Below are 56,064 nucleotides of genomic sequence, written 5' to 3' on the forward strand. Positions count from 1 at the left end.
CCGGGCAGCATTTCCCTTCATCCTATGGGAAATCCCCTCCGACTCCCGATTTCAGCAGTGTGGTATTTCCTTAAATGAAAGTGTTAAAAGGCCAGGATATCCTGGCGCTTGGCTTTATGACGTTCGCGCTGTTCGTCGGCGCCGGCAACATCATCTTCCCGCCTATCGTCGGCCTGCAGTCCGGTCCGCACGTATGGATGGCCGCACTCGGCTTCCTGGTCACCGCCGTGGGCCTGCCGGTCATCACCGTGGTCGCCCTGGCCAAGGTCGGTGGCGGCATGGACGCCCTGAGCAGCCCGATCGGCAAGTTCTTCGGTGGCCTGCTGGCGGCCGTGTGCTACCTCTCGGTCGGCCCGCTGTTCGCCACTCCGCGTACCGCGACCGTGTCGTTCGAAGTGGGCGTTGCGCCGCTGACCGGCGAGAGCCCGACCGCGCTGCTCATCTACAGCATCGTGTACTTCGCCGTGGTCCTGGCCGTATCCATGTACCCAGGCAAGCTGCTCGATACCGTGGGCCGTTTCCTCGCGCCATTGAAGATCATCGCCCTGGCGGTGCTGGGCATCGCCGCCTTCGCCCTGCCGGCCGGCACCATTGGCGAGGCCCAGCCTGCCTATGCCGCCGCCGCGTTCTCCAAAGGCTTCTCCGATGGCTACCTGACCATGGATACCCTGGGCGCCCTGGTCTTCGGTATCGTCATCGTCAACGCCATCCGCTCGCGTGGCGTCGAGTCGCCGAAACTGATCACCCGCTATGCCATCATCGCCGGCCTGATTGCCGGTGTCGGCCTGGTGCTGGTGTATGTCAGCCTGTTCCGCCTCGGCGCTGGCAGCCATGACATTGCCGCCGATGCCACCAACGGCGCGATGGTCCTGCATGCCTATGTGCAGCACACCTTCGGTTCCCTGGGCAGCGGCTTCCTCGCCGTGCTGATCGCCCTGGCCTGCCTGGTGACCGCCGTTGGCCTGACCTGCGCCTGCGCCGAGTACTTCAGCCAGATCCTGCCGCTGTCGTACCGCACCCTGGTGGTGATCCTGGCCGGCTTCTCGCTGGTGATCTCCAACCTGGGCCTGACCAAGCTGATAATGTTCTCGATTCCCGTGCTGACGGCGATCTACCCGCCGTGCATCGTGGTCGTGGGCCTGAGCTTCGTGAAGGACCTGTGGAATTCGCCGACCCGTATCCTGGCCCCGGTCATGCTGGTGTCGCTGGTGTTCGGCGTTGTCGACGCGATCAAGGGCAGCAGCTTTGCCCACGTACTGCCTGACGCCTTGGCTCACCTGCCGTTCAGCAGCGAAGGCATGGCCTGGCTGGTGCCTTCGGTGGCTACCCTGGCCGCCGCCGTGGTCTTCGACCGCATGCTGGGCAAGCCGCGCGAGGCGCTGGCCTGATGGATTGAAGCCCGAAGGGCAGGGCGCCGGCCACAAGCCGAAGGGCGCCTGACCAAGGTGGATATCGAAACCCCGCTTCCTGTGAAGGAGCGGGGTTTTTTATTGCCTGTGCCGGCCCTTTCGCAGGTAAACCCGCTCCCACAGGCACCGTGCGATCCCTGTGGGAGCGGGTTTACCCGCGAAGAGGCCGGTGCAGGAAAACCAAAAAATGGCGCACATGTGTCTTATGGCGAATCCGGGCGTCGAAAACCGGTCTGTTTCTCTTTGACGGGATTCCTGCATGAGCTTCATCCAAAACAACCTGGGCAACCTCCTGGCCGCCTGCTGGTTCGCCATCTGCTGGGGTGGCTACACCCGCTACGCCATCTGGAAGGGGCGCGACACGGCCTGCCTGGCCAGCGTGCTGCACCTGTACCGCGAGGACTGGATGCGGCGCATGCTGCTGCGCGACAACCGCATCGCCGATGCCAGCGTGATCGGCAACCTCGAGCGCAATGCCTCGTTCTTCGCGTCCAGCACGCTGATCATCCTCGCCGGTATCCTCACCGTGCTCGGTGCGTCGGATCGCGCGCTGTCGCTGCTGGCCGACCTGCCACTGGTGCAGCAGGCCTCGCAAGGCATGTCGGAAATCAAGCTGTTGTGCCTGGCGATGGTGTTCGTCTACGCCTTCTTCACCTTCAGCTGGTGCATGCGTCAATACAACTTCGCCGCCGTGCTGGTGGGCTCGGCGCCGATGATCGGCGAGCGCCTGGTCAACGAACTCGAGCGCAAGGCTTTCGCCTCTCGGGCCGCACGAGTACTGTCGCTGGCCGCCAACCAGTTCAACCTGGGATTACGTTCGTATTACTTCGGCATGGCCATGCTGAGCTGGTTCATCAGCCCCTGGTTGTTCATGGTCATGAGCGTGGGCGTGGTATTCATCCTGTATCGCCGCGAGTTTCATTCCCATGTACTGGAAGTGATGGTGTTCACACCGACCGAAAGTGTCTCGGTCGAGGCAGGCAAGGAAACTTCCGGTATTACCAGCTGAAGCCTTTCAGCGTTAAGCGCCAGGTACAAAAAAACCCGACATTGTCGGGTTTTTTTGTGCTGCGCGATTACTGCTTGGCAGGCTCGGCAGGCGCAGTGGTCGGCGCTGGAGTGGTCGGCGCGGCTTCCTCGGCGGCCTTCTGCTGCGCTTCGGCCTGATCTTTGGCGGCTTCGGCGTTTTCCTTGGCGGCTTCGTTCATCTTATCCTGAGCTTCGCCCATCTTCTCCTGGGCTTGCTCGGCGTGTTGCTGTGCGTCCTGGGCTTTGTCTTCGCTCGCTTTATCGCAAGCAGCCAGGCCCATGGCAGCGGCCAGCATCAGAGCAAAAGCAAAAGGTTTACGCATGGGGTGTTTCTCCTGGGTGGAATAACTTTACTTGTACCTTCGAGTTCACCGGGTACGAATAAGTTCCACAAAGGTTACAGATATATAACTGCCCGACCTATATGGACTTTTTATCCATTTTATGAAGCGAGGGACAATGAACGAGACGCCATTGATGGCGATGGCCGAGCGTTTTCTCTCGGCGCTGAAACATTGCCAGGTATTGCAGATGCGCGTGCATCACGCCGATACCGACGGCATGACGCTGGTGCTGCCCTGGTCGCCGGCCATTGTCGGCAATCCGCAGAACGGCGCGGTGCACGGCGGCGTGCTGACCACGCTGATGGACACCACCTGCGGCATGGCCACGCTCTGCGCGCTGCCGCGCTTCGAGGTGTGCCCGACCCTGGACCTGCGCATCGACTACATGCACCCGGCCGAGGCAGGCAAGGATATCTACGGCCATGCCCAGTGCTACCGGGTGACCCGCGATGTCATCTTTACCCGTGGTACCGCCTATCAGGATGACCCTGCGCAGCCGATCTGCCAGGTGGTCGGCACCTTCATGCGCCTGGGGCAGGACGTCAAGGGCGGCATCCGCTTCGGCAACAGCCTCAAGGAGGGCCGCGCGTGATTCCCGCCGACATCCGTCAACAGCTGAACCAGGCCCACGCGCGGGGCGACTACCAGCCCCTGCTGGCGTTGATCCCGTATGCCGGGCTGATCGGCATAGAGTGCGAGCGTCAGGGCGACGACCTGCTGTTCCGTCTGCCGGCCAACCCCGACAACATCGGCAATCCGCTGCTGCCGGCGATCCATGGCGGCGTCATCGCCGGCTTTATGGAGCTGTCCGCGGCGCTCTACCTGCTGATCTACAGCGAGAGCGCGAGTATTCCGAAGATCATCGATTTCTCCATCGACTACCTGCGCGCCGGGCATTTTCGCGACACCTATGCCCAGTGCCAGTTGTGGCGCCAAGGCCGGCGGGTGACCAACGTCGCCATCACCGCCTGGCAGGGTGCTCGCGACACGCCGATCGCCACGGCGCGCGCGCATTTCAAGATCGAACCGGAAAAGCCCTTGAAATAGTCAGGGCTGCCCCCATCTGTTGGACATCCGCCATCAAAAGCAGGCCAGACGGCCGCCAGGCGCCAACAACCAACAGATTGGAGTTTTGAAGACCATGAGTGTGGAGACTCAAAAAGAAACCCTGGGCTTCCAGACCGAGGTAAAGCAGCTGCTGCACCTCATGATCCATTCCCTGTATTCGAACAAGGAGATCTTCCTGCGCGAGCTGGTCTCCAACGCCTCCGACGCCGTCGACAAGCTGCGTTTCGAGGCCCTGGCCAAGCCTGAGCTGCTCGAAGGTGGCGCCGAGCTGAAGATCCGCGTGAGCTTCGACAAGGCCGCCAATACCGTGACCCTCGAGGACAACGGTATCGGCATGAGCCGCGAAGACGTCATTGCCCACCTGGGCACCATCGCCAAGTCCGGCACCGCTGACTTCATGAAGAACCTCACCGGTGACCAGAAGAAGGACTCGCACCTGATCGGTCAGTTCGGCGTGGGCTTCTACTCCGCGTTCATCGTCGCCGACAAGGTCGATGTGTTCAGCCGCCGCGCCGGGCTGCCGGCCGCCGAAGGCGTGCACTGGTCGTCCAAGGGCGAGGGTGAGTTCGAAGTTGCAACGATCGACAAGCCAGAGCGTGGCACCCGCATTGTCCTGCACCTGAAGAAGGGCGAGGACGAGTTCGCCGACGGCTGGCGCCTGCGCAACATCATCAAGAAATACTCCGATCACATCGCCTTGCCGATCGAACTGCCGAAAGAACAGGCAGCGGCCGCCGAAGGTGAAGAGCAGCCGGCGCAGGAGTGGGAAACCGTCAACCGCGCCAGCGCCCTGTGGACCCGTTCGCGTACCGAGATCAAGGACGAGGAATACCAGGAGTTCTACAAGCACATCGGTCATGACTTCGAGAACCCGCTGGCCTGGACCCACAACAAGGTCGAAGGCAAGCTCGAATACAACTCGCTGCTGTACGTGCCGGCCCGTGCGCCGTTCGACCTGTACCAGCGCGAAGCGCCACGCGGCCTGAAGCTGTACGTGCAGCGCGTGTTCATCATGGACCAGGCCGAGTCGTTCCTGCCGTTGTACCTGCGCTTCATCAAGGGCGTGGTCGACTCCAACGACCTGTCGCTGAACGTTTCCCGCGAGATCCTGCAGAAGGATCCGATCATCGATTCGATGAAGACCGCGCTGACCAAGCGCGTGCTGGACATGCTGGAAAAGCTGGCGAAGAACGAACCCGAGCAATACAAGGGCTTCTGGAAGAACTTCGGCCAGGTGCTGAAGGAAGGCCCGGCCGAGGACTTCGCCAACAAGGAGAAGATCGCCAGCCTGCTGCGCTTTGCCTCCACCCATGACGACAGCGGCGAGCAGAGCGTCGCCCTGGCCGACTACCTGGCCCGCGCCAAGGAAGGCCAGGACAAGATCTACTTCCTGACCGGCGAATCCTACGCCCAGGTCAAGAACAGCCCGCACCTGGAAGTCTTCCGCAAGAAAGGCATCGAAGTGCTGCTGCTGACCGACCGCATCGACGAGTGGCTGATGAGCTACCTCAGCGAGTTCGATGGCAAGGCCTTCGTCGACGTCGCCCGTGGCGACCTGGACCTGGGCAAGCTGGACTCCGAAGAGGACAAGAAGGCCCAGGAAGAAGTCGCCAAGGACAAGGAAGGCCTGGTCGAGCGTCTGAAAGGCGCGCTGGGTGACAGCGTGGCCGAAGTGCGTGTCTCGCACCGCCTGACCGACTCGCCGGCGATCCTGGCCATCGGCGAACAGGACCTGGGCTTGCAGATGCGCCAGATCCTCGAAGCCAGCGGGCAGAAGGTGCCGGAGTCCAAGCCGATCTTCGAGTTCAACCCGACCCACCCGCTGATCGAGAAGCTCGATGGCGAGCAGAGCGAAGACCGCTTCGCCGAGCTTTCGCACATCCTGTTCGATCAGGCGGCCCTGGCGGCCGGCGACAGCCTGAAGGATCCGGCGGCCTATGTGCGTCGCCTCAACAAGCTGCTGGTCGAGCTGTCCGCTTGATCTGACGCAGACAAAGCCCGCTTCGGCGGGCTTTTTCATTTCTGGCGGGGGCAAGCCCGCTCCCACGAATACATCTATCATGTGCTGACCCGTGAAGCCCAAGGAGAGCTGAATGAGCAAGGTCATCGTCGAATCGCTGGTCTATCACCTGTCAGGCAAAGCCTACGAGAGCCGCCTGGTCTACACCCAGGGCGCGCTGCCGCAGCCGGGGCTGGTGATGGCGCCGAACTGGATGGGTATCGGCGAGGGCGCCGAACGTATCGCCAAGGAAGTGGCCGAGCAAGGCTATGTGGTGTTGATCGCCGACCTGTACGGCCAGTCGGTGCGCCCGTCCAATGCCGACGAGGCGGGCGCGGCGATGATGCCGCTGAAGAACGATCGCGCCGAGCTGCGCAAGCGCATGCAGGAGGCGCTGGCGCAACTGGTGGGGCAATCGAAGGCCTTGCTGGAGCCCGGCAAGGTGGCCACCTTCGGCTTCTGCTTCGGCGGCTGCTGCGCCCTGGAGCTGGCCCGTACCGGCGCTGATCTGAAGGCGGCAGTGTCATTCCATGGCACCCTGGATACGCCGAACCCCGAAGATGCCAAGCGTATCAAAGGCTCGGTATTGGTCCTTCATGGTGCCTCTGACCCGCTGGTGCCCAAAGAGCAGCTACCGGCCTTCGAGGAGGAGATGAACGCCGCTAAAGTCGACTGGCAGTTGCTCAGCTACGGCGGTGCGGTGCACTCGTTCACCGACCCGAACGCCAATGTGCCGGGCAAGATGCAGTATGACCGGCGTACGTCGGAGCGGGCGTTCAGATCCATGCACAATCTGCTGACTGAAGTCTTCAGGGGCTGAACCGGCCCTATCGCGGGGCAAGCCCGCTCCCACGACAAGGTGCGTTGTAATGGCTCTTGTGGGAGCGGGCTTGCCCCGCGATGGGTTTCCTGTAGTCAGCGCGGTAGTTCGATCCGCCCGCTTTCTCCCGGCACCACTGGCCATTCCCCAGCCGCCCAGCGCGCCCGAGCCGACTCGATCAAGGCCGGATCACTGGCCACGAAATTCCAGTTCATCCGCCGCGGCCCATCCAGCGGCGCGCCGCCGATCAGCACCAGTTGGCACTCATCCTCGGCATACAAGCTCACGGCTTCGCCCTCAGGCAGCACGACCAGGCTGCATGGCTCGACTTCCTCGTCATCCAGCATCAACTCGCCTTCGAGCAGATACAGCGCGCGCTGTGCATGTTCCGGCGGCACGATCAGTGTGGTGGCCGGATGCATGCGCACATGGGCATAGAGCGTGGGGGAGAGCACGGGCACGGGGGACTCCAGGCAGAAACCTGTGCCGGCAATCATGCGGATCTGCACGCCCAGGCTGTCGCTGAGCGGGAGGCTGGCCGCCGGGTGGTGGCTGTAGCTCGCCGGCCCTTGTTCGGCGCTTTGCGGTGAGGCCAGCCATACCTGCAGTCCATGCAGGCGCGAGCCTTTGCGAAACACTTCTGTCGGCGTGCGCTCGACATGCGCCACGCCTGCGCCGGCGGTCATCCAACTGACATCGCCCGGCTGTACATGCTGGTCCGAACCCAGGCTGTCCTTGTGCTGGATTTCACCCTCGAACAGGTAGGTGAGGGTGGACAGGCCGATATGCGGATGCTGGCGAATGTCCATGCCATGCCCCGGCGCGTAGTCGGTTTCCAGCATATGGTCGAAGAACACGAAGGGGCCGACGCTGCGGCACTGCGCCGAGGGCAGCGGGCGCAGGATCGGCTGGCCCTCGACCGATTCGGCACGTGGGCGGATGACCAGGGGACTGCTCATGGCAAAACTCCTTGAGGGATGCCTGCAAGCATAGCGTTTCGCCGTCCGTGGCTGAACCGTCGCAGGCGCTGCCCGGTCTACTCTTGCGGTACCGGCAAAGGAGGCTCCGATGATCGCCCGCACACTGGCTTGCCTGCTGTTGAGCGCTAGCCTGCTCGACACCGCGCAGGCCCGCGACTACCGCTACAGCGACGCGCACCTGCACTATGTGGACTTCTTCCAGGAAACCGAGGGCATGCCGGCGCTGCTCAAGGCCATGGACGCAGCTGGGGTCGAGCAGTCGATGATCTCCGGCATCCCGGTGGCCAAGAAGTGGCACGAGGACGAACCCAGGCGCCCGCGCTATTATGCCGGGGACGACGCCGACGCCTACTGGTACAGCGCCACTGACCTGTATGTCGCTGCCGCGTTGCAGAAGCTGCCAGCGGAGCAACGCCGTCGCTTCCATCCGTTCCTCAGCGGCTTCAATCCGGTGGACAAGAACGCCGTCAGCCATATCGAACGCATGCTCGAGCTCTACCCGGGGTTGTGGCAGGGCATCGGCGAGGTCTTCACCCGCCATGACGACCTCACCGCCCTGACCAGCGGCGATACGCCGCGGGCCAACAATGAAGCCATGACCCGCATCTACCACCTGGCCGCCGAGCGCGACCTGCCGGTGCTGTTGCATTCGAACCTCACCTCCAAGCGCGAACGCAACCCGCTCTACCTGGCCGAGATCGAAGAGCCGCTGCGCAATCACCCGCATACCCGTTTCATCTGGGCCCACGCCGGCAGCAGCCTGGAGATCCACCGGCACCAGGAGCAGATGGATTTTCTCCTGCCGGTGCTGACCCGGCTGCTGGAGGACTACCCGAACCTGTATGTCGACCTGTCCTGGAGCGTCCTCGAGCCCTACCTGCTCGACCCGCAGGGTGCACCGCGTCAGGACTGGGTGGCGTTGGTCGAGCGCTTCCCGCAGCGCTTCATGCTCGGCTCCGATCTTGTGGGGCGCTTCGACAGCCTGGGTGAGCAGATGCACGCTTTCGACCCCTTCCTCGATGCCTTGCCGGCAGGGGTGGCGGAGCAGGTGAGTCGGACAAATTTTCTTAATCTGCTGCCAAAAGCGGCGAAGTAGCGCGTTTTAGCAGTAGATAGCTTTTTGATATCGCCTTTTCGTCTTACGCAATTTCCAGGCGGCCCGATACCTTCATTAAGCGACGGAACAACGCTTTTGGGAGGGATCCTGGAAATGAGCCTGAGACGCTTGAATATCGCCCCGCGCGCGGGCCTGGGCTTCGGCATCATGGCGCTGCTGGTGGTGGCGCTGGGCGGCTTCGCGCTGCAGCAGATGACCAGCATGCGCCAGCAGTCCGAGCAGGTCGACAACAACTGGCTGCCGAGCGTGATCTCGGTGGGCCGCATGACCCAGGACATGCTGCGCATCCGCGCCTTGACCCTGCGCCTGCTGGTCAATACCGACCCGGCAGCCCAGCAGCAGAACCGTGCCCGCATCGAAGAGATCAAGGGCGGCCTGAGCAAGGCCCAGAATCATTACGATGGGTTGATCGTGCTGCCTGAGGAGCGGACCTTGTTCGACCGCTACCAGGTCCTCGAGCGCCAGTACATGACCTTGCAGGGGCAGGTGGTGCAGCAGGCCACCGATGGGCATGTCCAGGCGGCGGCGGCGCTGGTCAACGGCGAGATGAACCAGCTGGCCGACCAGATGACCGCCACGCTCAACGAGCTGATCGAGCTGAACAACCACCAGGCCAACTCCGCCACCGACCTGGCCGAGGCCGTGTACAACGGCGCGAAGGTCTGGGTCGGCGTGCTGCTGGTGATTGCCCTGAGCCTCACCGTGGTGCTCGCCCTGGCCCTGACCCGCAGCATCGTGCGGCCGCTCGGGCAGTCGCTGAAGGTGGCCGAGACGGTCGCCACGGGCGACCTCACACCGCAGATCACCGTGCAGGGCGACGATGAGCCGGCGCGCCTGCTGGCGGCGCTCAAGAGCATGCAGCAGAGCCTGCGCGAGACCATCGGGCGGATTTCCGATTCGGCCAGCCAGCTGGCCTCGGCGTCCGAAGAGCTGAGCGCGGTCACCGAGGACGCCACCCGCGGCCTGCAGCAGCAGAGCATGGAAATCGAGCAGGCCGCGACCGCGGTCAACCAGATGACGGCGGCGGTGGAGGAGGTGGCGAGCAATGCGGTGGCCACTTCGGAGGCTTCCCGCGAGTCCGACCAGATCGCCCGCCGTGGGCGTGAGCAGGTGCAAGCCACGGTCACCGCCATCGAGGCGCTGGCCAGTGGCGTGGCGGGTAACGCCGAGGAGGTGGGGCAGCTGGCCCAGCAGGTGCACGACATCAGCAAGGTGCTGGATGTGATCGGCTCGATCGCCGAGCAGACCAACCTGCTGGCGCTCAATGCCGCCATCGAAGCGGCGCGGGCTGGCGAGGCCGGGCGCGGGTTCGCCGTGGTTGCCGACGAGGTGCGGGCGCTGGCCCATCGCACGCAGACCTCGACCCAGGAGATCGAGCAGATGATCGTCGCTATTCGCAGTGGGGCCGAGCGGGCGGTGCAGGGCATGCAGCACAGCGACGCCCAGGCCCGTTCGACATTGGATGGCGCTCATGCCGCCGGCCAGGCACTGGAAGCGATCGCCGCGGCCATCGGCCAGATCAACGAGCGCAACCTGGTGATCGCCAGTGCCTCGGAGCAGCAGGCCCAGGTGGCGCGGGAGGTGGACCGCAACCTGACCACCATCCGCGATTTGGCGCATCAGTCCTCGGCCGGGGCCGAGGAAACGTCCGCCGCCAGTCAGGCGCTGTCGCGGCTGGCGGTGGACCTGAACACCCTGGTGCAGCGGTTTTCGGTATAAGGGCCATCGCGGGGCAAGCCCGCTCCCACGCATACGCATGACCCTGAGCGGATGGCGTGGGAGCGGGCTTGCCCCGCGATAAGGGCCTGCAGGGCACAAACAAAAACGCCCGAACCTAGGTCCGGGCGTTCTCGTTCAGCAGATCAAGCGATCACTTGCCAGTCCAGCGCTTGAGCACCAGGGTGGCGTTGGTGCCGCCGAAGCCGAAGCTGTTGCTCATGACCGTGTCGATCTTGGCGTTCTCTTCGGTCTTGCGCAGTACCGGCAGGTCGGCGACCTCTGGGTCCAGCTCGTCGATGTTGGCGGAGCCGGCGATGAAGTTGTTCTCCATCATCAGCAGGCAGTAGATCGCCTCGTGCACGCCGGCGGCGCCCAGCGAGTGGCCCGACAGGCTCTTGGTCGAGCTGATCTTCGGTGCCTTGTCGCCGAACACTTCACGCACGCCCTTCATCTCGGCGACGTCGCCGACCGGGGTGGAGGTGCCGTGGGTGTTCAGGTAGTCGATCGGGGTGTCGACGGTGGACAGCGCCTGCTGCATGCAGCGGATCGCGCCTTCGCCACTTGGGGCGACCATGTCGTAGCCGTCGGAAGTTGCGCCGTAGCCGACGATCTCGGCGTAGATCTTGGCGCCACGGGCCAGGGCGTGTTCCAGCTCCTCGACCACCACCATGCCGCCGCCGCCGGCGATGACGAAGCCATCACGGTCGGCGTCGTAGGCGCGCGAGGCCAGTTCCGGGGTTTCGTTGCGCTTGGTCGACAGGGCGCCCATGGCGTCGAACAGGAACGACTGGCTCCAGTGCTCTTCTTCACCGCCACCGGCGAAGACGATGTCCTGCTTGCCCCACTGGATCTGCTCCAGGGCGGTGCCGATGCAGTGCGCGGAGGTGGCGCAGGCCGACGAGATCGAGTAGTTGATGCCCTTGATCTTGAACGGAGTGGCCAGGCACGCCGACACGGTGCTGCCCATGGTGCGGGTGACACGGTACGGGCCGACGCGCTTGACGCCTTTTTCGCGCAGGGTGTCCAGGGCTTCCATCTGGTTCAGGGTGGAAGCGCCGCCGGAGCCGGCAACCAGGCCGGTGCGCGGGTTGGAAACCTGCTCTTCGGTCAGGCCCGAGTCCTTGATCGCGTCCTGCATTGCCAGGTAGGCATAGGCGGCGGCGTGGCCGACGAAGCGATAGACCTTGCGGTCGATCAGCTCTTCGAGGTTGAGGTCGATGGAACCGGAAACCTGGCTACGCAGCCCCATTTCCTTGTATTCCGGGTTGTAACGGATACCCGGACGGCTGTTGCGCAGGTTTTCGGTGACGGTAGCTTTGTCATTGCCCAGGCACGATACGATGCCCAGACCAGTGATCACGACGCGGCGCATGCGAATAACCCTTAGAAATTGTCAGTGGAGGTGAACACGCCGACCCGCAGGCCTTCGGCGGTGTAGATCTCGCGACCGTCGACGCTGACCGAGCCATCGGCGATGGCCATGTTCAGCTTGCCTTTCAGGACGCGCTTGATATGAATGTTGTAGGTGACTTTCTTCGCTTCCGGCAGGACCTGGCCGAAGAATTTGACTTCGCCCGAACCCAGGGCGCGGCCACGGCCCGGCAGACCCTGCCAGCCGAGGAAGAAACCGACCAGCTGCCACATGGCATCCAGGCCCAGGCAGCCCGGCATCACCGGATCGCCTTCGAAGTGGCAGGCGAAGAACCACAGGTCCGGATTGATATCCAGCTCGGCGACCAATTCACCTTTGCCGAACTTGCCGCCTTCCTCGCTGATATGGGTGATGCGATCGACCATCAGCATGTTCGGGGCGGGCAGTTGCGCATTACCGGGGCCGAACAGCTCACCGCGACTGCAGCGCAGCAGATCTTCCCGAGTAAAGGCGTGTTGTTTGGTCATGCGAGCTCCTCAATAACCCCCTGCGGCAGGGGATGAATCTTCCCGGCCGGCCCGAAGCGCGTGGCATTCGAGGCGGCAGCCTACAGGTAGACTATTGCGTTGTGGTGAAAGTCACAGCGCACCTGGCAAAAGAAGTACAGGTGTGCACTGAAATGTTATTTTCCGGCCCTGAGGCGGTCCTGTCCAGTCCTTAAGACTGCCGCAATTTAGCATTTATCGCCAGTCGCGGCTGTCCGACCCGGCAACCAGCGCTGCAGGATGCGTTGCAGATCAGTGCGTTTGAACGGCTTGCTCAGGTAATCGTTCATTCCGGCGGCCAGGCAGCGCTCGCGGTCGCCCTGCAATGCGCTGGCGGTCAGGGCGATGATCGGCAGGCCCTCGGTGCGCGGCAACTGGCGGATGCGACGGGTGGCCTCGTAGCCGTCGACATTCGGCAGGCGGCAGTCCATCAGTACGGCGGCAAAGCGTTGCTGGCCGACCAGGTCGACCGCCTGGGCGCCGTCCATGGCCAGGCTCACCTCGAAACCGAGGCTGCGCAGCATCGCCTCGATGACGCTCTGGTTGACCGGATTGTCCTCCACCAGCAGGACCCGCCCGCCGCCTGCGTCCGTCGTGCTGTCCCGGGGCGCGGCGCCGGGCAGGGCGGCGGGAGCGCTGGCCAGGGCCAGCGGCATCTCCAGGGTGAAGGTCGAGCCCAACCCCTCGCGGCTCTCGCCGCGCAACTGGCCGCCCATGCGCTCGGCCAGGGTGCGGGCGATCGACAGGCCCAGGCCGGTGCCGCCGTAGCGCCGGGAAATGGTGTTGTCGGCCTGCTGGAAGGCCACGAACATCATTTCCAGGCGGTTGCTGTCGATGCCGATGCCGGTGTCGCGCACGGTGCAGGTCAGCCAGATCAGCTGGCGGTCGAGCACCTGCCAGCGGGCCTCGATGGCCACCTCGCCACGCTCGGTGAATTTCAGCGCATTGCCCACCAGGTTCAGCAGGATCTGGCGGATGCGCGTCGGATCGCCCATCACCTGCAGCTGGTTCATGCCCGGCGGCAACTGCAGGCGCAGGTCCAGGTTGCGCTGCTGGGCGCTGTGCTGGAACGACAGCACGCTGCTGGTGATCAGCTCGCCGAGGTTGAAGTCGATATGTTCCAGCTCCAGGGTGGTGCGCTCGATCCGCGAGAAATCGAGGATGTCGTTGATCACCTTGAGCAGGTGGCCGGTGGATTCGCTGGCCACTGCGGTGTAGTCGGCCTGTTCGCTGGTCAGCTCGGTGGTCTCGAGCAGTTGCAGCATGCCCAGCACGCCGTTCATGGGCGTGCGCAGCTCGTGGCTCATCATCGCCAGGAAGTCCGACTTGGCGCGGTTGGCCTGCTCGGCTTCTTCACGGGCCTGGATCAGCTGGCCCATGGCCTGTTGCTGTTCATGAGCCGCCTGGTCGAGGGCGCTGGCCAGGTTGTTGATGTGCCGGGCCAGGTGGCCCAGCTCGCTGTCGTCGACCACCGGCAGCGGCGCGTTGAAGTCGCCCTGTTGGATCGCCCGGACCGCGTGGCCCATGTCGCTGATCGGCTTGGACAGGCTGGTGGCCAGGCGCCGCGCCAGCAGGAAGGTGAACAGCAGGGCGAACAGGGCGAGGATCGCGGCCTTGATCACGATCTCCTGCTGGCGTTGGCTGAAGGCGTCGTCGGACATGCCGACGATCACCCGGCCGAGGTAATCGTCGCCGATGTTCGGCGCCGGCGCCTTGCCCTGCAGGAAGTCATTGTCCAGGCGGATCTGCTGCAGGCGGATCGGCGCCTGGAACACCTCGACGCGTTGGGCGCGGCTGTGGCTTTCGTCGGGTTGCTCGACATACACCAGGATATGGTTGCGGCTGTCCTGCACCTCGAGAAAGCGCACGTGGGGAATGCTCAGGGTGGCGCGCATCAGGCTCTCGAGCACCTCGTTGTTGCCCGAGATCACCCCGTACTCCGAGGCCGGTGCCAGCTGGTTGGCGATCAGTTGCCCGGTGTGGTTGAGTTCCTGGCGCAGGTCCTGGATCCGCACGAAGGTGAAGAAGCTGATCAGCAGCAGGGTCAGCAACAGGGCGGGGCCCAGGCTGATGATCTGGGTGCGGGTGTGGATGTCCCAGCTCAGGCGCTTGCTCATGGGGTGGAGGTTCCTTCGGCAAGGGCCAGGGCGGCGGCGACCGGGTCGATCGCCTCCAGGCCCAGGGCGCGGGCCACCTGCTGGTTGCCGCTGACACCGAAGTGCGCGGGGTAGAGGCTGCGCGGCCAGCGGGCCGGCGGCAGGTCGAGCAGCTGTCCGAGCACCGCCAGCCAGTCGTCCTGGTCGCTGTAGGTGCTGGCCAGGGCGCCGGCGCGGACAAAGCCGACGTTAGGCCCGATCAGCGCCATCTGCCGGCCATAGCTGCTGAGCAGCACGTTCTTGGCCGACTTGGAGTTGTACAGGTCGGGATCGTCCAGACCGAGCAGTACGTCGCTGTTGCCGAGCAGCTCTTGCAGGGGACGGCTGTCGCGCAGGTCGGGCCAGTCCTGGGCGACGATCTCCAGGCCCAGTGCACTGGCGGCCTGGCGCAGCTCTTCGAGCAGGAAACGGCTGTGTTCGCCGTAGAGCACGCCGATGCGTCGCGCCTGCGGCAACAGGTAGCGGGCCAGGCGCAGCTGCCGGGCCAGGGGCGGATCGCTCCACAGCAGGGTCAGGTAGGCAGGGCGCAAGGTGCCCAGGCGCTGTTCGATCTGGACCCGGCTGACCCGCAATGCCAGCGCCGCCGGCCCTGCGGATTCAGCCAGGCGCCACTCCAGGGCCGGGGTGTCGAGGAGGATCAGGCGGGTGTCGGCCTTGAGCTTGGCCGGGCTTGGCAGCTGCTCGACGGTCTGGAACCGCACCTGGTCGTTGGGACGACGTTTTTCCAGGGCCGTGACGAAGCTGCGGATGCCGGGCTGGTCCTCGGCGCCGACCAGCAGGATTTCGCTGGCGGACAGCGATCCCAGGGGCCAGAGGCACAGCAGCAACAGGCGCAGCAGACGGACCATCAGAATTCCAGCTCCGCGCTGACGCTCAGGCGGTGGCGGCTGTCGTAACGGTTCTGTTCCAGGGTGACCGGCTCGTCATCCAGGCGCTGCTGCCATAGCGCAGCCAGCTCCAGGTTGCTGCCCTGCACCTTGAAACGCTTGGCCAGGCGCAGGTCGACCCGTTCGTAACGGTAACCATTGAGGGCGTCGTCACCGTAGTAGAAGAGGGCGCTGGACCAGCCTTCGCCCCAGTCGCGCAGCCAGCCGGCCGAACCGCTGTTGCGGGCGCTCAGGCGCCGGTCGTTGGGGTTGCTGGCCCAGGCGTCGACGTAGGCGTAGGTCAGGCGCAGGCGGTCGCGCTGGGTGGCGCGCCAGTCGAACTGCGCCTCGCTGCCGCTGAAGCGCGCCTTGTTGGCGTTGCTGGCGATGTACTGGTTGTTCTTCAACGGCTCGCTGATCATTCCGGTGATCTCGTCGTAGAACAGTTTCACGTCCATGCTCAGGTCGAGGTCGGTGAAATAGCCGTTGTAGCCGAGCTCGCGCGAACGCATGCGTTCCTGGTCGAGGTTGCCCGGGCCGCGGGTCTTGACGAAATATTCGCCGTTCTGCAGGCCGTAGCGGTTGGGCGTGAGGTTCTTGACCGTGTAGCTCCAGTTGACGTTGTTCTCGAACATGTCCGGCGAGCGGATCGCCTCGGAATATACGGCACGCAGGCCGTGGCGCGGGGTGATCAGGTAGTTCACCGCCACCCGTGGCGTGAGCGAGTTGCCCGACAGCTGCGAGTGCTCGTGCATCGCCCCGCCCTGGACGATCCAGTGTTCGTCTATGCGCCATTCGAGCTGGCCGAACAGGCGCCAGGTCTGGTCGTCGATGCTGCCGTTGAAGTAGGTCTGCGAGTCGGCCTTGTCATAGCGGTAGTTCATGCCGGTGACCAGGCGCAGGCTGTCGGTCAGGCTCAGGGTGTCCTGGATCTCCAGGTCGTAGCGGGTCTCGCGGGTGCTCTGGTCGACGTCGCCGCAGATCGTGTTGCGGCCACCGTTGGCCCATTGGTTCTGCACCTGGCCCATCAGCGAGTTGAGTTCGGGGTTGGTGCTGCTGGGCAGGTTGCCGGTGAACAGGTTACGCGCGACCTTCTCGGCGAAGTTCGAGTCGAGCTGCCACAGACGGGTCAGTTCCGGGCTGAAGGCGATCGCCGCATCGCAGGCGCGCCACACCTGCTGACGGTCGAAGTGCTGGGCCGAACCCTGCACATACAGGCTGTGCTCGGGGTTGAGGTCGAGGTTCCAGCGCACTGAACCTGCGTAATCCTTGGCGTTGACATCGGCGTTGTCGCCGGCGCGGTAGTTGCCGAACACTGGCTGGTAGGTATAGGGGCGCTGATTGCTGCCTTCCTTGGCCGCCAGTTGCCATTCCAGGGTCTGGTTCGGCGCCAGGGTGTGGCTGGCGTTGAGGTTGACGCGGTTGAGCCGGCGGCTGTCGCGGTAGTCGCGGCCGAACTGGTCGTGGTCGAAGCCATCGTCCTGCTGGCCGGACAGCGACAGGCGCAGGTCGCCACCGTCCCAGCCAAAGCCCTGGCTCGCGTAGTAGTCGTTGATGCCATCCTGGCCGCGGGTCAGCTTGACCCGCGTGCCATGGCTGTCGGCCGGGTTGCGGGTGAGGATGTTGACCACCGCCATCAGCGCGTTGGCGCCGTAGCTGACGGTGTTGGGGCCGCGGAACACCTCGATGCGCTCGATGTCCTCGATCGCCACCGGGATATCGCTCCAGTCCACCGTGGCCAGGCCCGCGCGGTACACCGAGCGGCCGTCGATCAGCACCTGCATGCGCCGGGCGTCGCTGACATTGCTGCCGTGGTAGTTGACCGTCGGCTGGTTGCCGGCGCCGTAGCCGATCATCATCCCCGGCACCAGGCGCAGCAGTTCGGGGATGTCGCGGGCGCCGCTGGCCCGGATCAGCTCGTTGTCGAGCACGGTCATGCTGCCCGGGACCGCCGCCGGGGATTGTTTCAGGCGCGTGGCGGTCAGAACCTGCGGCAGGTCCTGGTTGTCGATGAACAGGTCGTCGGCCACGGCCGGGCCGCCCAGCAAGGCAGTCAACAAAATCAGGCGTGGATAGGGAGGCGTGCCAGGGAACACGAAACGGCCTTGTTTCAGAAATGAATCAGGCATGTTAACCGACCGTACGGCTTTTGCCAGTGATTGGCGGATGGCCTATTGCCGCATCGCACCCCCTGAACTTTCTCTATTGTGTTCGGGTGCGTGGGAGCGGGCTTGCCCCGCGATGCATACGCACTGGTTCTGTCGCATCGGCACCGTATAATGCCCGGGTCGCCACTTACTTTATTGGTTAACGGATTGGATATGACTGAACAGCAACCTGTTGCGGTTCTTGGAGGCGGCAGCTTCGGCACCGCCGTGGCGAACCTCCTGGCCGAGAACGGCCATCCGGTGCGGCAATGGATGCGCGACCCGGCGCAGGCCGAGGCGATGCGCGTCGATCGCGAGAACCCGCGCTACCTCAAGGGCATCCGCCTGCACGACGGCGTCGAGCCGGTCAACGATCTGCTCGCCACCCTGCAGGGCAGCGCGCTGATCTTCGTCGCCTTGCCCTCCAGCGCCTTGCGCAGCGTGCTGGCGCCCCATGCCGAGCTGCTGCGCGGCAAGGGCCTGGTCAGCCTGACCAAGGGCATCGAGGCGCACACCTTCAAGCTGATGAGCCAGATCCTCGAAGAGATCGCCCCCCAGGCGCGCATCGGCGTGCTGTCGGGGCCCAACCTGGCCCGCGAGATCGCCGAGCATGCGCTGACCGCCACCGTGGTCGCCAGCGAGGACGAGGCGCTGTGCCAGCAGGTACAGGCCGTGCTGCATGGCCGTACCTTCCGCGTCTACGCCAGTGCCGACCGCTTCGGCGTCGAACTGGGCGGCGCGCTGAAGAACGTCTACGCCATCATCGCCGGCATGGCCGTGGCCCTGGGGATGGGCGAGAACACCAAGAGCATGCTGATCACCCGCGCCCTGGCCGAGATGACTCGCTTCGCCGTTAGCCAGGGCGCCAACCCCATGACCTTCCTGGGCCTGGCCGGGGTGGGTGACCTGATCGTCACCTGCTCCTCGCCCAAGAGCCGCAACTACCAGGTCGGCCATGCCCTGGGCCAGGGCTTGAGCCTGGAACAGGCGGTCAGCCGCCTGGGCGAGGTGGCCGAGGGCGTCAACACGCTCAAGGTGCTCAAGGCCAAGGCCCAGGAAGTGGGCGTGTACATGCCGCTGGTGGCGGGCCTGCACGCGATCCTGTTCGAAGGGCGCACGCTCAACCAGGTGATCGAGCACCTGATGCGTGCCGAACCCAAGACCGATGTCGATTTCATTTCCACCAGCGGTTTCAACTGAAGGAACGACCCATGAACGATACTCCCGAGCGCGCCCAGCGCGAGTCGATCATCCTGCGGGTGCTGTGGATGCTGGTGTTCCTGGTGGCCTGGCAACTGGCCGAGCTGCTGCTCGGCGGCCTGGTGCTGGTGCAGCTGATCTACCGGCTGATCTACGGCGCGCCCAGCGCCAGCCTGATGAACTTCGGCGACAGCCTCAGCCAGTACCTGGCGCAGATCGGCCGCTTCGGCACCTTCCACTCCGACCAGAAGCCCTGGCCGTTCGCCGACTGGCCGACGCCGCGCGCCCCGGAAGGCGAGGTGCCGCACGCCGTCGCCCCGGCAGCGCATCCGGTGCGTGACGAGGAGCCCAAGCTGTGAAGCTCTGGGTGCTGCGCCACGGCGAGGCGGAACCCCGGGCCAACAGCGATGCCGAGCGACGCCTGACCGGCCACGGTCGCGAGCAGGTGCTGCGCAGCGCCGCGCACCTGCTCGGCCAGCCGTTGCAGGCGATCATCGCCAGCCCCTATGTGCGCGCCCAGCAGACCGCCGCCCTGGTGCACGGCGCGCTGGGCTTTGCCGAGCCGGTGCGCACAGTGCCCTGGCTGACGCCGGACAGCGACGCGCAGCAGGTAATCGGTGAAGTCGAGCGCCTGGGGCTGGAGCATGTGCTGCTGGTCAGCCACCAGCCACTGGTGGGAAGCCTGGTCGGCCTGCTCGAACATGGCCACGGCCAGCAGCCGGCACCACTGAGCACGGCGAGCCTGGCGGAGCTGGAAGGGGATTGGCCACTGGCGGGGCTGATGACCCTGCATAGCCTGCGTCATCCCGGCTGAGCCCTCAGCCCTTTCCGGCCGGTCCGACGCCTCGGCAAGGCCGCTCCTACAAGCGACCGCGCGCTCCTGTAGGAGCGGCCTTGTGCCGCGAAAGGGCTGCAAAGCAGCCCCGGCAACTGGCATTTCTGTCAGTTGCCAGCCGGACGTTGGGCCAAGTAGCGTTGCGCGGTGAATGATTCATGGGCCCGTACTGGCACAGGGAGTGAAGAGTGAACCGTTATCGCATGGCGCTGGTGCGCTCGGTTGACCCGCAATGGCTGCTCGACAAGCTGACGGAGGATCACCGGCTGGATTTCGCCGAGTACCGCCTGATGCAGGACATCGCCGATGCCAAGCTCGACCAGTTGATTCGCCGTTTCGAAGGCCAGCATGAATTCGAGCAACTGCGCCAGGCCAGCATTCGCATGGCCCACCTGCTGCAGACCAGCTGCCTGGCCCTGCGCCGGCTGGCTGACAATGAGGGCGACTGCAGCCTGGGCCGTCAGGCCCTGGAGTGGCAACTGGGCTACATGCAGGCCTGCCTGCACCGTTCGCTGGCCAGCCTCGAGCGCTGCTCGATGACCTGATCGCCACTGGCGATGACCTATCCGAACGTTGCCGCCGGGGGCCGGCTTGCCGACAATGGGCCATCCATCCCCGTGCAGAGCAGGCGGCCATGTCGCAGCAGATCTTCTTCGCCCACGCCAACGGCTTCCCTTCGGCCACCTACGGCAAGCTGTTCGCCGCCCTGGGGCCGGACTACGAGGTCCGCCACCTGGCGCAGCACGCCCATGACCCGCGTTTTCCGGTCAACGACAACTGGCAGAACCTGGTGGACGAACTGCTGCATCACCTCGAACAGCAGGACGCGCCGGTGTGGGGTGTCGGTCATTCGCTGGGTGGCGTGCTGCACCTGCATGCGGCGTTGCGCCGACCGGCGTTCTACCGCGGGGTGGTGATGCTCGACTCGCCGGTGTTGACCCGCGCGGACGAGTGGCTGATCCAGGCCGCCAAGCGCTTGGGCTTCATCGACCGCATCACCCCGGCCGGGCGCACCCTGGGCCGGCGCGAGGCATTTCCCGACCGCGACAGCGCGCGCAACTATTTTGCCGGCAAGACCCTGTTCCGCCACTTCGACCCGGACTGCCTCGAAGCCTACCTGGAACATGGCCTGGAACAGGGGGAGGACGGCCTGCGCCTGCGCTTCGACCCGGCCACCGAGATCAGCATCTACCGCAGCATTCCCCATGTCAGTCCGGCGCGGCCGCGCCAGTTGCAGGTGCCGCTGGCGATGGTGCGCGGCGCCCAGAGCCGGGTGATCCGCAAGCATCACGCCCTGGCCGTGCGCGCCATGGCCAAGGGCGAGTACCACAGCCTGCCGGGTGGGCATATGTTCCCGCTGGAGCGGCCTACCGACACCGCCGGCCTGATCAAGGGCCTGTTCGACCGCTGGAGCCAGGCATGAGCGCCCAGGTCGAGGAGATCCGCCTGACGCTCGGCCATATCGAGCTGGCCGCGCACCTGTTCGGCCCGGCCGACGGCCTGCCGGTGATCGCCCTGCATGGCTGGCTGGACAACGCCAACAGCTTCGCCCGCCTGGCGCCGCAGTTGAAGGGGTTGCGCATTGTCGCCCTGGACCTGGCCGGGCACGGCTACTCCGGGCATCGCCCGGTCGGTGCCGGCTACGCCCTGGCCGACTACGCCCATGACGTGCTGCGGGTTGCCGAGCAACTGGGCTGGGAGCGCTTCGGCCTGCTCGGGCATTCGCTGGGGGCGATCATCTCGGTGCAGCTGGCCGGGGCTTTGCCCGAGCGGGTCAGTCACCTGGCGCTGATCGACGGGGTGATCCCGCCAACGCTCAGCGAACAGGACGCCGCCGAGCGCTTGGGGCTGGCGCTGCAGGCGCAACTGCGCCTGGAAGGCAAGCGCAAGTCGGTATACGCGACCCTGGAGGAGGGCGTCGAGGCGCGCATGAAAGGCATGGTCGCGGTCAGCCGTGAAGCCGCCGAACTGCTGGCCCAGCGCGGCCTGATGCCGGTGCCCGGCGGCTACAGCTGGCGCAGCGACAGCCGCCTCACCTTGCCCTCGCCGACCCGCCTGAACCAGGACCAGGCCATGGCCTTCGTCAAACGCATCGCCTGCCCGGCCTGCCTGGTGGTGGCCGCCGACGGCATGCTGGCGCGCCACACGCAACTGCTGGAGCAGCTACCCTTCGAGCAGGTGACCTTGCCGGGCGGCCACCACCTGCACCTGAACGACGCCGAGGGCGCGGCCCTTGTCGCAGACTGTTTCAATCGCTTTTTTGGCATTCCTTGACTTGCACCGGACAAGTGTCGAGGCTTGGCGGGTTGAAAGGGAGACAACCATGTACATGCCAGACATCCACGCGTCTTGCCCCGCCACCTGCGAGGGTGGTCGATGAGCGCACCTGTTTTCGTTCGCGGCGCCATCGCCGCTTGCCTTGCCATCGCCAGCTCCCTGTTGTGGGCCGGCAGCCTGCCGGTACCGCCTGACGCCAAGGTGGTCGACCAGCGCCCGGCGGTGGAGCAGGAGCGGGTCTACCCCATGGGCCCGCTGCGCAAGATCAGCGGCCGCCTGCGGGTCGACGACAAGGTCGAGAGCCGTGGCCAGGTCAGTTCCGTGACCTACGAACTGCCGGTCGAGCGCAGCGCCCGCGAAGCCTTCACCAGCGCCCGCGAGGCCCTGCAGCAGGAGGGCGGCTATCCGTTGTTCTGGTGCCAGGGCCGCGATTGCGGCGAGGCCAGCCTGTGGGCCAACGACGTGTTCGCCAATGCCCGGCTCAATGGCGGTGACGAGCAGCAGGCGTTCATCCTGCTGCGCCGTTCCGCCGAGGAAGCCGACACCCTGGTGGCGCTGTACAGCGTGACCCGCGGCAACCGCCGTGCCTATCTGCATGTCGAGGAGTTCGTCTCTGGCAGCCCGCTGGGCGAGCTGTTGCCTACCGCCGCCACGGTGCTGCGCGAACTGCGCGATACCGGCAAGCTCGACTACCCTGATCTGGCCGAGCCCCAGACTACCTGGGCAACGCTGTTGGCCCGCAGCCTGAACCTCGACAGCACCCTGCGCGCCAGCCTCAGCGGCAAGGGCGCCGAGGCCTGGCGCGAGCAACTGGTCAAGGCCGGCGTGCGCAGCGCCCGGCTGGAGGTCGGCGACGCCCCGACCGAAGGCCTGCACCTGGAACTGATCCGTTGAGTGAGCGCCACCATGGCCAACAATGACCGCCTGTTGATCCAGATCCTGCTGCTGACCCTGCTGGGTGCCGCGCTGTGGGTGATGGCACCGTTCATCTCGGCGCTGCTGTGGGGCGCCATCCTGGCCTTCGCCAGCTGGCCGCTGATGCGCCTGCTGACTCGCGTGCTCGGCGGGCGCGAAACCCTCGCCGCGAGCCTGCTGACCACGGTCTGGATCCTGCTGGTGGCGCTGCCGCTGGTATGGCTGGGTTTCAACCTGGCCGACCATGTACGCGATGCCACCGCGTTCATTCGCGACGTGCAGGTCGATGGCCTGCCGGACGCGCCCGCCTGGGTGGCGGGCATTCCGTTCGTCGGTGAGCGCCTGGTGAGCTGGTGGGAGTCTTTCGACCAGCAGGGCGCGGCCTTGCTGACCTCGGCCAAGCCGTACCTGGGCCAGGTCGGCAACTGGCTGCTGGCACGCAGTGCGCAGATTGGCGGCGGGGTGCTGGAGCTGACCCTGAGCCTGGTGTTCGTGTTCTTCTTCTACCGCGACGGGCCGCGCCTGGCGGCCTTCGTCCATCGTCTGCTGCAACGGCTGGTGGGCGAGCGCGCCGAGTACTACGTCGACCTGGTGGCCGGTACCGTGCAGCGGGTGGTCAACGGCGTGATCGGTACCGCCGCGGCCCAGGCCCTGCTGGCGCTGATCGGTTTCCTGATCGCCGGCGTGCCGGGGGCCATCGTGCTCGGCCTGGTAACCTTCATGCTCAGCCTGATCCCCATGGGCCCGCCGCTGGCCTGGATACCGGCCACCGCCTGGCTGGTGTCGAAGGGCGACTATGGCATGGCGGTGTTCCTGGGGATCTGGGGTACCTTCGTCATCAGTGGCGTGGACAACGTGCTCAAGCCGTACCTGATCAGCCGGGGCGGCAACCTGCCGCTGGTGATCGTGCTGCTGGGGGTGTTCGGTGGCTTGATCGCGTTCGGTTTCATCGGCCTGTTCATCGGGCCGACCCTGCTGGCGGTGGGGTACAGCCTGCTGCTGGACTGGAGCCGCAATACCGCGCAGCACACGCCACAACGCTGACCTTTCAGGCCTCTTCGCGGGTAAACCCGCTCCCACAGGTACAGCACAGCCCTTGAGCTTGGCGCAGCACCTGTGGGAGCGGGTTTACCCGCGAATGGGCCCGTGCAGCGATTCGGTGTATCTGATCTTTACGCATTCTTTATGCCCCGCCCCCACCCCCGATCTCGCCCCTTTACGCCCCTCCCTCGGACAATTTCTCCAAAGCGGCCCTCACGCCGCAATCAGGGGAGATTCACTCATGTACATGCTCGACGGGCTGTCACTGCTTCTTGCAGTGGCGTTGGCGGTTTACCTGCTGGTGGCGCTGCTGCGCGCCGATCGCGGCTAAGGGGCGACCATGCACAGTTACGATTACCTGCTGCTGCTGGCGTTCTTCGCCATCGTGCTGCTGCCGGCGCCCTGGCTCGGGTGTTTCTACTACAAGGTGATGGAAGGCCAGCGCACCTGGCTGACGCCGATCCTCGGCCCGGTGGAGCAGGGCTGCTACCGCGTGGCCGGCGTGCGCGCCGACCAGGAGCAGAGCTGGAAGCAGTACACCCTGGCCCTGCTGGCCTTCAACCTGGTCGGCTTTCTGATGGTGTTCGGCGTCCTGCAACTGCAGGGCAGCCTGCCGCTCAACCCGCAGCACCTGCCGGGCCAGGAATGGTCGCTGGCGTTCAACACCGCTGTCAGCTTCATGACCAACACCAACTGGCAGGCCTACAGCGGTGAAGCCTCGGTCAGCTACCTGAGCCAGATGATCGGCCTGACCGTGCAGAACTTCGTCAGCGCTGCCACCGGCCTTGCCGTGCTGGTCGCCCTGTGCCGGGGTATCGCCCGTCGCTCGGCCAGCACCCTGGGCAACTTCTGGGTCGACCTGACCCGCGCCACCCTCTACGGCCTGCTGCCGCTGTGCCTGCTGCTGGCGCTGCTGCTGGTGTGGCAGGGCGTGCCACAGACCTTCGCCGACTACGTCCACGCCGTGACCCTGCAAGGCACCGACCAGACCATTCCGCTGGGCCCGGCCGCCAGCCAGATCGCCATCAAGCAGCTGGGCACCAACGGCGGCGGCTTCTTCGGCGTCAACTCGGCGCACCCGTTCGAGAACCCCACGGCCTGGAGCAACCTGTTCGAGGTGGCTTCGATCATCCTGATCCCGGTGGCCCTGGTGTTCACCTTCGGCCATTACGTCAAGGACCTGCGCCAGAGCCGCGCGATCATCGCCTGCATGCTGGCGCTGTTCCTGATCGGCGGCAGTACCGCGCTGTGGTCGGAGCATCAGCCCAACCCGGCCCTGGAAAATGCCCAGGTGCAACAGAGCGCGCCGCTGGAAGGTAAGGAGAGCCGCTTCGGCACCACCGGCTCGGTATTGTGGACGGTGACCACCACCTCCGCCTCCAACGGCTCGGTCAACGCCATGCACGACAGCCTCAACCCGATTACCGGCATGGTGGCGATGGTCAACATGATGCTTGGCGAAGTGATCTTCGGCGGCGTTGGCGCCGGCCTCTACGGCATGCTGCTGTTCGTGTTGATCGCGGTATTCCTGGCCGGCCTGATGATCGGCCGCACCCCGGAATACCTGGGCAAGAAGCTGCAGGCCCGTGAAGTGCAACTGCTGGTGGCGAGCCTGCTGGTGATGCCGGTGGGCGTGCTGATCCTCGGCGCCATCGCCGCCAGCCTGCCCGGGCCGGCCGGCGCGGTGACCAACCCCGGCGCCCACGGTTTCAGCCAACTGCTGTACGCCTACACCTCCGGCACCGCCAACAACGGCTCGGCCTTCGCCGGTTTCGGCGCCAACACGGTGTTCCACAACGTGATGATCGGCCTGGCCATGCTGATCGGCCGCTTCGGCTACATCCTGCCGGTGCTGGCCCTGGCCGGCAGCCTGGCGGCGAAGAAGAGCGCGCCGCAAGGCATCAACAGCTTCCCCACCCACGGCCCGCTGTTCACCACGCTGCTGCTGGTGACCATCCTGCTGGTCGGTGGCCTGACCTTCCTGCCGACCCTGGCCCTGGGGCCGATCGCCGAACACCTGAGCCTGGGTTTCTGAGGAATACACAATGAACATGCCCATTCCCGAAGTGAAGGCGCGTCAAGGCGCCAAGGACCAGACCCGCTTCAGCGCGTTGTGGCGCCCGGCGCTGGTCCAGGCTTTCGTCAAGCTCGACCCGCGCCAGCTCAGGCGCGCCCCGGTGATGCTGGTGGTGGCCCTCACCGCCGTGCTCACCACCGTGCTGTGCTTGGTGCCCGGCAGCGGCGTGAGCACCGGCGTGGCGGTGCAGATCGCCGTATGGCTGTGGTTCACCGTGCTGTTCGCCAACTTCGCCGAAGCCCTGGCCGAGGGCCGCGGCAAGGCCCGCGCCGACAGCCTCAAGGCCGGTAGCCAAGGCCTGACCGCCAAGCGCCGCAAGAGCGACGGCAGTTTCGAGAGCGTCGCTGCCACCCAGCTGCGCAAGGACGATGTGGTGCGCGTCGTGGCCGGCGAGATGATCCCCGGCGACGGCGAGGTGCTCGAAGGCATCGCCGCGGTCAACGAGTCGGCGATCACCGGCGAGTCCGCCCCGGTGATCCGCGAGTCCGGCGGCGACCGCTCGGCGGTCACCGGCAACACCCGCCTGGTCTCCGACTGGCTGCTGATCCGCATCACCAGCAATCCGGGCGAGTCGACCCTGGACCGCATGATCGCTCTGGTCGAAGGCGCCAAGCGCCAGAAGACCCCCAACGAGATCGCCCTGGACATCCTGCTGATCGGCCTGACCCTGATCTTCCTGATCGTGGTGGTGACCCTGCAGCCGTTCGCCCGCTTCGCTGGTGGCGAGCTGCCGCTGATCTTCCTCGCTGCGCTGCTGGTGACCTTGATCCCCACCACCATCGGCGGCCTGCTGTCGGCCATCGGCATCGCCGGCATGGACCGCCTGGTGCGCCTGAACGTGATCGCCCGCTCCGGCCGTGCGGTGGAAGCAGCCGGCGACGTGCACACCCTGATGCTCGACAAGACCGGCACCATCACCTTCGGCAACCGTCGTTGCAGCGCCCTGCACGCCGCCTCCGGGGTGACCGCCAAGGAGCTGGGGGAGGGCGCCTTGCTCGCCTCGCTGGCCGACGATACCGCCGAGGGCAAGTCGATCGTCGAGTACCTGCGCCAGCTGCATGACTTCGCCGAGCCTTCGGTCGAGCAGTACACAGCCATCGCCTTCAGCGCCGAGACCCGCCTGTCGGGCATCGATTTCCAGCAGCGCCGCTACCGCAAGGGCGCCGTCGACGCGGTGCTGGCCTTCTGTGGCTTGCAACGCCTGGAGCTGCCCGCCGCCCTGGCCCGTGAAGTGGAGCGCATCGCCCAGAGCGGCGGCACTCCGCTGTTGGTGTGCGTCGACACGCACCTGCTCGGCGTGATCCATCTCAAGGACGTGGTCAAGCCCGGTATCCGCGAGCGCTTCGCCGAACTGCGCAAGCTCGGTATCCGCACCGTGATGGTCACCGGCGACAACCCGCTGACCGCCGCCGCCATCGCCGCCGAGGCCGGCGTGGACGACGTGCTTGCCGAAGCCACCCCGGAAAAGAAGCTGGCGCGCATTCGCCAGGAGCAGAATGACGGCCGCCTGGTGGCCATGTGCGGCGACGGCGCCAACGACGCCCCGGCCCTGGCCCAGGCCGATGTGGGCATGGCCATGAATGACGGCACCCAGGCCGCCCGAGAGGCCGCCAACATGGTCGACCTGGACAGCGACCCGACCAAGCTGCTGGACGTGGTGCAGGTGGGCAAGGAGCTGCTGGTCACCCGTGGCGCGCTGACCACCTTCTCCATCGCCAACGACGTGGCCAAGTACTTCGCCATCCTGCCGGCGCTGTTCGCCGCCATCTACCCGCAACTGGGCGTGCTCAACCTGATGCACCTGGCCAGCCCGCAGAGCGCGATCCTTTCGGCCATCGTGTTCAACGCGCTGATCATCATCGTGCTGATCCCCCTGGCCCTGCGCGGGGTGCGGGTGCAGGCCGCCAGCGCCGCCCACCTGCTGCGGCGCAACCTGCTGATCTACGGCGTGGGGGGCATCATCGTGCCGTTCGCCGGGATCAAGCTGATCGACATGCTGCTTACTGCGCTGCACCTGGTCTGAGGAGACTGACATGACTGCTTATGTACGCCCGGCCCTGAGCCTGGTCCTGCTGATGACCGTGATCACCGGCGCGCTGTATCCCCTGGCGGTGACCGGTATTGCCCAGGTCGCCTTCCCCAAGCAGGCCAACGGCAGCCTGGTGCGCGATGACCGCGGCGAGGTGCGTGGCTCGGCGCTGATCGCCCAGGAGTTCAAGGGTGACGCCTGGTTCCAGTCGCGGCCTTCGGCGGGTGCCTATGCCACCGTGGCCAGTGGCGCGAGCAACCTGGCGCCGAGCAATCCGGCGCTGGCCGAGCGCGTGAAGACTGATGCCGCTGCGCAGTACCAGGGGCAGCAGGGGCCGGTGCCTCAAGCGCTGCTGACCACCTCGGGCAGCGGGCTGGACCCGCACCTGCCGCCCGCGGCGGTCGCCTATCAGTTGCCGCGTGTGGCGGCGGCGCGGCAGGTGCCGGTGGAACGCTTGCAAGCGCTGGTGAATGAGGCCACCCTGCGTCCACTGGTCGGGCCACCCGTGGTCAATGTGCTGGCGCTGAACCAGGCGCTTGAGCGGCTGGCGCCTGTGGCCGTGCACTGACACCCCTGTAGGAGCGGCCTCGTGCCGCGAAAGGGCCGCGCAGCGGCCCCAGCGATTGTTGCCTCACCGCAGATCACCTGGGGCTGCTATGCAGCCCTATCGCGGCACGAGGCCGCTCCTACATCGACCGCGTAATGAGGCAAAAAAGGATAAAACATGAGTGACTCCGCCCGCGCCGACGCGCTGTTGGCGGGCCTGCCCCGGGAAGGCCGGGGCAGGCTCAAGGTATTTCTCGGCGCCGCGCCCGGGGTCGGCAAGACCTTTTCCATGCTGCAGGCCGCCCACGCCCAGCAACGCCAGGGGGTGCGCGTGGTGGCCGGCGTGGTCGAGACCCACGGTCGCGCCGAGACCGAGGCCCTGCTCGGCGGCCTGACCCAGCAACCCCTGCTGCGCAGCGAATACCGCGGCGTGATGCTCGAGGAAATGGACCTCGACGGCCTGCTCAAGGCCGCGCCCCCCTTGGTGCTGGTCGACGAACTGGCCCACACCAACGCCCCCGGCAGCCGTCACGCCAAGCGCTGGCAGGACGTGCAGGAACTGCTCGCCGCCGGCATCGACGTATACACCACGGTCAACGTCCAGCACCTGGAAAGCCTCAACGACAAGGTCCGCGACATCACCGGCGTGCAGGTGCGCGAGACCCTGCCCGACTGGGTGCTGCAGGAAGCTTTCGAGCTGGTGTTGATCGATCTGCCGCCCCGTGAACTGCTCGAGCGCCTGCGCGAGGGCAAGGTCTACGTGCCCGAGCAGGCACGGGCGGCCATCGAGGCCTATTTCTCCCAGACCAACCTCACCGCCCTGCGCGAGCTGGCCATGCAGACCGCCGCCGCCCAGGTCGATGCGGACCTGGCCAGCGGCTACCGCCAGCGTGGCCAGGAAGCGCCGGCCCTGCGTGGTCGCCTGCTGGTGGGCATCGACGGCGATGACCAGGCCGAGCGTCTGGTGCGCCATGCCTGCCGCGTGGCCCAGCGGCGCCACCTGCCGTGGAGCGTGGTGCATGTCGACAACGGCCGCCTGCGCGACGAGACTGCTCGCCATCGCCTGCAGGCCGCCCAGCAACTGGCCGAGCGCCTGGGCGGCGAAGTGGTGCTGCTGCGCGCTGGCGAGGTGGCCCGCACGCTGATCCAGCACGCCGCCGAGCGCCGCGCCAGCCTGGTGCTGGTGGGCCAGTCCCGCGACCTGCTGCGCCGGCGCTTCTTCGGCGCCGGCGTTGCCGCGCGCCTGTTGCGCGAAAGCCACGGCCTTGAGATCAACGTCCTCGACCGCGACGCCCAGCCGCAACCGGCGCGGGCGGCAGTCAAGCGCGTGTGGGTATGGCGTCATTACCTGCTGGCGCTGTTCGCCACGGTGCTGGCCACCGGCCTGGCCTGGGCCGTGTCGAGCATGCTGGCGCTGCCCAACATCTCCCTGGTGTTCCTCGCCGCCGTGCTGCTGGTGGCGGTGCGCAGCAGCCTGGGCCCGGCGCTGGCCTGCGCGGCGTTGTCGTTCCTGACCTACGACTTCCTGTTCATTCCGCCGAACTTCTCCTTTGCCATCCAGCGCGAAGAGGATGTGCTGACCCTGGTGTTCTTCCTGCTGATGGCCGCGCTCACCGGCAATCTTGCCGCCCGCCAGCGCCGCCAGCTGCAGGCCCTGCGCGAGACCCAGGCGCAGACCAACCAGCTGCTCGACCTGTCGCGCCGCCTGACCGTGGCCACCGACCGCCAGGCCGTGTTCAGCGCCGCCGGCCAGCATATGGATGGCTGGCAGGACGTGCAGGTGTGCCTGCTCGAACGCAGCGCCGATGGCTTGCTGCAGGTCGCCAGCGGCGGCAACCATGCCTTTACCGACAACGAGCGCGCCGCCGCCGAATGGGCCTGGCAGCATGGCCAGGCCGCAGGCTTTGGCAGCGACACCTTGCCTCACGGTCGTTGGTGGTGGTGGCCGTTGGCCGTGGAAGAGCAACCCCTGGCGCTGCTCGGCATTCGTCCCCGCGATGGCGAGCCGCTGAGTGCCCAGCGCCGCCGTCTGCTGAAGGCCCTGGCACAACCCCTGGCCCAGGCCCTGGCCCGCGCACGCCTTGGCGAGCAACTGGAAGCCGCGCGCCTGCACGGCGAAACCGAGCAGCTGCGCAGCGCCTTGCTCGCCTCGGTATCCCACGACCTGCGCACACCGCTGACGTCCATGCGCGGCAGCATCGACAGCCTGCTGGCCCTGGGCGACGCGATTCCCCCGGATGATCGCCGCGAACTGCTCGAAGGCACCCGCAACGAAGCCGAGCGCCTGGACCGCTATATCCAGAACCTGCTGGACATGACCCGCCTGGGCCACGGCACCCTCAAGCTGGTCCGCGACTGGGTGGCCCCGGCCGACATCGTCGGCAGTGCCCTCAATCGCCTGCGCGTGGTGCTGGCGCCCCTGCGCGTGCACACCGAAGTGCCGCCCGAGCTGCCGCTGCTGTTCGTGCACGCGGCGTTGATCGAGCAGGCGCTGATCAACGTGCTGGAGAACGCCGCCCGTTTCTCCCCGCCGCAGGGCCGCCTGGAGTTGCAGGTTTCGGTGCGCGACGAACAGCTGTGCTTCGCCGTCGCCGACGAAGGCCCCGGCATTCCTCCGGACGAGCGCGAGAAGATCTTCGACATGTTCTACACCGCGGCCCGCGGTGACCGAGGCGGACAGGGCACCGGCCTGGGCCTGGCGATCTGCCAGGGCATGATCGGCGCCCATGGCGGGCGCATCCTGGTCGATGATGGCATCGATGGCCACGGCACTTGCATCACTCTATGCTTGCCGCTGCCGACCCAACCCGATACTGAAAGTGAAGCCCCATGAGCCAAGCCGCCACCCTGCTGGTTATCGACGACGAGCCACAGATCCGCAAGTTCCTGCGCATCAGCCTGGCGTCCCAGGGCTACAAGGTGCTCGAAGCCGCCACCGGCAGCGAGGGCCTGGCCCAGGCCGCGCTGAACAAGCCCGACCTGGTGGTGCTCGACCTGGGCCTGCCAGACATGGACGGCCAGCAGGTGCTGCGCGAGCTGCGTGAATGGAGCGCGGTACCGGTAATGGTGCTGTCGGTGCGCGCCAGCGAGGTGCAGAAGGTCGATGCGCTGGATGGCGGGGCCAACGACTACGTGACCAAGCCGTTCGGCATCCAGGAATTTCTCGCACGGGTGCGGGCGTTGCTGCGCCAGGCGCCCCAGGTGGGCACCGTGTCGTCGGCGGCGAGCTTCGGGCCGCTGGTGGTGGACTTCGCCTTTCGCAAGGTGACGCTTGAGGGCGTCGAGGTGGCGCTGACGCGCAAGGAGTACGCGCTGCTGGCGCAGCTGGCCGGGCACCCGGGGCGGGTGATCACCCAGCAGCAACTGCTGAAGGACATCTGGGGGCCGACTCATGTGGACGACACCCACTACCTGCGCATCGTGGTGGGGCACCTGCGGCAGAAGTTGGGGGACGACCCCACGGCGCCGCGGTTCATCGTTACCGAGGCGGGGGTGGGGTATCGGTTGGTGACGCCGACCCTGTAGGAGCGGGCTTGCCCCGCGACCACCGGCGAAGGCGGCGCCATACATCGCATCGCGGGGCAAGCCCGCTCCCACAGGTAGAGCTGGGCGTTAAACACCCAGTTCCAGGGCCAGAAGCTCCTGCACGGTCTGGCGCCGACGGATCATGCGCAGGTTGCCCTGTTCAATCAGAAACTCAGGCAGCAGGGGACGGCTGTTGTAGTTCGACGACATCGAAGCCCCGTAAGCCCCCGCATCGTGAATCACCAGCAGATCGCCCACCTTGGCCTGGGGCAGTTGCTGCGGGGTCAGTTCCTCGTCGTTCTGGGTGAACACATCACCCGACTCGCACAGCGGCCCGGCCACCACGGTCGGCTGCAGCGGGCGGCTCACTGGCCGGCCTACCGCATCGAACAGGCTCATGCGGTGGTAGGCACCGTACATCGCCGGGCGCATCAGGTCGTTGAAGCCGGCATCGACCAGGATGTAGTGCCGGTTGCCCATCTGCTTGACGGCGCGCACCTCGGTCACCAGGCAACCCGACTCCGCCACCAGGAAGCGGCCCGGTTCGATCTCCATGCGCACGGGGTGGCCGAGCATGGCTTCGATCTCCGCCCGTGCCACCGCCCAGGTGCGGGCGTAGCGTTGCAGGTCCACCGGCTGGTCGTCACTGCGGTACGGCGTGGACAGCCCGCCACCGATGGAGAAGGCCTCGATATCCATGCCCAGCTTGCCGATCAGCCCGACCATGGCGCCGGCCACCTGTTCCAGGTGCGCGTAGTCCACCCCCGAGCCGATGTGCATGTGCACGCCCACCAGGTGCAATCCGTGCTGCTTCACGCAGGCCAGCGCCTCGGGCAGTTGTTCGTGCCAGATGCCGTGCTTGCTGTTCTCGCCACCGGTGTTGGTCTTGCGGCTGTGGCCGTGGCCGAAACCGGGGTTGATGCGCAACCAGACCCGGTGCCCACGGGAGTGCTCGCCCAGCTGACGGAGCATGTCGATGGAACCGGCGTTCACTTCGATCTTCGTCTCTACCACTCGGGCCAGGGTCGGCTGGTCCAGCACGTCGCAGGTCAGCACCACGCCGGCCGGCTCGCCGTCCACCGTTGCCCCAGCCGCGAAGGCCCGCTCTATCTCACCCAGCGACACAGCATCCAGAACCAGGCCACGTTCGCGCATCAGGCGCAGGACGTGCAGGTTGGGGTTGGCCTTCTGCGCGAAGCGGACCGTGTCGAAGTGCTGCTGCAGCTGGTCGATGCGCTGGTGGATGGTCTGGGCGTCGTAGGCCCACAGTGGGGAGCCGTACTGGCGAACGGCCTGGGCCAGGAGGGTGGTGGTCATGGTGGTGTTCCTTGTAATGGATACACCGATCTTGAGTGAGTTGGATGATTCATAAAAATAGCTAATTTTCAGAAGGTCATCCGTATCTGATATACCTTCGCGGCTGTAGGAGCGGGCTTGTCCCGCGAACACCGGCAAAGCCGGTGCCATCCACCGCGTTGCCGGTGTTCGCGGGACAAGCCCGCTCCTACAGGTCCCTGCCAAACGTTCAGGTGTTGCATGCCCCCATGAAACTCACCATCCGCCACATCGAAGTGTTCCGCGCCATCATGGCCGCCGGCAGCGTCACCGGTGCCGCCCGGCTGCTGTTCTCCTCTCAGCCCACCGTCAGCCGCGAGCTGGCGCGCATGGAACAGGTTACCGGCCTGAACCTGTTCGAACGCGAAGGTGGGCGCCTGGTGCCCACGGCCCAGGCCTTGTTGTTAATTGAGGAAGTCGAGCGCGCCTTCGTCGGCCTCGAACGCATCGACCGCTTCGCCCAGGCCATCCGTAATTTCGAGCAGGGCCGGCTGGCCATCACCTGCCTGCCGCTGTTCTCGCAAACCCTGCTGCCCAAGGCCTGCAAGGCGTTCCACCAGCAGCATCCGGGCGTCAGCGTGAGTATCACCGCCCAGGAGTCGCCGCTGCTGGAGGAGTCGCTGGTGGCCCAGCAGCACGACCTCGGCTTGACCGAAACCGGGCAGGTGCCCAGGGGGGCGGTCGGGGAACTGCTATTCAGCGCCGACATGGTCTGCGTGTTGCCCGAGCATCATCCGTTGCTCGCCAAGCCGATGCTTGAGTTGCACGACTTCCATGAGGTCGACTTCATCAATCTGGCCAGCCTGGACAGCTATCGGCAACAGCTGGACCGTCACTTCCGCGAGGCTGGAGTAAACAGGCGCACGGTGATCGAAACCACCAGCGCCGCCTCGGTATGCGCCATGGTCCGGCAAGGGCTGGGCGTGGCGATCATCAACCCGCTGAGCGGGTTGGAGGCAGGGCAGGGTGGGCTGCCCATGCGCCGTTTGAGTCTCTCGGTACCGTATCAGGTAATGCTGATCCGACCAGAGCTGCGCCCGGCGTCGGCGGTGCTGGAGCCATTCTGCCAAGCGCTTCGGCTGCAGGCCGGGGAGATGGAGCGGGCATTGGCAAAGGGCGCTTGAGCACGCCGTGTCACCTGTTGGAACGATTCGGAACGCGGCGCAGTCAACCCTTTCGACAGTGTCCAAACGAGGACTCGCCATGAGTACCCTGACAATCGAAGGCTGGTGCAAAAGTGACGGCGACCGCCGATCTTCCCCGGTGGGTGACATCCACTTCGACATCCAGGGCCCGACCCACACGGCGCTGGAGCAGGCCGAGGAGCGTCTACAACAGAGCCACGAGCCCGAAGCGATGGTTGATGTCGACATGGACACGTTGAACCTGGTCTTGCCCGAAGGCTACGGTCCGCTGTCCGACTGCCGCCTGCGCGTCTACCTGAGCAACGACGAACGTGGCCAGTTTCACTTGGTCGGGCATCGGGCCAGCGATGGCAGCCTGATCTACACCAACGCGGTGCTGATTGCACAGTTGAGCTGAGCCTCAGCCGTGCTCCAGTTGCGCGGCCACCTCCTTGGCCAGCGCCAGGAAGGCCCGCGCCGCCGCCGTCTGGTAGACACCCCTGCGCTGCATCAGCACGGCCGTGCGTTGCAGGCGCAAGGGGTCCAGGGCGATGGCGGCCAGGTCGTCATGCGCCAGGACGATGTTGGCCGGGAGCAGTGTCGACAGCGTTGTCCTGCGCACCACTTCGATGACCGCGCCGATGGCGTTGGCCTCCATCATTACCTGCGGGCGGATACCATGCCGCCTGCAGTAGCGCTCGATCTGCTCACGGGTGGCAAACTCGGCACTGAGCAGGATCATCGATTCGTCATTCAGCGCCTGTGGTCCGATGGCACTTGCCTGGGCCAGCGGGTGTTGGCTGCCGACCACCAGCGCCAGGGTCTCGACCAGTAAGGGGTAGGTGTCGATGTCCTGGGCATGGCGTTCATCGAAGGCGATACCGACATCCAGTTCATCCAACTGCAGCATCTGTTCCATACGCTCCTGGGCGATTTCGCTCAGGTTCAGGGTGATGTTGGGGTACCGGCCATGAAAGGCCTCGACCAGGGGGCCGACCAGGTAGCTGGTAAAGGTGGGCGTCACCGCCACCCGCAATGAGCCTCGGCTGAGGTCGCCCACGTCATGGATCGCGCGCCTGGCCTCCTGCAGTTCCTGCGACGCCCGTTTCGCATAGCGCAGATACACCTCGCCAGCATCGGTCAGCCGTGTCGTGCGCCCCGAGCGATCGAACAACTGCGCCCCCAGGCTTTCCTCCAGTTGCCTGACCTGCTGCGAAAGCGCGGGCTGGGAGACGTGCAGGGCTGCCGCCGCCCGAGTGAAGCTATGGTGTTGGGCGACCGCGAGAAAGTACTGGATATGCCGGGCGAGCATGCTTCTCTCCATAAGATAATCTGATGCGGTTCATCATAAATGAGACTTTTACCTTATGTAACGCACCGCCTAACCTTTGCCTCACACACCGCGACACTGAGGCATCAGCCATGCAAGACATCATCGACGGCTTCCTGAAGTTCCAGCGCGACGCCTTCCCCGAGCGGGTCAAGCTGTTCAAGGACCTGGCAACCCAGCAAAGCCCACGGGCGCTGTTCATCTCCTGCTCCGACAGCCGCCTGGTGCCCGAGCTGGTCACCCAGCGTGAACCCGGTGACCTGTTCGTCATCCGCAACGCCGGCAACATCGTGCCGTCCTACGGCCCTGAACCCGGCGGGGTGTCGGCCTCGGTCGAATACGCCGTCGCCGCCCTGCAAGTGGCCGATATCGTCATCTGTGGCCATTCCGACTGTGGCGCCATGACCGCCATCGCCACCTGCAAGTGCCTGGACCATATGCCCGCCGTGGCCGGCTGGCTGCGCTACGCCGACTCGGCCCGGGTGGTGAATGAAGCCCGCCAGCATCAAAACCCCCACGCCAAGGTCGAGGCCATGGTGCGCGAGAACGTGATCGCCCAGTTGGCCAACATCCAGACCCACCCCTCGGTGCGCCTGGCCCTGGAAGAGGGCCGCGTGGCCCTGCACGGCTGGATCTACGACATCGAGAGCGGTCGCATCGACGCCTTCGACGGGCGCACCGGCCAGTTCGTATCCCTGGCGGACAACCCAGAAGTCCGCGCGGTTTCCCACGCTTCCCGGCACGTTGCCTGAACCCGTTTTTCAACCCAAGGAGACACCTCATGATCCAGTCGCAAATCAGCCAGAATGCCCGCCTTGCCCTGAGCGAAGTCATCCTCCTGGCCAAGGCCCGCAAGGACCTGTCGTTCGCCCAGATCACCGACGGCACCGGCCTGTCCGAAGCCTTCGTCACCGCCGCGCTGCTGGGCCAGCACCCGCTGCCGGCCAGCGCCGCCCAGGTGGTGGGCGACAAACTGGGCCTGGACGCCGACGGCATCGCCCTGCTGCAGACCGTGCCACTGCGCGGCAGCATCCCCGGCGGCGTGCCGACCGACCCGACCATCTACCGCTTCTACGAGATGCTGCAAGTGTATGGCACCACCCTCAAGGCACTGGTCCATGAGAAGTTCGGCGACGGCATCATCAGCGCCATCAACTTCAAGCTGGACGTGAAGAAGGTCGACGATCCGGAAGGGGGTTCGCGCGCTGTGATCACCCTGGATGGCAAGTATCTGCCGACCAAGCCGTTCTGATTCGCTCATAGGGAAATGGCCCGGCTGCCACAGGGTGGCCGGGCCATTTCCACAGACGATATTGGCCCCCTGTAGGAGCGGGCTTGCCCCGCGAACACCGGCAAGGCCGGTGCCATCCACCACAGGGTGTCGACCGTAATGACTGAGTTACGAGAAACGACGGCATGGACCTGATCTTCAGAAATATCCGCATCGATGATGCAAAACCCTTGATGGATGTGGCCGTGCGCAACGGCAAGATCACTGAAATCGCCCAAACGATCACCGCAACGGCAACCCAGGAAATCCAAGGCAACGGCAATGTCCTGATCCCGGGCTTCGTCGAAGGCCACCTGCACCTGGAAAAAGCCAACGTCATGCAGCGCAAGGCCAACCGCTCCGGCACCTTGAAGGAAGCGATCGCCGTCACCGCCGAGCTCAAGCCCACGCTCACCCGCGAAGACATCCGCGAGCGCTCGACGCAGGTGTTGCGCGCGCTGGTGCAGGCCGGCACCACCCATGTCCGTGCCCACGCCGAGTTCGACCCCGCCCAGGGTTTCACGGGCCTGGATGTGGTACTGGAGCTACGGGAAACATTACGCGATGTCATCGATATCCAGGTGGTCGCCTTTCCCCAGGAAGGCATCCTCAAGGTGCCCGGCATGAAAGCGATGATGGTCGAGGCGATGGAGAAGGGCGCCGATGTGGTCGGCGGCATTCCCTACAACGACGTATCGCCCCACGAGCACATTGATTTCGTCTTCGACCTGGCCCAGCGCTATGGCAAGGACATCGACCTGCACCAGGACTTCGCCGACGACGCCGAGCACATGACCATCGAATACGTGGCCCGCCGGACCCTCGCAGCAGGCTACCAAGGGCGCGTCAGCGTCGGCCACCTGACCAGCCTGGCGGCCGTCGAACCAGCGCGCCAGTCGCGTATCATCGCGCTGCTGCGCGAAGCCGACATCAGCGTGATGTGCTTGCCGGCCACCGACCTGCACCTGGGCGCCCGTGGCGACAGCCACAATGTGCGGCGCACCCTGACCCCGGTGCGAGCCTTGCGCGATGGCGGAGTGAACGTGTGCCTGGCCACCAACAACATCCGCAATGCCTTCACTCCCTACGGCACCGGCGACCTGCTGCATATTGCGCAGCTGGCCATCCCCGCCTGTCACCTGGGCGGGGCGGACGACCAGGCCACGGTGCTGCCGATGCTCACCAGCAACCCGGCCAAGGCCCTGGGTTTGCAGAGCCATGGCTTGGCGGTGGGCAACGACGCGGACCTGGTGCTGATGGACACCCACCGTGTCAGCGACGTGATCCTCGACCTGCCCGCGCGGCTGATGGTGCTCAAGCGCGGCAGGGTGGTGGCGACAGCGGAGCAGCGGCGTTCGGTGGTGTTCTGAAGGCCGGGTTCAGACGGCCAGCAGCAACAGTGCCGCCAGCAGTGCCGGGGGCATTACCAGCACGCCCAGACGCAAGAAACTCAATGCGCCGACATGCTCGCCCTCGCGGCGGATCGCCACCAGCCACAGCAGCGTGGCCAGGGAGCCGGTGATCGACAGGTTCGGTCCCAGGTCGACGCCGATAAGCAAGGCGGCGGTGGTCTGCCGGGGCAGTTCGACGAGGTGGCCGATGGAACCGGCGATCAGGCCGGTGGGCAGATTGTTCATCAGGTTGCTGGCCACGGCCGCAGTCACGCCCGCCGTCCAGCTTGCCGTGCCTGCCGACTGTTGCGCCAGGGCGGCCAACGATTGGGCAAGACGGTCGATCACGCCGGTGTGGGCCACGGCTTCCACCAGCACGAACAATCCTGCGACCAAGGGCAGGACCCCCCAGGCCACGTGACGCAGCAACGGCGCCGGGTTGCGCCGCTGACGCAGGTGAATCAACCCGGTGGTGGCCATGCCTGCGCAAAATGTCGGCAGCCCCAGCGGCACGTCCAGTGCCGATACCGTCAGCAGCAGGGTGCCGGTGAACATCAGGCCCAGCGCGCAAAGCCGGGCGCCGGCCGACAGGGGGCGCATCTCGATGGCCACGGCCAGCGGCTGACGGATGCGCTTGCGCTGGGTCAGGCGCAGCACCAGGTAGGTCATGGCGATGGCGCCCAGCGAGGGCAGGGTGAACTGGCGCAGCCATTCCAGCAGCGGTGGCATCTGGCTGCCGAAGACTACCAGGTTGGCCGGGTTGGAGATGGGCAGCACGAAGCTGGCGGCATTGGCGATGAAGGCGCAGATGAACAGGTAGGGCAGCGGCTCGGCCTTGGCCGCCTTGCACGCCGCATACACGGCCGGTGTCAGCACCACAGCGGTGGCGTCATTGGACAGGAACACGGTGACCAGTGTACCGACCAGGAATACCAGGTCGAACAGGCGTTGGCCCGAGCCCCTGGCATGCTGCACCGCGTACCTGGCCAGCCAGTCGAACAAGCCTTCCTGGCGAGCCAGCTCGGCCAGCACCATCATGCCGGTTAGGAACAGGTAGACATCGCCTCCTTCGGCGATTGCCGCCAAGGCCAGGCGCCATGGGATCAGGCCGCAGGCCGTCAGCCCTAAGGCGGCGCCCATCGCCCAGACATATTCGGGCACGCGTCCCGGCCGAAGGATGACCAGGGCGGTGGCCGCGGCCGCAACCGACCAGATGATCAGGGATGACTCAGCGACAGGCATGCGAGGACTCAGTTTCCGGAAGGGGAGTGAAGGAGAGGGGCTTGCTCGGCGTTGGTATCGCTGGCAGGTCGGCGGGTCTCCGGCATGGCCAGCCAAAGCAGAAGCAACGCTGCAGTCGCGATGCCCGCCAATGTCAGGAATGCCGCGTCGTAGCCTGCGGACTGTACCACCAGCCCCGCGACACCGGGACTTAGCGCTGCGCCCAGGCCGAAGGCCGTGGACAATGCGCCAAGGCTGACATTGAAGCGCCCGCTGCCTTGGGTGAGGTCCTTGACCACTACCGGGAACAATGCCCCGAACAGTCCGGCGCCGATGCCATCGAGCAATTGCACGGCCACCAGCCAGAACGGATCGTCCGACATCACGTAAAGCACGCCACGCAGCGGCAGGATCAGAAAGCCGGCGAGCAACAGCGGCTTGCGTCCCCAGCGGTCGGCCCTGGCGCCGGCCAGCAGCGCCATGGGCACCATCACCAGCTGCGCCGCGACGATGCACGCCGAGGTCAGCGGCGTGGCCAACTGCAGGTTGGCCTGAGCCAGCTTCTGGCCCACCAGCGGAAGCATTGCCGCGTTGGCCAGATGGAACAGCGCGCAGCACACGGCGAACAGCAGCAAGGGGCGATTGTGCAACAGTACGGCAAGTCCGGCGGGGTGGGCGTGCTGGCCCGGCGGCCGCGGGTCAAGGCCGCGCGCGAGGTCATGGTCGATGGCTGTCGCCGGCACTCGGCTGATGGCGATCAGGCTGGCCACAGTCATCGCCGCCATCAGGTAGAACACCGCCACCGGTCCGAACAGGTAGGCCAGCCCGCCGGCGAGCACCGCCGAGCAGGCATTGCCGGCATGGTTGAAGGTTTCGTTGCGACCCATGCGCCGGGTGAATGCCCGGGGCCCGGCCAGGCCCAGTGAAATGGCAGCGATGGCCGGCGCGAACACGGAACCGGCGAGCGCGCTGATGGCTTGGGTCAACGTCACCAGCGCGACGCTGGTGACCCAGGGCAGCACCAGGCAACTGCCGGTCACCAGCAGCGCGGCGATGGCCATCACGGCGCGCTTGGCCGTGGTCCTGTCGATCAGCGCGCCAGCTGGCGTCTGGGTCAGCAATGCCGTGACGCTGGCCAAGGTCATGACCAAGCCGATGCTGCCGGGCTCCCAATGGTGCACCGCCAGCAGGTAGATCGCCAGGTAGGGGCCAAGCCCATCACGGACATCGGCCAGGAAAAAATTCAACCCATCGAGCGAACGTTCATGAGCAGGCGAGGCCAAGGAAAACTCCGCAGGGACAAGTGAACAGAGCGCCCTGGATTTCAAGGGCGGTCAATAGCCGCATACGTTAGCACTCCGCGGCGCAGGTGCTGATGAACTTTGCGCGGATCCGGCATGCCATCGGCCCAGGGGTCAGCGATTGGGCCATTGCTGCAACAGGATCGATACGAACTTTTCGGCCGCCGGCGACAGCGACGCACCGCGACGAAACACCAAGCCCAGCGTGCGGCTGACCTGCGGCTCGCCCAGCGGCACGCTGACCAACGTCGGATGGTCGGCGCTGGGCATGGCCAGGCTAGGCATGGCCGAGACCCCAAGCCCGGCCTCGACCATGCCCAGCGAGGTCGACAGGTGCTGGACCTCGTAGAACCATTGAGGACGAAGGTTCAGGCCGGCCAGCGCATGATCGAGCAACATCCGGTTGCCGCTCAGGCGACCGACTCCGATCAAGCGGTAGTCGGCCAGTTCGGCCCAGGTCACCGACTCGCGCTTGGCCAACGGGTGGTCCCGGCGGCAAGCGAGCACAAAATGCTCCTGTACCAGCGAGACGAACTCGATGTCCGGATGCTGGCCACTCATCATGTTGATGCCAAAATCGGCCTCTGCGCGCAGTACGGCTTCCAGCCCATCGTTGGCACTGAGGTCCAGCAGGCGGATGCGGATCTTCGGGTACTGCGCGTTGTAGTCGCGGATCACCGAGGGCAGAAAGTAGAACGCTGCCGTGGGAATGCAAGCGAGGGTGACCTGCCCCGTCTGGCGCTCGGCCAGTTCGCGGATGCTCAGGATCGAATCCTCGAAATCATCCAGCAGGCGCCTGGCCTTGGGCAGGAAATCCCGACCCACGCTCGTCAGGCTGACCCGGCGCGTAGTGCGTTCGAGTAACGAAGTACCGAGCCCTTCCTCGAGCTTCTTGATTCGTCGGCTCAGGGCGGGTTGGGACAAGTGCAGCGCTTCTGCAGCTTCGTGAAAGCTGCCAAGTTCGGCGATTTTCACGAAAGATCTTATATCTTGCAGTTCATATTCCATCAGGCATCGCTCAGTGGGCCGTTCGATTATTGATGCTTGTATCGCAATAATGACTACGATATTTGCATTGGATTGATTTATCCATCCCTGTCACTCTTTTGCTCACAACATCAATGATGTCCATTGATCAACAAGAGTGCGAAATCATGCAACGAATTCCTTGCGTACTCATGCGCGGCGGTACCTCCAAAGGGCCGTTCTTCCACGCCTGGGACCTGCCTGCAAACGTGGTCGAGCGCGACGAGTTGCTGATCAACCTGATGGGCTCCGGGCACGAGCTGGAAATCGACGGCATCGGTGGCGGCAGCCCGCAGACCAGCAAAGTGGCGATCATCAGCCCGTCGTTGCACGCCGATGCCGATGTCGACTACCTGTTCGTCCAGGTGATGGTCGCCCAGCGGCGCGTCGACACCGCGCCCAACTGCGGCAACATGCTGTGCGCCGTCGGGCCGTTCGCCATCGAGCAAGGGCTGGTCAAGGCCAACGACGGCAAGACCCTGGTGCGCATCCGCAACCTCAATACCGGAACCTTCGTCGATTCACTGGTGCAAACGCCTGGTGGCATCGTGCGCTACGAAGGGCGCACGGCGATCGACGGCGTCCCTGGCACAGCGGCCCCGGTTCACCTGACGTTCCTCGATGCAGTGGGCAGCAAGACCGGCAAGCTGTTCCCTACCGGCAAACCTCAGGATGTGATCGACGGCGTGCCGGTCACCTGCATCGACATGGCGATGCCCATGATGATCGTCGACGCCCGGCAACTGGGCGTGACCGGCTCGGAAACCCCGGCCGAGCTGGATGCCGACAATGCCTTGCTGCAGCGCCTGGAAGCCTTGCGCCTGAAGGCTGGCAAGGCCATGGGCCTGGGTGATGTCAGCGGCATGGTGATCCCCAAGCCGGTGCTGGTCGCGCCACCTCGGCATGACGGTACGGTGCAGGTGCGCTATTTCATGCCGCACAATTGCCACCGGGCCCTGGCGATCACCGGCGCCGTCGGGTTGGCCACGGCTTGCGTCAGCGCCGGTACGGTGGTCGGCGACCTGCTCGGCGAGGGGGCACAACACTTGGAGCAGGTGCACATCGAACATCCCAGTGGTGGCATCGACGTGGCGCTGTCGCGCAGCGGCGTCGATGGCAAGACCCTGCAGGCATCGGTGGTGCGTACCGCCCGTCGGCTCTTCTCAGGGTTCGTCTACGCCCCGTCCTCGCGCAGGCTGGCGGGATAGCCCCAGGCCGCCGCCACCATCAGCGTGGCTTCAGCAACAAGCGCATCCGCACAATTTCAACAATGGGTGATGCCTCATGAAACTTGCCAGATCCCTGTATTTCCAGATCCTCTGCGCCGTCCTGCTGGGCGTGGTGGTCGGCCACTTCTGGGCGCAACAGGCCGTTGCCCTCAAACCCCTGGGCGACGCCTTCATCAAGTTGATCAAGATGATGATCGCGCCAGTGGTGTTCTGCACCATCGTCACCGGCATAGCCGGCATGACCGACAAGCGCTCCCTGGGGCGCCTGATGAGCAAGACCTTGCTGTTGTTCCTGCTGCTGACCGTGATCAGCCTGGTGATCGGCCTGGCGGCGGTGTACCTGTTCCGGCCCGGCGCCGGCATGAACATCGATCCTGCCACCCTGAGTACAGAGGGCCTGGGCCAATACGCCGCCTCGGCGGCGAAACTGGGCGTGGTCGACTTCTTCATGCACATCATTCCGGAGACATTCATCGGTGCCTTCAACAAGGGTGAGGTGCTGCCGGTGCTGTTCATCGCCGTACTCAGCGGCTTCGCCCTGTCGTCCATGGGCGAGAAAGGCCGGCCCGTCCTTGCGGTGCTGGAGTCGGTCTCGATCATGGTGTTCCGTATCTTCGGTTACCTGATGCGTTTCGCCCCGGTCGGTGCGTTCGGTGCGCTGGCCTTCACCGTCGGGCAATACGGCGTCACCTCCCTCGGCGCCCTGGCCAAGCTGGTGGGCACGCTGTACATCGCTTGTGCCTTCTTCGTCCTGGTTGTGCTGGGCGGCATCTGTCGCGCCCATGGCTTCAGCCTGTGGAAGCTGCTGCGCTATTTCCGCGAAGAATTTCTGGTGGTGCTGGGTACCTCGTCCACCGAGCCGGTGCTGCCGCGCATGCTCGAAAAGCTCGAGCGGCTCGGTTGTCGCAAAGGCGTGGTAGGGCTGGTGCTGCCAACCGGGTATTCCTTCAACCTCGATGGCACCGCCATCTACCTGTCGCTGGCGGCCGTGTTCATCGCGCAGGCCTGCAACATCGACCTGACCCTCGGGCAGACGGTAACCATGCTGGCAATCATGCTGCTGTCGTCCAAGGGGGCCGCCGGCGTGACCGGCAGCGGCTTCGTGGCGTTGGCCTCGACCCTCACGGTCATCCACGACATACCGCTGGCCGGGCTTGCCTTGTTGATCGGTATCGATCGCTTCATGTCCGAGGCGCGGGCCCTGACCAGCCTGGCCAGCAACGCCGTGGCCACCGTGGTCATCTCGCTGTCGGAGCATGCCTGCGATCGCGAAACCTTGCTGCGCCGCCTCGACGGCGCGCCATCGGCGGCCGACGAAGCCGTCGACGCTCACCCCGAGTGGTCCGCGCAGCCTCCCCGGCACGGCTGACAACCGGTTATCGCTCCCATGTTGCAGTAGACTTCCCCCCAGCATCCCTGCGATGCCGGGTGGGGCAGGGGGCCGCCTGCGCGTCGGGCGGCCAAACACAGAATAAAAACAAGAGAAAAAACCATGCTCGCACTCCTGGGCCTGATCATGGTGGTGACGTTCACCTACCTGATCATGAGCAAACGCCTGTCGCCGATCGTCGCGCTCACAGTGGTACCCATCGTTTTTGCCGTGATCGGCGGTTTCGCTCCCGAGCTCGGCAAGATGATGCTCGATGGCCTGAAGATGGTGGCACCCTCGGCGGCGTTGCTGCTGTTCGCCATCCTGTTCTTCGGCCTGATGATCGATGCCGGCCTGTTCGATCCTTTGATCCGCAAGATTCTCAAGCGGGTGAACGGCGATCCGATCAAGATCGCCATAGGCACCGCGCTGCTGTCGTTGCTGGTTGCCCTCGACGGCGACGGCACCACCACCTACATGATCACCTGCGCGGCGATGCTGCCGCTGTACAAACGCATCGGCATGAACCCGATGATTTTGGCCACGGTGTCGATGCTATCGCTGAGTATCATGAGCGGCATGAGCCCCTGGGGCGGGCCTGCCACCCGCGCGATCGCCGCCCTTGGCCTGGATGCGACCGAATACTTCATCCCGATGCTGCCCACCGTGATCGGCGGCGCGGCCTGGGTGGTGTTCACCGCCTATCTGTTGGGGCGCGCCGAGCGTCGGCGCATCGGCAATGTCACCCTGGCGTCAGGGGGCGGCAATTGCTACATCAAGGAGATCCTAGGCGACAACCCACACAAGCGTCCGCGCCTGGCCTATGTGAACCTGATGCTGGTGATCGCCGTGATGACCGCGCTGGTGATGGGCGTGATGCATTCCGCGCTGCTGTTCATGATCGGTTTCGTCGCCGCGTTGATGATCAACTATCCGCAACTGGAGCTGCAGAAGGAGCGCATTCTCGCCCATTCGGGCAATGCCATGACCGTCGTGCTGCTGGTGTTCGCCGCCGGCATATTCGCCGGCATCTTCTCCGGCACCAAAATGGTCGACGCCCTCGCCCAGACCTTGGTGGACTGGATCCCCGACGCCTGGAGCCACTGGTTCCCGCTGGTGGTGGCGCTGACCAGCATGCCGCTGACCTTCGTACTGTCCAATGACGCCTACTACTTCGGGGTGGTGCCGATTCTGGCCAACGCGGCCGCGGCCTATGGCATCGACCCGGTGGAAATCGCCCGGGCCTCGGTACTGGGGCAGCCGGTGCACCTGATGAGCCCGTTGGTAGCCTCGACCCTGTTGCTGGTGGGGATGGTCGACCGCGATATCGGCGACTTCCAGAAAGCCACCGTCAAGTGGGCGGTGCTTACCTCGCTGGTGATCACCGCGCTGGCGCTGCTCACAGGTGCCTTGTCTTTCTTCGTGTGAATCACCGGGCGCCGCGCGGCGCCCACCCACCGCTCATCCAAGAACAACAACAGAGTACCGATCATGTTCCGAAGTGTTTCCCGTGGGGCCACCTGTGGCCTGCTCTGCGGCTGGTTGCCCGTTGCCGGCGCTGGCGGATTCGTCGACGACGGCAAGCTCAAGCTGCAGCTGCGCAACGTCTATTTCAACGAGAACTTCCGTGACGAGCAGGGCCTGTCCCTACGCGCGGCGGCCTCCGCCAAGCATGAGCGGACCGAGTGGGCACAGGGCTTTTTGCTCGACTACCAGTCCGGGTTCACCCAAGGCACCTTGGGCGTTGGGCTCGATGCCCTGGCCCTGGTGGGCGTGCGGTTGGACTCCGGACGCGGTCGCAGCGGCAGCGGCCTGTTGCCGGTGCACGACGACGGTCGGGCCGCGGACGAATTCAGCAGCGCCGGCCTGACCGCCAAGGCGCGCCTGGGCCAGACCGTGATCAAGCACGGCACCTTGCTGCCCAAGACCCCGGTGCTGGTCTACAACGACGCGCGGTTGTTGCCACAGACTTACCAGGGCACGCAGCTGACCAGCACCGACATCGATGGGTTGAGCCTCACCGCCGGTCACCTGGACAAGTTCAAGTTGCGCGACTCCTCGGACAGCACCGGCTTGTACCTGGATGGCTACAGCGGCAACGCGTCCGGTGATTTCTCCTACGTCGGTGCCGATTATGCGGTGGGCAAGCCGCTGCGCCTGAGCTACTTCCACGCCCAGCTCGACGGCTTCTATCGCCAGGACTTCGCCGGCCTGGTGCATGACCTGTCGCTGGCCGGCGGGGTGCTGACCACCGACCTGCGCTACTTCAGAAGCCGCGACAGCGGTGCCGCCCATGGCGGCGCCATCGACAACGACCTGTACAGCGGGCAACTGGCGTATGCGCATTCCGGGCATACGGTCGGTGCCGGCTACCAGGTGCTTGATGGCGAGGCGGGGCTGCCCTATATCAGCGGCGCAACGGTGTATTCGTTCAGCAACGTCGGTATCGGCAAGTTCATCGAGGAGCAGGAAAAAACCTGGATGGCCAGCTATGCCTACAACTTCGCCGCCGCAGGGGTGCCCGGGCTGACCTTCATGACGCGTTACCTCAGCGGCGACAACGGTCGCGCCGGGGAGGCGGGTATCAAGGAATGGGAGCGTGACGCCGAGCTGGCCTACGTGGTCCAGGGTGGCCCGCTCAAAGGCCTGGGGGTGAGGTTGCGAAACTATGTCTATCGTTCCGACTTCGCCCGAGGTCGCGATAGCAACCGTGTGTACCTGACCTACGACATCGCGCTTTGGTGAGTGTCCATCCTGGGTGGACGGTGCGCGTCCAGGCGTCGGTTGTGGGCATTGATGGCGGGCTTGCCGAGGTCCATCGGCTGCTATCAGCGCGATCAATGTTGGCAGACGATGGCCTGATGTCCCTCTAGATTGCAAAGGCGTGCTGGAAGCCCCGAACAACAATAACGAGGGACCTGACTATGCCCACCGCCACCCAAGCATCCAACGCCTGGCGCATCCTGTTCCTGCTGTTCCTGGCCAACCTGTTCAACTTCTTCGACCGCACCATCCCCGCCATCGTCATAGAGCCGATCCGCCTGGAGTGGCACCTGAGCGACTTCCAGATCGGCATCATCGGCACCGCCTTCACCCTGGTCTATGCCATCGCCGGCCTGCCGCTGGCGCGTATCGCCGACACGGGTTCACGCAGCAAGCTCATGGGCTGGGGCCTGCTGGCGTGGAGCGGGCTGACGGCGGTCAACGGCATGGTCGGCAGTTTCTGGAGTTTTTTGCTGGTACGCATGGGCGTGGGCATCGGCGAGGCCAGCTACGCGCCGGCCGCCAACTCGCTGATCGGTGACCTGTTCCCGGCCGGACGGCGGGCACGGGCGATGGGCATCTTCATGCTCGGCCTGCCGCTGGGCCTGTTGCTGGCGTTCTTCACCATCGGTGCGATGGTCCAGGCCTTCGACAGCTGGCGCGCGCCTTTCTTCATCGCCGCCGTGTCTGGCGTGCTGCTGGCGCTGTTCATCTTCATGATCCGCGAGCCCGCGCGCGGCGCGGCGGAGACGGTGGCCACGGCCCAGGTACAGCTGGACCGCCCCCTGCGCCGGGTGTTGAGCGTGCCCACCTTCGCCTGGCTGGTGCTGGCGGGGTTGACCTTCAACTTCGCCTCGTATGCCTGCAACTCGTTCATGGTGCCGATGCTGCAGCGCTACTTCGCGCTACAGCTGCACGACGCCGCGGTGGCCACCGGGATGATCGTCGGTCTGAGCGGTCTGGTGGGCCTGACCCTTGGCGGCTGGATGGCCGACAAGGTGCACCAGCGCTTTGCCAACGGCCGCCTGGTGTTCGCCGCGCTGAGCATGCTAGTCGCTACCATTTGCACCGCCTGGGCGCTGCATGCCGGGCGCATCGAACTGGGGGTGTTCGTGGCGGTGTTCGGGGTCGGCTGGCTGTTCTCGTACAACTTCTACACCTGCGTGTACACCGCCATCCAGGACGTGGTGCAACCGCGTCTGCGGGCTACGGCCATGGCCCTGTTCTTCGCCGGGCTGTACCTGCTGGGTGGCGGCTTGGGGCCGGTGGTGGTCGGTGGGCTGTCAGATCACTTTGCCGTGGCGGCCATGGTGTCGGCGGGTGAGGTGGCGATGAACGAGGCGTTCAAGGCCCAGGGGCTGCATGACGCGATGTACCTGATCCCTGTGGCCCTGTTGCTGACCATGGTGTTCCTGCTGGCGGCCTCGCGGTGTTTCAGCCGGGATGCGCAGCGGATGCGCGAGGGCATGGCGCTGGATGGCGCAGCGGTGACGGGGCAGGCTGCACAGGCCTGAGTCCCTGTAGTTCGGCCAGATGTTACGGCTCGATCATTATCGATTTTATCGTGGGTGATGCTGAGCCAGCCATTGATCATAGGCTGCCGTCATTGTTCGCCACGTGGTGCCATCGGCCGGCACCAGGTGTTCGATGCGCAGTGAAGCCACCGTGATGTCCTGTGGCATGCCGAAGGTAGTGAAGGTGGACAGAAACCTCAATTCACCTTCGGCAGTCCGCACCCGCGTCAACACCACAGGTGATTGCGGCGTGCCTGCTGTCAATGTGGGCGGGGTGGGCAAGCCTTGCAGCCGCCGCGCCAGGTCAGGATTGCCCACCGCCTCCCTGGCCGCCCGCTGCCAGGCGATCGCCCGTATCTCATCGGCATTGAGCAGATGATCTCCCAGTCCGCCCGGGCGCAGCAGTGTGTCCAGCAGGTTGAGGCCCGAGGCGCTGTTCGTTGGCACACCGGCCATCGCGAACAGCAACCCGACACTGGCATTGGCTGCAGTGATGTCCCAGTTGCTGGCGATGACGATGGCTGGCGCGGGGTTGTTGGCCTGCAGGATGTGCTCCAGCGCGTCGTGCACCATCTTCATGGCTGGGGCGTCGGGTGCCGAGGCTGCATAGCGCGGTGCGTAGCCTGCCGCGAGGAACACTTCGTTGCAGTGTTCGAGCGGCACTTCCAGTGCGCTGAGCAGGGCGTGCAGCGTGCTTGGGCTGGCCTTGGCACGGCCGGTTTCCACGCAGCTCAGGTGGCGTTGCGACAAGCCCGCCAACAGCGCCAGGTCGAGCTGGCTGAGGCCGGCCTGGCGGCGCAGGCGACGCAGGTGTTCTCCGGCATCGGTGATGGCCGGTGTTTGCGTGGGGTGAAAGGGAGAAGGGCTCATGCGTCGACTCTGGCTGTCCTTGGCTGAAGCGTCCATGACCTGTGAGGTCATTGAGGCGGGGACGACTCTATCACTACCGTGAAAGCAGGATCGCGGTCATGGAACGAAACACAATCCTTTGATTTGACTGGGGCTGCGTGGGAGCGGGCTTGCCCCGCGATCACCCGCGTCGCGGGTGCCAGGCTCCGCGGCGCCTGCATCGCGGGGCAAGCCCGCTCCTACAAGTCCCTGCCAAGGAGTCGGACAATGAAAGTCGAATGGATCGCACTGCCCGTATTGGTGTTGTTTACCCTGTACACCGGTTGGACCCTGATGATTGCGGATCAGTCGCTCATCGCCTTTGGCTTGGACCTGATGTCCCGGCCAGATACAGCTCAAGTCGTTATCGACCTGTATGTGATGGCCGGGCTGGGCTGTATCTGGATGGCAAGCGACCAGCGCAAGCGAGGCGGCTCATTGATCGGTGTTTTGCCTTATCTGTTACTGACGGCGATTTTCGTCTCGTTGGGGCCGCTGCTGTACATCGTGGTCAAGAGCTTTGCGCAGAGGCGCGGGGCATGAGCAGCGCGCTGGCGGTCTACGCCTGCTGCGTAGTGGTGCTGTGCTTCAAGATGCTGGCGATTTCCTGCTACCAGGGTTACTTCCGCCTGCGCTTTCTGGCCTTCACCAACAGCGAGGATGCGGCGGTGTTCAAGCGTTCGGCGTGCCCTGCGGAACTGCCGCAGGTAACGCGGGCAATGCAGGCCTGGCGCAACGATCTGGAGAACATCCCGATGTTTCTCGCGTTGGGCGGCCTGGCGGTCGTGATGGAGGCGCCCGTTGTCATCACGGCATGGTTGAGCGGGTTATTCACTGTAACGAGGGTGTCGCATACAGTGACTTACCTGGCGGGCATCCAGCCGTGGCGGACGGTGAGTTATGGCGTGGGGGTAGTCTGTTTGATCGGGTTGGCGGCCTTGGTTATCGAGTCGTTGGCAACGATGCCTTGAAGGCCAGCAGCCAGTGCCTGACTTCAACTGGTACAGAAAACATCCGGCTTTGGCACAAAGAAGCGAGCAAACAATTCCGACTGCGACTTGATGTTCAACTTGGCGTAAATGTTCCGGCGGTGCACTTTCACTGTTTCCGCCGAGAGTGAAAGCTTCCCGGCAATCTCTTTGTTGGAGAAGCCGCTCAGCAGCAGCCTGAGCACATCGCTTTCACGGGTGGTGATCTGCGCGCCCAGCTGGGTCAATGTTTCCTGCCATGGCGGGGTCTCTGCAAGGTCCTTCTCGACATCCACCTCGAAGGCCATGCGCTGGTGCATCAAGGCCGTCACCCAGGGCTTGATCAGGTCGAGGATGGTGATCTGTTCCTGGCTGAAGCGCGCCTTGCTGCCAATGGAGATACACAGCGTGCGGTCGGCGTCGAGCTGAACGTTGTACTGCGCCTCATCGGCCGAGATGTAGTGTGTGAAATACTGGTGGTAGTACTCGGTTTCGAGAAAGTACTCCGGCGCGATATCCAGCAGGTGGAAGAAACCGCTCTGCGGGTTTTCCCGGTTGGCGATGTAGAACGGGTCCAGCAGGTAGAGCCCCTTCACATAACGATGGATGAACGCGTTGACCTCTTCGGCATCCGCCACCTCGGGCAGGCTCACCACTTCCACTTGCTGGCTGGCGAAGATCAGCACCACCCAGTTGTCGATCTGCACGTACTCGTTCAACACCCGAACCAGCGAACTCCAGAACGCCGGACGGTCCAGCTGCATGATCAGCTTGCCGATCGATCGGTGCCAGGCCAGGCTTTGCAGGTCGAACGGCATTATCTACCCCTTTTGGGTTAGGCATTCGCGGGTCAGAGGTAAGTATTCCGAGGTATTTACTATCCGGTCCTGCCCGGTATAGTCGCTCACTGGGCCTAGGATGGCCGTGAAGATACATCGATTCGATAAGGATGTTGCATGAGAAGGTCACGTTTGCGAACCCTTTTTTCGGCCTCGCTGCTCTGCGCAGGGATCAGCACCTCGGTGCTGGCCGCCGAGCCCGGGATGCACCTGTACAACTGGTTCGGGCTGCTCGCGCCGGAGACGCCCAAGGCGTTCGAGCAGGAAACCGGCACCCGCGTGCACATGGACGCGTTCGACAGCGCCGACATCATGCAGAGCAAGGTCATGGCCGGGCGCACCGGGTATGACGTGGTGGTGGCGACCTCCAACGTGCTGCCCAGCCTGATCGCGGCGGGCGTGCTGCAACCGCTGGACCGTGCGCAACTGGGCAACCTGTCGCATATCGACCCCGATATCCTCGCCCAGCTGGCGGTCAACGACCCCGGCAACCGCTACGCGGTGCCCTACCTGTGGGGCACCACCGGCATCGGCTACGACGTCGACAAGGTCAAGGCCGCGTTGGGCGACCAGGCGCCGGTGGACAGCTGGGACCTGATCTTCAAGGAAGAGAACATCAGCAAGCTCAAGTCCTGTGGCGTGGCGATGCTCGACTCGCCCAGCGAGATCATCTCGATTGCCCTGAACTACCTGGGCCTGCCCAGCAACAGCAGCAATCCGGCGGATTACCAGAAGGCGCAAGACCTGCTGATGAAGATCCGCCCCTACGTGCTGTATTTCGACTCGTCGCGCATCGACACCGACATGGCCGACGGCAATATCTGCGCGGTGGTCGGCTGGGCCAACGGCGCCCTGGCCGCCCAGGCCCTCAACGAGAAGAACAACACCGGGCGCAGGATCAACTACAGCCTGCCGCGCGAAGGCGCGCTGGTGTGGTCGGAAAACCTGGTGCTGCTCAAGGATGCGCCCCATCCCAAGGCAGGCATGGCGTTCATCAACTACATGATGCGCCCGGAAGTGATCGCCAAGACCTCGAACCACACCCTGTACCCCAACGCCAACAAGGACGCCACCCAGTTCGTCGAACAGGCGCTGCGGGACAACCCGTGGATCTACCCCGACAAGAAGACGATTGCCACGTTGATCCCGCTCGAGCCGCTGCCGTTGAAACTGGAGCGGATCCGCACGCGGGTCTGGACCAAGGTGAAGAGTGGCGTTTGACCTGAATTGACGTGTCGCCCGCTGCCCGGTGCAAGGGAGTCCCGGACAGCGCGTTGACCAAGGTTGCCTGCGGCCGATTGCTTCAAGCACCAGCGAACACCATCGTCTCGCGGTATCCGGCTGCCCAGCCGAGGCGGGCGGGTCTTGCGTACCTGATTTCATCTTGAGCCGGAGGAGAACAGCGGATGTTCAGCCCAGCCCAGAAGACACACTTGAACTTGACGATCGAAGGCGTGGAGCACGATTTCCAGGTGCTCGGCTACACCGGGGAAGCGGTGGCCAACAGGCCTTTCTTTTTCAACGTGGAACTGGCCAGCGAATGGCCCGACCTGGACCTTGAACGCTTCCTCGACCTCGAGGCGTTCTTCAGCTTCGACATGAACGGCAATGGCATCCATGGGCGGATCTACCACATCGCGCCGATGAGGCAGGCCCCGTGTTCGGCGCGTTACAGGTTGACCCTGGTGCCGCATTTGTCCTACCTGCGTCACCGCATCAACCAGCGGATCTTTCAACAGTTCTCGGTGCCCAGGATCGTCGCCTTGATATTGGAAGAGCATGGGATCGTGGGAGATGCCTATCGCTTCGAGCTGAGTGCGAGCTACCCCGAGCGCGACTATTGCACCCAGTATGGCGAAACGGATCTGCACTTCGTCCAGCGCTTGTGTGAAGAGGAGGGTATTCGCTTCCACTTCCAGCACAGCGCCGAAGGCCATGTGTTGGTGTTTGCCGATGGTCAGGCGGTGCTGCCGTGGGGCGTGCTTTATCGTCCGCCCCTGGTTCATGCCAAACCACGGGTGGTGGAGAACCAGACCGCCGTGGTCATTGCCGTGGAGGATGACGAGAGCCGGTGTGATCGGCGCCTTGCCCGGATTCAGGTCAAGTTTCCCTGGGATCCTGAGGACAGGTTCGACGACAAGAGCTGTTGCTGGTTGTCGGTGGAGTCCGAATGGTGCTGTGAAAGCACTGTCCCACGAACGGGAATGGAAGTCATGGTCACGTTTCTCGGAAACGATCCTGATCAGCCGCGGGTCAGTGGGTGCCTGTGCTGCCGATAGCCTCATTCTGGCTACGGCAGCTTTATCCGAAATCCTCTGCGTCCTGCCCTGTCGTGTGTTCCCTTAGTCGATAACCAGCTCCCATACGCCACTGGCATGCTCGATCCGCTCACCCGGCAACCGGATGCGCTGGTTGGCGCTGTAGTCATGGAAGGCGCGGGCCTTGTCGATCAGCGACAGGTCCAGGGTCACGCTATGCCGCGACTCGCCACGCCCGGCCTCGAACAGCGTTTGGCCATACGGGTCCACCGCCAGGCTCGCCCCCACGAACACGCAGCCATCCGGCCCGTCGCCCACGCGGTTGGCGACCACGGCGAACACCTGGTTCTCCATCGCCCGGGCCATCACCGACACCCGGTGCACATGATCCTCCGGTTCGGCCAGGCCATCGGTGATCAGCATCAACTGCGCGCCCAAGGCCTTCAGCGCCCGTGCCGTCTCAGGGAATTCGCTGTCGTAGCAGATCAACAGACCCAGGCGCACGCCGCGCCATTCGACGGTGGCGAAGCGGTCGCCCGGAACGACGATGCCGTGCTCCGGCAACCACAAGTGGGTCTTGCGGTAGGTGAGCAGGATGCCTTCAGGGGCGATGAACAGGGTGGTGTTGTAGAACGTGCCGCCGTCGTTCTCGTACAGCCCCAGCACCACCGCGACATTGTGCCGGCGCGCTGCCGCGACCACCGCCTGCACGGCGTCACCATCGATGGCTTCGGACAGCATGCCGACGTCATCTGCGGTGAGAAAACCGGTCAGGTGCGACTCGGGGAACAGCAGGATATCGGTGTCCGGCGCGCATTGGGCCAGGGCCTCGAGGATGCCGCGCAGGTTGTGGGCGGTGTCGCCGTCGCGGGTTGTCGTCTGTACCACTTCGATCTTCATGGGCAATCCGTCTCGCTGGGCCCGACCCTTCCGCGGGCGAGTGACATTTGCGAAGGGTGGTGCAAGTATGAAAACAATCATTGGCAAAACAATCACTTCGACGGGTTAACCCGGGGGTAGGGCATGAGCTTGAGCCTGCAGGATCTTTCGTGGCACCAGGGTGTGGGCCAATGCATCGAGCACCTCGACCGGCCGAGCTTCTGGCGCACCCTGGCGACGCTGCTCGGCGACTTCGTCGAGGTCGACACCTGGGTGGCGCTGCTGTTCAGTCACGACAAGCCGTTGATCTTCGACCAGAGCCCTTACGAGCGCGAGGGCATCGACCCGCTGGTGAGCGTGTACGCCAACGGCCTGTACCTGCTCGACCCGTTCTACCTCAGCAGCCGCGAGCGGCCGCTGACCGGCCTGGTGCGCCTGGTCGACGTAGCCCCGGAGCAGTTCCAGCAGACCGACTACTACCGCCTGTACTTCACCCACAACGTAGTCGCCGACGAGGTGCAGTTCAACCTGGCCCTGGGCGATGGGCGCACGCTGTGCCTGTCGCTGGGCGGGCGCTCACGTTTCGACGCCCAGGCCATCGCCCAGCTGGAGCTGGTGCGCCCCTGGCTGATCGGCCTGCTGCGCCAGCGCCTGCACTTCGAGCAACTGCCCGAGCGCGCACCGGCCAAGCCCGCGCTGGGCCTGGCCCAGGGGCGCGACGAAGCACGGCGGCAGCTGGAGTCGGTGCTCACGGCGCGGGAGCTGGACGTGGTGCGGCTGATCCTGTCGGGGCATTCGAACAAGGAGACGGCCATCAAGCTCAAGCTGTCGGCCGAGACGGTGAAGGTCCATCGCCGCAACGTGTATCGCAAGCTGGACGTGAACTCCCAGAGCGAGCTTTTTTCGCTGCTGTTCCTGGCCGGCGAAGACCTCGCCAGCCTGCAACCGGCGCCGTGATTCCCCCGCGCCATTACCCCCAGGTTAATCCTTCGACGTTATAGGAATCCGCACGGGGATCCGCATACTGGGCTGGCAGCTTCCTTGCGAGTGACCACCTGGAAGCCGCGTGAGAGTGGGCTTCGTGGTCGCAGCGTGGGAGCGGATTTCGCGGTCGTCGCGTAGTAGCGGGCTTCGCGGTCGCATCGTGGGAGCGGGCTTGCCCCGCGATCACCGGCAAGGCCGGTGCCATCCACCACATTGCCTGCATCGCGGGGCAAGCCCGCTCCCACGCTGTATTTCCTGCACCTGCACTTGCTGCATCTGCTTAGCGTGCTGCATACCGGCTTGGCAATTTCCTAGAACAATCACAAGAGGATGACCCATGGCTCATTTCGCTCACGGCC

General features: G+C 65.1%; 52 protein-coding genes and 1 pseudogene. 38 read left to right on the plus strand and 15 right to left on the minus strand.

Translation table 11 applies throughout. The annotated features are described in order from the left end of the window. Positions 1–74 precede the first annotated feature (74 nt). Together brnQ and VUG52_RS09020 are read left to right on the plus strand one after the other, a co-directional pair. Positions 75–1,388, plus strand: a complete 1,314-nt coding sequence (brnQ, locus tag VUG52_RS09015) for a branched-chain amino acid transport system II carrier protein (protein ID WP_331832736.1) — start codon at positions 75–77, stop codon at positions 1,386–1,388. Between the two features lie 280 nt (positions 1,389–1,668). Then, on the plus strand, positions 1,669–2,418 hold the full coding sequence (locus VUG52_RS09020) for a DUF599 domain-containing protein (RefSeq protein WP_050706518.1): 750 nt from the start codon (positions 1,669–1,671) through the stop codon (positions 2,416–2,418). Positions 2,419–2,485: 67 nt separating this feature from the next. Here VUG52_RS09020 and VUG52_RS09025 read toward each other — a convergent pair whose 3' ends face one another. Then, positions 2,486–2,761, minus strand: a complete 276-nt coding sequence (locus tag VUG52_RS09025) for a hypothetical protein (protein ID WP_050706517.1) — start codon at positions 2,759–2,761, stop codon at positions 2,486–2,488. 136 nt (positions 2,762–2,897) lie between these two features. Here VUG52_RS09025 and VUG52_RS09030 point away from each other — a divergent pair, with 136 nt between their 5' ends. From VUG52_RS09030 to VUG52_RS09045, 4 genes are all read left to right on the plus strand, one after another. Continuing rightward, positions 2,898–3,374: a PaaI family thioesterase gene (locus VUG52_RS09030; RefSeq protein WP_262951339.1), complete on the plus strand. Its 477-nt coding sequence runs from the start codon at positions 2,898–2,900 to the stop codon at positions 3,372–3,374. Beyond that, complete coding sequence (locus VUG52_RS09035) at positions 3,371–3,829, plus strand: PaaI family thioesterase (protein WP_331832739.1); 459 nt, start codon at positions 3,371–3,373, stop codon at positions 3,827–3,829. The genes VUG52_RS09030 and VUG52_RS09035 overlap by 4 nt, the downstream gene beginning before the upstream one ends. A gap of 94 nt (positions 3,830–3,923) precedes the next feature. Then, positions 3,924–5,831 carry a molecular chaperone HtpG gene (gene htpG / locus VUG52_RS09040; protein ID WP_050706514.1) on the plus strand — a complete coding sequence of 636 codons (1,908 nt, stop codon included), beginning with the start codon at positions 3,924–3,926 and terminating at the stop codon, positions 5,829–5,831. Between the two features lie 112 nt (positions 5,832–5,943). Then, positions 5,944–6,669 carry a dienelactone hydrolase family protein gene (locus tag VUG52_RS09045; protein ID WP_331832741.1) on the plus strand — a complete coding sequence of 242 codons (726 nt, stop codon included), beginning with the start codon at positions 5,944–5,946 and terminating at the stop codon, positions 6,667–6,669. Positions 6,670–6,764: 95 nt separating this feature from the next. On the opposite strand, the gene VUG52_RS09050 is transcribed toward VUG52_RS09045, so the two are convergent. After that, positions 6,765–7,628 carry a pirin family protein gene (locus VUG52_RS09050; protein WP_331832743.1) on the minus strand — a complete coding sequence of 288 codons (864 nt, stop codon included), beginning with the start codon at positions 7,626–7,628 and terminating at the stop codon, positions 6,765–6,767. A gap of 109 nt (positions 7,629–7,737) precedes the next feature. On the opposite strand from VUG52_RS09050, the gene VUG52_RS09055 reads away from it, so the two are divergent. The 3 genes and pseudogenes from VUG52_RS09055 to VUG52_RS27240 all read left to right on the plus strand — a co-directional run bounded on the left by VUG52_RS09055 (position 7,738) and on the right by VUG52_RS27240 (position 10,485). Next, on the plus strand, positions 7,738–8,745 hold the full coding sequence (locus VUG52_RS09055) for an amidohydrolase family protein (protein WP_331832745.1): 1,008 nt from the start codon (positions 7,738–7,740) through the stop codon (positions 8,743–8,745). A gap of 114 nt (positions 8,746–8,859) precedes the next feature. After that, positions 8,860–9,630, plus strand: a pseudogene (locus VUG52_RS27235) (MCP four helix bundle domain-containing protein); the annotation flags it as partial. A gap of 114 nt (positions 9,631–9,744) precedes the next feature. Next, positions 9,745–10,485 (plus strand): methyl-accepting chemotaxis protein, encoded by a 741-nt coding sequence (locus VUG52_RS27240; protein ID WP_441346515.1) that lies wholly within the window; start codon positions 9,745–9,747, stop codon positions 10,483–10,485. Positions 10,486–10,636: 151 nt separating this feature from the next. On the opposite strand, the gene fabB is transcribed toward VUG52_RS27240, so the two are convergent. The 5 genes from fabB to VUG52_RS09085 form a co-directional block, all read right to left on the minus strand. Further along, the gene (gene fabB / locus VUG52_RS09065; RefSeq protein ID WP_050706509.1) at positions 10,637–11,857 is read right to left on the minus strand and encodes a beta-ketoacyl-ACP synthase I; all 1,221 of its coding nucleotides are present in this window, start codon (positions 11,855–11,857) and stop codon (positions 10,637–10,639) included. Positions 11,858–11,868: 11 nt separating this feature from the next. Then, positions 11,869–12,384 carry a 3-hydroxyacyl-[acyl-carrier-protein] dehydratase FabA gene (fabA, locus tag VUG52_RS09070; protein ID WP_028690473.1) on the minus strand — a complete coding sequence of 172 codons (516 nt, stop codon included), beginning with the start codon at positions 12,382–12,384 and terminating at the stop codon, positions 11,869–11,871. A 206-nt stretch (positions 12,385–12,590) separates the two neighbouring features. Continuing rightward, positions 12,591–14,519: a response regulator gene (locus VUG52_RS09075; protein ID WP_050706508.1), complete on the minus strand. Its 1,929-nt coding sequence runs from the start codon at positions 14,517–14,519 to the stop codon at positions 12,591–12,593. Beyond that, positions 14,516–15,406: an ABC transporter substrate-binding protein gene (locus VUG52_RS09080; protein WP_331832751.1), complete on the minus strand. Its 891-nt coding sequence runs from the start codon at positions 15,404–15,406 to the stop codon at positions 14,516–14,518. The genes VUG52_RS09075 and VUG52_RS09080 overlap by 4 nt, the downstream gene beginning before the upstream one ends. After that, positions 15,406–17,553, minus strand: a complete 2,148-nt coding sequence (locus VUG52_RS09085; protein ID WP_331832753.1) for a TonB-dependent receptor plug domain-containing protein — start codon at positions 17,551–17,553, stop codon at positions 15,406–15,408. The genes VUG52_RS09080 and VUG52_RS09085 overlap by 1 nt, the downstream gene beginning before the upstream one ends. Before the next feature lie 192 nt (positions 17,554–17,745). Here VUG52_RS09085 and VUG52_RS09090 point away from each other — a divergent pair, with 192 nt between their 5' ends. The 14 genes from VUG52_RS09090 to VUG52_RS09155 all read left to right on the plus strand — a co-directional run bounded on the left by VUG52_RS09090 (position 17,746) and on the right by VUG52_RS09155 (position 32,016). Continuing rightward, a complete protein-coding gene (locus VUG52_RS09090) occupies positions 17,746–18,771 on the plus strand; it encodes an NAD(P)H-dependent glycerol-3-phosphate dehydrogenase (protein WP_186733895.1) in 1,026 nt (341 codons plus the stop codon). An 11-nt stretch (positions 18,772–18,782) separates the two neighbouring features. Next, complete coding sequence (locus VUG52_RS09095) at positions 18,783–19,130, plus strand: DUF4389 domain-containing protein (protein WP_050706505.1); 348 nt, start codon at positions 18,783–18,785, stop codon at positions 19,128–19,130. Continuing rightward, positions 19,127–19,585 carry a phosphohistidine phosphatase SixA gene (gene sixA, locus VUG52_RS09100; protein WP_050706504.1) on the plus strand — a complete coding sequence of 153 codons (459 nt, stop codon included), beginning with the start codon at positions 19,127–19,129 and terminating at the stop codon, positions 19,583–19,585. Before VUG52_RS09095 ends, sixA begins: the two co-directional genes overlap by 4 nt. A gap of 209 nt (positions 19,586–19,794) precedes the next feature. After that, positions 19,795–20,151, plus strand: coding sequence for a hypothetical protein (locus VUG52_RS09105; protein WP_050706503.1), 357 nt, complete (start codon positions 19,795–19,797; stop codon positions 20,149–20,151). Positions 20,152–20,240: 89 nt separating this feature from the next. Beyond that, positions 20,241–21,029: an alpha/beta fold hydrolase gene (locus tag VUG52_RS09110; protein ID WP_331832756.1), complete on the plus strand. Its 789-nt coding sequence runs from the start codon at positions 20,241–20,243 to the stop codon at positions 21,027–21,029. Further along, the gene (locus VUG52_RS09115) at positions 21,026–21,880 is read left to right on the plus strand and encodes an alpha/beta hydrolase (RefSeq protein ID WP_331832758.1); all 855 of its coding nucleotides are present in this window, start codon (positions 21,026–21,028) and stop codon (positions 21,878–21,880) included. Before VUG52_RS09110 ends, VUG52_RS09115 begins: the two co-directional genes overlap by 4 nt. A 102-nt stretch (positions 21,881–21,982) precedes the next feature. Continuing rightward, the gene (locus tag VUG52_RS09120; RefSeq protein ID WP_050706500.1) at positions 21,983–22,777 is read left to right on the plus strand and encodes a DUF4892 domain-containing protein; all 795 of its coding nucleotides are present in this window, start codon (positions 21,983–21,985) and stop codon (positions 22,775–22,777) included. A 12-nt stretch (positions 22,778–22,789) separates the two neighbouring features. Then, positions 22,790–23,842: an AI-2E family transporter gene (locus VUG52_RS09125; protein ID WP_220689994.1), complete on the plus strand. Its 1,053-nt coding sequence runs from the start codon at positions 22,790–22,792 to the stop codon at positions 23,840–23,842. Between the two features lie 238 nt (positions 23,843–24,080). Further along, positions 24,081–24,170 carry a K(+)-transporting ATPase subunit F gene (gene kdpF / locus VUG52_RS09130; RefSeq protein ID WP_011534724.1) on the plus strand — a complete coding sequence of 30 codons (90 nt, stop codon included), beginning with the start codon at positions 24,081–24,083 and terminating at the stop codon, positions 24,168–24,170. Between the two features lie 9 nt (positions 24,171–24,179). Then, positions 24,180–25,874 (plus strand): potassium-transporting ATPase subunit KdpA, encoded by a 1,695-nt coding sequence (kdpA, locus tag VUG52_RS09135; protein ID WP_331832764.1) that lies wholly within the window; start codon positions 24,180–24,182, stop codon positions 25,872–25,874. A 10-nt stretch (positions 25,875–25,884) separates the two neighbouring features. Further along, positions 25,885–27,939, plus strand: a complete 2,055-nt coding sequence (gene kdpB, locus VUG52_RS09140) for a potassium-transporting ATPase subunit KdpB (RefSeq protein WP_050704940.1) — start codon at positions 25,885–25,887, stop codon at positions 27,937–27,939. Between the two features lie 10 nt (positions 27,940–27,949). Beyond that, a complete protein-coding gene (kdpC, locus tag VUG52_RS09145; RefSeq protein ID WP_331832765.1) occupies positions 27,950–28,513 on the plus strand; it encodes a potassium-transporting ATPase subunit KdpC in 564 nt (187 codons plus the stop codon). A gap of 156 nt (positions 28,514–28,669) precedes the next feature. Further along, positions 28,670–31,324: a sensor histidine kinase KdpD gene (locus VUG52_RS09150; protein ID WP_331832767.1), complete on the plus strand. Its 2,655-nt coding sequence runs from the start codon at positions 28,670–28,672 to the stop codon at positions 31,322–31,324. Then, positions 31,321–32,016 (plus strand): response regulator, encoded by a 696-nt coding sequence (locus VUG52_RS09155; protein WP_050704943.1) that lies wholly within the window; start codon positions 31,321–31,323, stop codon positions 32,014–32,016. Before VUG52_RS09150 ends, VUG52_RS09155 begins: the two co-directional genes overlap by 4 nt. An 87-nt stretch (positions 32,017–32,103) precedes the next feature. Here VUG52_RS09155 and lysA read toward each other — a convergent pair whose 3' ends face one another. Then, positions 32,104–33,333, minus strand: a complete 1,230-nt coding sequence (gene lysA / locus VUG52_RS09160) for a diaminopimelate decarboxylase (protein ID WP_050704944.1) — start codon at positions 33,331–33,333, stop codon at positions 32,104–32,106. A 227-nt stretch (positions 33,334–33,560) separates the two neighbouring features. On the opposite strand from lysA, the gene VUG52_RS09165 reads away from it, so the two are divergent. Together VUG52_RS09165 and VUG52_RS09170 are read left to right on the plus strand one after the other, a co-directional pair. Then, positions 33,561–34,475 carry a LysR family transcriptional regulator gene (locus VUG52_RS09165; protein ID WP_331832768.1) on the plus strand — a complete coding sequence of 305 codons (915 nt, stop codon included), beginning with the start codon at positions 33,561–33,563 and terminating at the stop codon, positions 34,473–34,475. 79 nt (positions 34,476–34,554) lie between these two features. Then, positions 34,555–34,893, plus strand: coding sequence for a hypothetical protein (locus VUG52_RS09170; protein ID WP_050704946.1), 339 nt, complete (start codon positions 34,555–34,557; stop codon positions 34,891–34,893). A 3-nt stretch (positions 34,894–34,896) separates the two neighbouring features. Here VUG52_RS09170 and cynR read toward each other — a convergent pair whose 3' ends face one another. After that, the gene (gene cynR, locus VUG52_RS09175; protein WP_331832770.1) at positions 34,897–35,787 is read right to left on the minus strand and encodes a transcriptional regulator CynR; all 891 of its coding nucleotides are present in this window, start codon (positions 35,785–35,787) and stop codon (positions 34,897–34,899) included. A 110-nt stretch (positions 35,788–35,897) separates the two neighbouring features. Between cynR and VUG52_RS09180 the strand changes: the two genes are divergently transcribed. The 3 genes from VUG52_RS09180 (at position 35,898) to VUG52_RS09190 (ending at position 38,445) form a co-directional block, all read left to right on the plus strand. After that, positions 35,898–36,557, plus strand: a complete 660-nt coding sequence (locus VUG52_RS09180; RefSeq protein WP_028690494.1) for a carbonic anhydrase — start codon at positions 35,898–35,900, stop codon at positions 36,555–36,557. A gap of 29 nt (positions 36,558–36,586) precedes the next feature. Next, positions 36,587–37,057, plus strand: coding sequence for a cyanase (cynS, locus tag VUG52_RS09185; protein ID WP_050704948.1), 471 nt, complete (start codon positions 36,587–36,589; stop codon positions 37,055–37,057). Between the two features lie 164 nt (positions 37,058–37,221). Then, positions 37,222–38,445: an amidohydrolase family protein gene (locus tag VUG52_RS09190; protein ID WP_262974364.1), complete on the plus strand. Its 1,224-nt coding sequence runs from the start codon at positions 37,222–37,224 to the stop codon at positions 38,443–38,445. Between the two features lie 9 nt (positions 38,446–38,454). On the opposite strand, the gene VUG52_RS09195 is transcribed toward VUG52_RS09190, so the two are convergent. The 3 genes from VUG52_RS09195 to VUG52_RS09205 form a co-directional block, all read right to left on the minus strand. After that, the gene (locus VUG52_RS09195; protein WP_050704950.1) at positions 38,455–39,708 is read right to left on the minus strand and encodes an arsenic transporter; all 1,254 of its coding nucleotides are present in this window, start codon (positions 39,706–39,708) and stop codon (positions 38,455–38,457) included. 8 nt (positions 39,709–39,716) lie between these two features. After that, positions 39,717–40,970, minus strand: a complete 1,254-nt coding sequence (locus VUG52_RS09200) for an MFS transporter (RefSeq protein WP_331832772.1) — start codon at positions 40,968–40,970, stop codon at positions 39,717–39,719. 132 nt (positions 40,971–41,102) lie between these two features. Next, entirely contained in the window at positions 41,103–41,996 is an 894-nt protein-coding gene (locus VUG52_RS09205) for a LysR family transcriptional regulator (protein WP_028690499.1), read from the minus strand. Between the two features lie 146 nt (positions 41,997–42,142). Here VUG52_RS09205 and VUG52_RS09210 point away from each other — a divergent pair, with 146 nt between their 5' ends. The 5 genes from VUG52_RS09210 (at position 42,143) to VUG52_RS09230 (ending at position 48,889) form a co-directional block, all read left to right on the plus strand. Beyond that, complete coding sequence (locus tag VUG52_RS09210; RefSeq protein ID WP_052896410.1) at positions 42,143–43,222, plus strand: 4-oxalomesaconate tautomerase; 1,080 nt, start codon at positions 42,143–42,145, stop codon at positions 43,220–43,222. Between the two features lie 76 nt (positions 43,223–43,298). Then, entirely contained in the window at positions 43,299–44,612 is a 1,314-nt protein-coding gene (dctA, locus tag VUG52_RS09215; protein WP_028690501.1) for a C4-dicarboxylate transporter DctA, read from the plus strand. Between the two features lie 123 nt (positions 44,613–44,735). Further along, positions 44,736–46,040 (plus strand): CitMHS family transporter, encoded by a 1,305-nt coding sequence (locus VUG52_RS09220; protein ID WP_050704953.1) that lies wholly within the window; start codon positions 44,736–44,738, stop codon positions 46,038–46,040. Positions 46,041–46,103: 63 nt separating this feature from the next. Beyond that, the gene (locus VUG52_RS09225; RefSeq protein ID WP_331832776.1) at positions 46,104–47,357 is read left to right on the plus strand and encodes an OprD family porin; all 1,254 of its coding nucleotides are present in this window, start codon (positions 46,104–46,106) and stop codon (positions 47,355–47,357) included. Between the two features lie 179 nt (positions 47,358–47,536). Beyond that, a complete protein-coding gene (locus VUG52_RS09230; RefSeq protein ID WP_050704955.1) occupies positions 47,537–48,889 on the plus strand; it encodes a spinster family MFS transporter in 1,353 nt (450 codons plus the stop codon). A 45-nt stretch (positions 48,890–48,934) separates the two neighbouring features. On the opposite strand, the gene VUG52_RS09235 is transcribed toward VUG52_RS09230, so the two are convergent. Then, positions 48,935–49,759 carry a helix-turn-helix domain-containing protein gene (locus VUG52_RS09235; protein WP_050704956.1) on the minus strand — a complete coding sequence of 275 codons (825 nt, stop codon included), beginning with the start codon at positions 49,757–49,759 and terminating at the stop codon, positions 48,935–48,937. 246 nt (positions 49,760–50,005) lie between these two features. Here VUG52_RS09235 and VUG52_RS09240 point away from each other — a divergent pair, with 246 nt between their 5' ends. Beyond that, positions 50,006–50,320: a hypothetical protein gene (locus VUG52_RS09240; RefSeq protein WP_050704957.1), complete on the plus strand. Its 315-nt coding sequence runs from the start codon at positions 50,006–50,008 to the stop codon at positions 50,318–50,320. Further along, the gene (locus VUG52_RS09245; RefSeq protein WP_050704958.1) at positions 50,317–50,748 is read left to right on the plus strand and encodes an MAPEG family protein; all 432 of its coding nucleotides are present in this window, start codon (positions 50,317–50,319) and stop codon (positions 50,746–50,748) included. The genes VUG52_RS09240 and VUG52_RS09245 overlap by 4 nt, the downstream gene beginning before the upstream one ends. A 23-nt stretch (positions 50,749–50,771) precedes the next feature. Here VUG52_RS09245 and VUG52_RS09250 read toward each other — a convergent pair whose 3' ends face one another. After that, positions 50,772–51,563: a helix-turn-helix domain-containing protein gene (locus tag VUG52_RS09250; RefSeq protein WP_331832778.1), complete on the minus strand. Its 792-nt coding sequence runs from the start codon at positions 51,561–51,563 to the stop codon at positions 50,772–50,774. A gap of 138 nt (positions 51,564–51,701) precedes the next feature. Between VUG52_RS09250 and VUG52_RS09255 the strand changes: the two genes are divergently transcribed. After that, positions 51,702–52,805: a polyamine ABC transporter substrate-binding protein gene (locus VUG52_RS09255; protein ID WP_023629237.1), complete on the plus strand. Its 1,104-nt coding sequence runs from the start codon at positions 51,702–51,704 to the stop codon at positions 52,803–52,805. A gap of 185 nt (positions 52,806–52,990) precedes the next feature. Further along, positions 52,991–53,863: a contractile injection system protein, VgrG/Pvc8 family gene (locus VUG52_RS09260; RefSeq protein ID WP_050704960.1), complete on the plus strand. Its 873-nt coding sequence runs from the start codon at positions 52,991–52,993 to the stop codon at positions 53,861–53,863. Positions 53,864–53,926: 63 nt separating this feature from the next. Here the strand turns inward: VUG52_RS09260 and VUG52_RS09265 are convergent, their stop codons facing one another. After that, positions 53,927–54,742, minus strand: a complete 816-nt coding sequence (locus VUG52_RS09265) for a carbon-nitrogen hydrolase family protein (protein WP_050704961.1) — start codon at positions 54,740–54,742, stop codon at positions 53,927–53,929. 123 nt (positions 54,743–54,865) lie between these two features. Here VUG52_RS09265 and VUG52_RS09270 point away from each other — a divergent pair, with 123 nt between their 5' ends. Continuing rightward, positions 54,866–55,678, plus strand: coding sequence for a LuxR C-terminal-related transcriptional regulator (locus tag VUG52_RS09270; protein ID WP_050704962.1), 813 nt, complete (start codon positions 54,866–54,868; stop codon positions 55,676–55,678). Positions 55,679–56,064 lie beyond the last annotated feature (386 nt).

The organism is Pseudomonas sp. LH21 (genome assembly GCF_036549575.1).
GTDB classification, from domain to species: domain Bacteria; phylum Pseudomonadota; class Gammaproteobacteria; order Pseudomonadales; family Pseudomonadaceae; genus Aquipseudomonas; species Aquipseudomonas peradeniyensis.

Excerpts from the sequence above, each read along its gene's own strand:
- brnQ (WP_331832736.1), top strand. The coding sequence starts at position 75 with ATGAAAGTGTTAAAAGGCCAGGATATCCTGGCGCTTGGCTTTATGACG.
- VUG52_RS09020 (WP_050706518.1), top strand. The coding sequence starts at position 1,669 with ATGAGCTTCATCCAAAACAACCTGGGCAACCTCCTGGCCGCCTGCTGG.
- VUG52_RS09025 (WP_050706517.1), bottom strand. The coding sequence starts at position 2,761 with ATGCGTAAACCTTTTGCTTTTGCTCTGATGCTGGCCGCTGCCATGGGC.
- VUG52_RS09030 (WP_262951339.1), top strand. The coding sequence starts at position 2,898 with ATGAACGAGACGCCATTGATGGCGATGGCCGAGCGTTTTCTCTCGGCG.
- htpG (WP_050706514.1), top strand. The coding sequence starts at position 3,924 with ATGAGTGTGGAGACTCAAAAAGAAACCCTGGGCTTCCAGACCGAGGTA.
- VUG52_RS09045 (WP_331832741.1), top strand. The coding sequence starts at position 5,944 with ATGAGCAAGGTCATCGTCGAATCGCTGGTCTATCACCTGTCAGGCAAA.
- VUG52_RS09050 (WP_331832743.1), bottom strand. The coding sequence starts at position 7,628 with ATGAGCAGTCCCCTGGTCATCCGCCCACGTGCCGAATCGGTCGAGGGC.
- VUG52_RS09055 (WP_331832745.1), top strand. The coding sequence starts at position 7,738 with ATGATCGCCCGCACACTGGCTTGCCTGCTGTTGAGCGCTAGCCTGCTC.
- VUG52_RS27240 (WP_441346515.1), top strand. The coding sequence starts at position 9,745 with ATGGAAATCGAGCAGGCCGCGACCGCGGTCAACCAGATGACGGCGGCG.
- fabB (WP_050706509.1), bottom strand. The coding sequence starts at position 11,857 with ATGCGCCGCGTCGTGATCACTGGTCTGGGCATCGTATCGTGCCTGGGC.
- fabA (WP_028690473.1), bottom strand. The coding sequence starts at position 12,384 with ATGACCAAACAACACGCCTTTACTCGGGAAGATCTGCTGCGCTGCAGT.
- VUG52_RS09075 (WP_050706508.1), bottom strand. The coding sequence starts at position 14,519 with ATGAGCAAGCGCCTGAGCTGGGACATCCACACCCGCACCCAGATCATC.
- VUG52_RS09080 (WP_331832751.1), bottom strand. The coding sequence starts at position 15,406 with ATGGTCCGTCTGCTGCGCCTGTTGCTGCTGTGCCTCTGGCCCCTGGGA.
- VUG52_RS09085 (WP_331832753.1), bottom strand. The coding sequence starts at position 17,553 with ATGCCTGATTCATTTCTGAAACAAGGCCGTTTCGTGTTCCCTGGCACG.
- VUG52_RS09090 (WP_186733895.1), top strand. The coding sequence starts at position 17,746 with ATGACTGAACAGCAACCTGTTGCGGTTCTTGGAGGCGGCAGCTTCGGC.
- VUG52_RS09095 (WP_050706505.1), top strand. The coding sequence starts at position 18,783 with ATGAACGATACTCCCGAGCGCGCCCAGCGCGAGTCGATCATCCTGCGG.
- VUG52_RS09110 (WP_331832756.1), top strand. The coding sequence starts at position 20,241 with ATGTCGCAGCAGATCTTCTTCGCCCACGCCAACGGCTTCCCTTCGGCC.
- VUG52_RS09115 (WP_331832758.1), top strand. The coding sequence starts at position 21,026 with ATGAGCGCCCAGGTCGAGGAGATCCGCCTGACGCTCGGCCATATCGAG.
- VUG52_RS09120 (WP_050706500.1), top strand. The coding sequence starts at position 21,983 with ATGAGCGCACCTGTTTTCGTTCGCGGCGCCATCGCCGCTTGCCTTGCC.
- VUG52_RS09125 (WP_220689994.1), top strand. The coding sequence starts at position 22,790 with ATGGCCAACAATGACCGCCTGTTGATCCAGATCCTGCTGCTGACCCTG.
- kdpF (WP_011534724.1), top strand. The coding sequence starts at position 24,081 with ATGTACATGCTCGACGGGCTGTCACTGCTTCTTGCAGTGGCGTTGGCG.
- kdpA (WP_331832764.1), top strand. The coding sequence starts at position 24,180 with ATGCACAGTTACGATTACCTGCTGCTGCTGGCGTTCTTCGCCATCGTG.
- kdpB (WP_050704940.1), top strand. The coding sequence starts at position 25,885 with ATGAACATGCCCATTCCCGAAGTGAAGGCGCGTCAAGGCGCCAAGGAC.
- kdpC (WP_331832765.1), top strand. The coding sequence starts at position 27,950 with ATGACTGCTTATGTACGCCCGGCCCTGAGCCTGGTCCTGCTGATGACC.
- VUG52_RS09150 (WP_331832767.1), top strand. The coding sequence starts at position 28,670 with ATGAGTGACTCCGCCCGCGCCGACGCGCTGTTGGCGGGCCTGCCCCGG.
- VUG52_RS09155 (WP_050704943.1), top strand. The coding sequence starts at position 31,321 with ATGAGCCAAGCCGCCACCCTGCTGGTTATCGACGACGAGCCACAGATC.
- lysA (WP_050704944.1), bottom strand. The coding sequence starts at position 33,333 with ATGACCACCACCCTCCTGGCCCAGGCCGTTCGCCAGTACGGCTCCCCA.
- VUG52_RS09165 (WP_331832768.1), top strand. The coding sequence starts at position 33,561 with ATGAAACTCACCATCCGCCACATCGAAGTGTTCCGCGCCATCATGGCC.
- VUG52_RS09170 (WP_050704946.1), top strand. The coding sequence starts at position 34,555 with ATGAGTACCCTGACAATCGAAGGCTGGTGCAAAAGTGACGGCGACCGC.
- cynR (WP_331832770.1), bottom strand. The coding sequence starts at position 35,787 with ATGCTCGCCCGGCATATCCAGTACTTTCTCGCGGTCGCCCAACACCAT.
- VUG52_RS09180 (WP_028690494.1), top strand. The coding sequence starts at position 35,898 with ATGCAAGACATCATCGACGGCTTCCTGAAGTTCCAGCGCGACGCCTTC.
- cynS (WP_050704948.1), top strand. The coding sequence starts at position 36,587 with ATGATCCAGTCGCAAATCAGCCAGAATGCCCGCCTTGCCCTGAGCGAA.
- VUG52_RS09190 (WP_262974364.1), top strand. The coding sequence starts at position 37,222 with ATGGACCTGATCTTCAGAAATATCCGCATCGATGATGCAAAACCCTTG.
- VUG52_RS09195 (WP_050704950.1), bottom strand. The coding sequence starts at position 39,708 with ATGCCTGTCGCTGAGTCATCCCTGATCATCTGGTCGGTTGCGGCCGCG.
- VUG52_RS09205 (WP_028690499.1), bottom strand. The coding sequence starts at position 41,996 with ATGGAATATGAACTGCAAGATATAAGATCTTTCGTGAAAATCGCCGAA.
- VUG52_RS09210 (WP_052896410.1), top strand. The coding sequence starts at position 42,143 with ATGCAACGAATTCCTTGCGTACTCATGCGCGGCGGTACCTCCAAAGGG.
- dctA (WP_028690501.1), top strand. The coding sequence starts at position 43,299 with ATGAAACTTGCCAGATCCCTGTATTTCCAGATCCTCTGCGCCGTCCTG.
- VUG52_RS09220 (WP_050704953.1), top strand. The coding sequence starts at position 44,736 with ATGCTCGCACTCCTGGGCCTGATCATGGTGGTGACGTTCACCTACCTG.
- VUG52_RS09225 (WP_331832776.1), top strand. The coding sequence starts at position 46,104 with ATGTTCCGAAGTGTTTCCCGTGGGGCCACCTGTGGCCTGCTCTGCGGC.
- VUG52_RS09230 (WP_050704955.1), top strand. The coding sequence starts at position 47,537 with ATGCCCACCGCCACCCAAGCATCCAACGCCTGGCGCATCCTGTTCCTG.
- VUG52_RS09235 (WP_050704956.1), bottom strand. The coding sequence starts at position 49,759 with ATGAGCCCTTCTCCCTTTCACCCCACGCAAACACCGGCCATCACCGAT.
- VUG52_RS09240 (WP_050704957.1), top strand. The coding sequence starts at position 50,006 with ATGAAAGTCGAATGGATCGCACTGCCCGTATTGGTGTTGTTTACCCTG.
- VUG52_RS09245 (WP_050704958.1), top strand. The coding sequence starts at position 50,317 with ATGAGCAGCGCGCTGGCGGTCTACGCCTGCTGCGTAGTGGTGCTGTGC.
- VUG52_RS09250 (WP_331832778.1), bottom strand. The coding sequence starts at position 51,563 with ATGCCGTTCGACCTGCAAAGCCTGGCCTGGCACCGATCGATCGGCAAG.
- VUG52_RS09255 (WP_023629237.1), top strand. The coding sequence starts at position 51,702 with ATGAGAAGGTCACGTTTGCGAACCCTTTTTTCGGCCTCGCTGCTCTGC.
- VUG52_RS09260 (WP_050704960.1), top strand. The coding sequence starts at position 52,991 with ATGTTCAGCCCAGCCCAGAAGACACACTTGAACTTGACGATCGAAGGC.
- VUG52_RS09265 (WP_050704961.1), bottom strand. The coding sequence starts at position 54,742 with ATGAAGATCGAAGTGGTACAGACGACAACCCGCGACGGCGACACCGCC.
- VUG52_RS09270 (WP_050704962.1), top strand. The coding sequence starts at position 54,866 with ATGAGCTTGAGCCTGCAGGATCTTTCGTGGCACCAGGGTGTGGGCCAA.